Raw genomic sequence first — 54,687 nt, 5'->3', positions numbered from 1 at the left:
GCTGACGGGAATGGCAAGCGAATAAATACAGTTTTATTTCGTTTGCCTATTTTTCACCCGCAACGCTCTATTTTAAGCCGTTTTTAATGGCTGTAGGCAGTTGCGCCAGGCTATCGAGCACTAAATCCGCCAATTCTTCACCTTCTATAGTGACCGGCTTACCGCTGCGGACTAAAATTTTAGTGCCTACGCCAGCTTTTATTGCCGCCTGAAGGTCTTCAATTTTGTCGCCTACCATATAAGAAGCCGCCATATCGATGTTCAGCTCTTCTTTAGCTGTCAGGAACATGCCCGGCTGCGGCTTACGGCAATCGCATACCTGCTTGTACTCTTCTATTAATGCATCGGGATGATGCGGGCAGAAATAAATGCCGTCCAGATCGACGCCACGGTCTGCCAGCGACCAGTCCATCCATTCAGTTAACGTGAAGAACTGCTCTTCGGTAAACTTGCCGCGTGCGATACCTGACTGGTTGGTGACTAATACCAGTGCAAAGCCCATCTCTTTAAGTTTGATGCAAGCTTCAATGGTTCCTTCGATGAACTCGAAGTCGTCAATTTCATGAACATAGCCATGATCGACATTAAGCGTGCCGTCGCGGTCTAAAAATATTGCTGGAACAGTTTGTGTCACGTATTAGCTCCTGAGGGCTGATTGATGCCTCAGTATCGCATGTTTTAGGTAACGGTGAGAATGCTATCTGGTTGACTTAGACGTCTAGACGCCTTAGCATCCTCGCCATGTTCTGGAATTAGTTCCAGAGGGTTACTTTTTATACGTCACGGCTGTAAAGACAACATAAGAAAAATATGATTAAACTTTCCAACATCACCAAAGTGTTCAAGCAGGGTCAGCGCAACATCACGGCGCTGTCTGATGTGAGCCTTCACGTGCCTGCAGGACAAATCTATGGCGTCATCGGTTCATCCGGTGCGGGCAAAAGTACGCTGATTCGCTGCGTTAACCTGCTTGAGCGCCCGACTGAAGGTAAAGTTCTGGTCGATGGTCAGGATCTGACCGCCTTTTCCGAAAAAGAACTGACGCGCGCTCGTCGTCAAATCGGCATGATCTTCCAGCACTTTAACCTACTGTCGTCGCGCACCGTGTTTGGTAACGTCGCGCTACCGCTGGAGCTGGACAACCTTCCTGCCAAAGAGATTAAACAACGCGTTACTGAACTACTGAAGCTGGTTGGCCTGGAAGACAAGCATGATGCTTACGCCGCCAACCTGTCCGGTGGGCAGAAGCAGCGCGTTGCCATTGCTCGAGCGCTGGCCAGCAATCCCAAGGTTCTGCTGTGCGATGAAGCCACCAGCGCCCTCGATCCGGCAACTACACGCTCAATCCTGGAACTATTAAAGGATATCAACCGCCGTCTGGGCCTGACTATTCTTCTGATAACCCATGAAATGGATGTAGTGAAGCGCATCTGTGACCAGGTTGCAGTAATCAGCAACGGTCAGTTGATTGAACAAGACAAAGTCAGTGAAATGTTCTCGCATCCTAAAACTCCGCTGGCCCAGCAGTTTATCCAGTCGACGCTGCATCTGGATATCCCGGACGACTACGCGCTGCGCATGAAGCCAGAGCAGAGTGAAGGCAGCGTTCCTTTATTACGTCTTGAATTCACCGGCCAGTCGGTCGATGCTCCTCTGCTCTCGCAGGCAGTGCGTCAATTCAACATTAATAACAATATTATCAGCGCGCAGATGGATTATGCCGGTGGCGTGAAGTTCGGCATTATGCTGACAGAAATGCACGGCAGCGTTGAAGACACACAGGCAGCGATTCAATTCCTGCATGAGAATCAAGTTAAGGTAGAGGTGCTGGGTTATGTCTGAGGCAATGATGTGGTTAATGGGCCGAGGCATTTGGGAAACTGTAATCATGACCCTGACCTCCGGCTTCTTCGGATTCGTGCTCGGCCTGCCGTTTGGCGTCCTGCTGTATGTCACCCGTCCGGGTCAGATTGCCGAGAACAAGAAGCTTTACCGGGTACTGTCGGCGCTGGTTAACATCTTCCGTTCTATTCCTTTTATTATCCTGCTGGTGTGGATGATTCCATTTACTCGCGTGATCGTCGGCACTTCTATCGGTTTGCAGGCTGCTATCGTACCACTGACAGTGGGTGCCGCGCCGTTCATCGCCCGTATGGTTGAAAATGCGATGCTGGAGATCCCAAGCGGTCTGGTGGAAGCTGCCCGCGCGATGGGCGCCACGCCGATGCAAATTATCCGAAAAATACTGCTGCCCGAAGCTCTGCCGGGCCTGGTCAACGCCGCGACTATCACTCTCATTACTCTGGTGGGTTACTCTGCCATGGGGGGCGCCGTGGGTGCGGGTGGTCTGGGGCAAATTGGCTACCAGTATGGTTATATCGGTTACGACGCCACGGTAATGAATACTGTATTAGTATTGTTAGTTGTACTGGTGTACCTGATTCAACTCTGCGGCGATCGCATCGTTAAAGCAGTGACCCATAAGTAAAGACAAAACGGCGGCAGGGCTTCACGCCGCCCATAATTAATCTCGACATAAAATGTATAGAGGATAGGACATGTCCATTAAATTTAAATCTCTTGCAGTAGCGGGTGTACTTCTGGGAACTCTGGCCGTAGCAGGTTGTGGTCCAAAGAAAGAAGATCCCAACCACATCAAGGTTGGCGTGATTGTTGGTGCAGAACAGCAGGTTGCCGAAGTTGCTGCAAAAGTGGCAAAAGAGAAATACGGCCTCGACGTGGAGCTGGTGACCTTTAATGACTACGTGCTGCCAAATGAAGCGCTAAGCAAAGGCGACATCGACGTAAACGCCTTCCAGCACAAGCCTTATCTGGATCAGCAGATCAAAGACCGCGGTTACAAACTCGTGCCGGTCGGCAACACCTTTGTTTACCCGATTGCTGGTTACTCTAAAAAAATCAAATCTGTTAGCGAGCTGAAAGACGGCGACCAGATTGCCCTGCCAAACGATCCGACAAACCTGGGCCGTTCACTGCTGCTGTTGCAAAAAGTGGGCTTGATCAAACTTAAAGACGGCGTAGGCCTGCTGCCAACCGTTCTTGACGTAACCGAGAACCCGAAAAACCTGAAGCTGGTTGAGCTGGAAGCCCCTCAGCTGCCACGCTCGCTGGATGACAACAAAATCGCGTTGGCCGTAATCAACACTACCTATGCAAGCCAGATCGGCCTGACTCCGGAAAAAGACGGCATTTTCGTGGAAGACAAAGATTCACCTTACGTGAACCTGATTGTTGCTCGCGAAGACAACAAAGACGCTGAAAACGTGCAGAAATTTGTGAAAGCCTACGAATCTGATGAAGTTGACCAGGCGGCTAACAAAGTCTTCAATGGCGGCGCGGTTAAAGGCTGGTAAGAATTAAAGTATATTTGGATTTATTCAACGATAAATCTCTATTTACATAAAATACTCTCAAGGCGGGCATATGCTCGCCTTGTTATTTGTTGAATACCTTGCTTCAATAACGCCTCTTTCTTTTTAATATAAAATATACCCCGTAGCATTTTAAATGCAGCAGGTCGCAGCCGTAGTCATCTCTGAGCCTTTTATAAAGCAATAACAGGGAAAATAAAGTTGCCACAGCCTCAGCGTTTTAATGGATGAAGGGTATGGAGCAGAGGACATATAATGCGTGCTTTACCACTCTGTTTGTTAGCCCTTTTGCTAGCTGGATGTTCCGCGACTCACAGAACGCAGCCGATTTTTAACGAACACCCGACCTATGAACCATCGCAGCCAGCCAAGCCAAAGCCAGTAACGACTCGTCCTGCGGCGATTAAACTTTATAAAGATCCCGGCGCTCTGGTTGGCACACCTTTCCGCGATCTGGGTGAAGTATCCGGCGAATCTTGCCAGGTTAACGCACATGACGCGCAGCCTAGCATTTCGAATGCTCGTAGAAGAATGTTGAACCACGCGGCGACCATGAAGGCTAATGCTGTGCTGCTGCACCAATGCCAAATCGTCAGCGATGTCGCAGGATGTCATCAACAGGCAGTCTGTCAGGGCTCTGCTCTGAACGTCAGCTTTAAATGACCGAATTTACCTTTAATGAAATAGGGAGGATCCATTCTCCCTATAAAGAAAAGTTCGCCGTTCCACGCCAGCCAGGTTTAGTCGAGGACGGAGTCGGTGAACTACATCTGCTGCCGCCATATAATCAGGCAGAAGCGGTTCGTGGTCTCGAGGATTTCAGCCATCTCTGGGTGATGTTTATATTTCATCAAACAATGGCGGGCGGCTGGCGACCCACGGTGCGGCCACCCAGGCTTGGCGGCAATGCTCGCGTCGGCGTTTTTGCCACTCGTTCTACCTTCAGGCCAAACCCGCTTGGCATGTCGCTGGTCGAGTTGAAAGGTATCCGCTGTCAGGGTAAAGAGGTCATTTTGCAGCTCGGCAGCCTGGATCTGGTCGACGGCACGCCGATTGTCGATATCAAACCTTATCTACCCTTCGCCGAAAGTCAGCCACAGGCGATTGCCGGTTTTGCTCAGGATGCACCACAGGCCAATATGTCAGTGACTTTTAGTCCGCTTGCAGAAAGCCAGCTTGCAGCCAATTTCGGCCTTTATCCTCACCTGCGCCGCTTTATTACTCAGGTTTTGGGGCAAGATCCCCGCCCTGCCTATCGTAAAGGGGAAGAGCAGGAACGTGATTATGCCGTTCATCTGCTGGAATTTAACGTCAGATGGCGCGTCATTGCCGACCAAAATCAGGTAATCTCGCTCGACCCGCACTAAAATTCAGAGGTTCTCTTTTGACTCGCGTCGGTCACTGGTAAACTATCCCGCCGCAGGCTATCTCGGGGTGCGTAATAGCTGCGGATGACGACCGACTATTCGAATAATTTCACGTTCTCGCAGGCCTTGGGTCTGCAGACGATTTGCAGTGCTAACGGAACCAACACATCATGCGTACAACACAATATCTGCTCTCCACTCTGAAGGAAACGCCAGCGGACGCCGAGGTGATCAGCCACCAGCTGATGCTGCGCGCCGGGATGATCCGCAAACTGGCCTCAGGTCTTTATACCTGGCTGCCAACCGGTCTGCGCGTTCTTAAGAAAGTCGAAAACATCGTGCGCGAAGAGATGAACAACGCGTGTGCGATCGAAATCTCCATGCCCGTCGTGCAGCCTGCCGACCTGTGGCAGGAGAGTGGACGTTGGGAGCAGTACGGCCCCGAGTTGCTGCGTTTGGTCGATCGCGGCGATCGCGCATTCGTGCTCGGTCCTACGCATGAAGAAGTGATCACCGATCTGATGCGTAATGAAGTCAGCTCCTACAAACAGCTGCCTTTGAACCTGTTCCAGATCCAGACTAAATTCCGTGATGAAGTCCGCCCTCGTTTTGGCGTAATGCGCTCACGCGAATTCATCATGAAAGACGCCTACTCTTTCCACTCCACGCAAGAATCTTTGCAGGAAGGCTACGACGCGATGTACGCGGCCTACAGCAAAATCTTCACTCGTATGGGTCTTGATTTCCGTGCTGTAGAAGCTGATACCGGTTCTATCGGCGGCAATGCATCGCACGAATTCCAGGTGCTGGCGGAAAGCGGTGAAGATGATGTTATCTTCTCTACCGAATCAGACTACGCGGCGAACATCGAAAAAGCCGAAGCTCTGGCGCCAACCACCCCACGCGGTGCGGCAACGGAAGAGCTGCGCGTTATTGACACGCCAAATGCCAAAACCATCGCCGAGCTGGTTGAGCAATTCCAGCTGCCGATTGAAAAAACCGTTAAAACACTGATGGTTCGCGCGGTCGAAGGTAGCTCGCACAAGTTGGTGGCCCTGCTGGTTCGCGGCGATCACGAGTTAAACGAAATCAAGGCGGAAAAATTGCCACAGGTTGCCGCCCCACTGACTTTCGCGACCGAAGCTGAAATCCGCGAGCTGGTCACTGCCGGTCCAGGCTCATTAGGCCCGATTAACCTGCCAATGCCAGTCGTGATTGACCGCACTGTTGCAGTCATGAGCGATTTCAGCGCCGGTGCCAACATTGACGGTAAACACTACTTTGGCATTAACTGGGAACGCGATTTGCCGCTGCCAGAAGTTGCTGACCTGCGTAACGTGGTAGAAGGCGATGCGAGCCCGGACGGTAAAGGCACGCTGCTTATCAAGCGCGGTATTGAAGTCGGCCACATCTTCCAACTGGGCACCAAATACTCTGAAGCGATGAAAGCTACCGTTCAGGGCGAAGACGGCAAGAACCAGCTGGTAACCATGGGCTGTTACGGAATCGGTGTGACTCGCGTAGTTGCTGCCGCTATCGAGCAGAACCACGACGGTCGCGGCATCATCTGGCCAGACGCAATCGCGCCTTTCCAGGTTGCTATCCTGCCAATGAACATGAGCAAATCTTTCCGCGTGAAAGACGCAGCCGAAGAGCTTTACAACACCCTGCGCGCCAAAGGGATCGACGTTATTCTCGACGACCGTAAAGAGCGTCCTGGGGTGATGTTTGCCGATATGGAGCTGATCGGCGTTCCGCATCAGGTAGTTATCGGTGAACGTAATCTCGATGCAGAAGAGCTGGAATATAAAAACCGCCGCAGCGGTGAAAAGCAGATGATCAAAATCAGCGATATCGTTGATTACCTGCTGAGCCAGATCCCACGCTAGAAATTACGGGCAGGCTGATGACTTGCCCCTGATTGCCACATAAAAAAACGCCCGCCGAGCTTTTTACAGCCGACGGGCGTTTTATTTTGCTGATTTCATTGGTTTAGAAATCAGAGCCTATTTGCAGTGCTTGCTGGCATCGGCAATGATATTGCTATCGGCCACCAGCAGCTTGTGCCCTTTCCCTTCGTCGCCCCCTGGCTCAAGCTGGAAATGTCCATCCATCGAGACAAAGATCAGCTGATCCGGGCTATGACGTGCATCCATATAGGCTTTTTCCAGTAAACTGCTGGTCGCCACTGGAATGACTTTTCCCGTCGCACAATCGGTAAACACCACGTTGTTGGCTTGATAATGCACCATGCCGCTCAACGGCATCGGCGTTTGCGGCATGCGTTGCTCTGCCGGTTTCAACTGGAAATGCTGCATCGGGTGGCTCGAGCTGGCGTGAATCTGTTCGCCATGCATATCCAGCATCTCAAGATTGTCTCCGGCCGGGCGGAAATAACGTTTCTCGCCGTTTGCCTCGGTTAAGACCAGCTTATCAGCAGTGCGCGCCCAGCGCCCATACTGCGCATAAGACTGATTCCCCTTGGGTTTAACCTGATAGACTTCATTTAAAATATAAGTGCCGTCCTGCTGCAGGAACAAAGAGGTTTCAATGCCACCACAGTCGGCACACGGCAGCACGCCCTTATAGCTCTGCTGCATGGCTTCAAAAGGTTGTTCCTGAGCAAAAATCTTGTTGTGACATCCGAATAGCGATAACAGGCTGAGCGACAGCCCCATAGCAATCATTATTTTTTTCACAGTTTTCTCCCACTGCGTTTTAATCTTTATTTCACTCTGTCTTTCATTTTAAGACGAGCGAATTTTTCCTCTTAGTGCCTTGGTCGCACCCTTGCGAACTTTGCTTTCTACACGTCGAATTTTAGAACCGCGCGTCGGCTTGGTGGCTCGGCGTGGCTTTTCAACCACCATTGCCTGATCAATCAGCGAAGACAGGCGAGCTATAGCAGCCTCACGATTTTGCTCCTGACTGCGATACTCCTGCGCTTTAATGACCACAATGCCCTCTGCGGTAATTAAATGATGCTTAAAAGCCAACAGACGTTGCTGATAATAATCGGGCAGGCTTGAAGCTTTTATATCAAAACGCAGGTGAATAGCGGTTGAGGTTTTATTAACATTTTGGCCACCCGCTCCCTGCGCGCGAATAGCGGTAAGTTCAATTTCGCCGTCCGGGATTTCGAGCCTGCCAGAAAGAATCAACACCTCTATTGCCCCGCCTGTTTCCAGTTACCGTCTTTCCACTCCTGGAAATGAATTTCCAGATTATTGTCAGGATCGGAAAGCCAAATCGCGCCGTCTTGTAAAGTCGCCTGCAATACCATATTGCGCTGACAAAAAGCCACCAGCTGTGACAACAGTTCATCATCAATATAGCGCACGCTGAGGTTTGAGTATTGGCTGACTTTATTTTGCATCTGTGACCACCAAACTTTGGCGGCTCGCTCACCATACGTGTAAAGCACAACTTCTCGCGACTGGTTGCAACCCTTTTTCAGACGCTTCTCATCCGGCAGGCCTAATTCGACCCAAAGTTCGATGCCGTTATGATCGTTTTTACGCCAGATTTCAGGCTCGTCTTCAGCACTTAACCCACGGGTAAAGCTCAAACGCTCGTGCGCGTGGCAAATCCAGGCCAGTAAACGTAGCATCATACGTTGTTCGGTTTCAGACGGATGCTGCGCCAGCGTCAGGTTGGCATCAAAGAAAAAATTGCGGTCCATATCGGCAATATTTACTGCGGCTTTATAGATAGTTGCTTTTAACGCCATGGGAAACCTCAAAGTAATGGACGCACATTGTACTTGATATCAACATAAGATAAAGCTTACTCCCCCAGCTGATAACTCCATCATCTCTGTGCTATAGTCGTTTAATAACGGAAGTTTATATTTTCCCGACTGAAAGGCTTCAAACTATGTAGAAAGCAGCATTTCGGGAAAACATGGCAGGGTTTGTTCGAAAAGTTGCGTAAAGAGCCATTTCGAACAAGCTCTATGGGAGGACCTATGCAACAATACTCTGAGTTAGTACGCCGAAAATATGCCGAGATCGGCAGTGGTGATCTCGGTTATGTGCCCGATGCGTTGGGCTGTGTGCTAAAGGCATTAGACGATGTGGCGGCCAACGCCGAACTTCCGTCTTCCGTTCGAGAACAGGCGGCTTATGCCGCCGCTAACTTACTGGTGAGCGATTATGTCGATGAATGATGAGTACCAACCCATCAATTGCGATGATTACGATAATCTCGAGCTTGCCTGTCAGGACCATCTGGTTCTGACTCTGAAGATGCGCAGTGGAGAGCTTGTCGAGGCTAAAGCCAAAGATCTGTTGATGCGAAAAAAAGTGGAGTATCTGATTGTTGACTCGGGTGGGCAACAGTTGGAACTGCGGCTCGACTGGATTGAGAGCTTCAGTAATCCAAAAATTGGTACTGTGGTCGTTAGTGCTGAATAGCGAATAACATCAACCACCATTCAACTCAACAACTGTGTGTGCGGGCAATCTTGGGATTGCCCGTTTTTATTTAGGCCGAAGGCTGGTAATGCTGGCAGACTTGTCAGTGCTGGCTAGAATAGTAAGCCGCTAAGTCACTGATATCTTGATCAGAAAGCCCAGAGGTAAACGCCTGCATAATTCCCGCCTGCCCTCCCGTTCTTCCGCCATCTTTGTAAGCATGCAAAGCCAATCCCAGATAAGCCTCGTTTTGCCCGGATAAATTGGGATAAAGCGTGTTGCTGGCTTTACCTGTTGCGCCATGACAAGCTGCACAGCTGGCAGATTTGGCCTGACCGTTGGCAATATTTCCCTCTGCCATCGCAGAAATACTGATCCACGCCAAACAAACGCCCAGCGCACTTCGAGTTAAAAAATGCATCACTGCTCCCAAACCGGTTGCCCGGCGGTAAACTATCGACTTTCAGTATTCCAAAACAGCGACCAGGTAGCCTCTTGCGGGCCTGAGGTCAGTGCTTCACGAGTGATAAACAGCCCTGCTGCGGCAATTAGCTGCTCATTATAAAAAATCAAAGGGATGCGCTCGCGATCCCACGGTGGAACATTAAGTTCCTGCCAGAGTTTTTTTATGCTGCGGGAACGGTCACGCCCCACTTTATTGACTTCACCGCTGGCGTGAAAACGCACGGTAAGCATTTCATCAACGCGCGGTTTGCGTAGCGTTAATCCGTTTTGCCCCGCAGGCGTAAGGGAAAGCTGCCCAAGACTTGCGGGCAGATCCAGCACCTCTTGCCCCTGCCAGGCAATGACGGTGTCTTTTAACGACTGCATCGGTGCCAACCAGTAAAGGCGCTGCCGATAACGTCGGATATTGTGAGACCCAAGACGTAGCTGCGGCTCTGCATCTTCGCGGCTTAACGCCACTTCATCCCAAATCCGCTGTAGCTGCTCTCTCGATGGCATCCTGGCCCCAAGCGAAGCCAGCCAACGGCGAATCAGAGCAAAACGCCGGGCGGCAGACAGATTTTTCAGCCCTTCAATCGATAGACTGCCTTGCAAATCGATGAGGTGATCCAGCGCTTCCTGCAATAACTCATCGAGCAGTAATTCCTGTTCGGCGCACAGGCTGGCGCTGCGAGCAGTGGCGGCAGCAAAGTGTGGCCACCGCTGATATAGCATCGGCAACACGTCGAGTCGCAAAAAATTGCGGTCAAAACGCGTATCTTGGTTACTGTCGTCTTCGATCCAGACTAATTGATTTGCACGGGCATATTCTTCGAGCTGCTTTCGCTGCAGGCTAAGCAACGGCCTGATGACCGGATGCCCGCAAATTGAGGTTTCCGCGCTCATCGCAGACAATCCCGCAGGACCACTGCCACGCTTTAATGCCAGAAGAAAAGTCTCACACTGATCGTTAAGATGCTGCGCGGTGAAAAGCGTCTCATCGGCCAGCAGATTTTCAGTCAATGCGCTGTAACGAGCCTTTCGCGCCGCGGCCTCAATGCCTCCCTCCCGAGCATCTACCTTTACCGCCAGCGGAATAAACTGCACTTGCCAGAGCTGGCACTGGGCCTCGCAGCTGGCTGTCCAGCTGGCAGCATGGGCGCTCAAGCCGTGATTCACGTGCATTGCTCGCAGCTGTATATCGGGCAAAACGCTGTCTCGCAGCTTAACCAACGCGTGCAGCAATACCGACGAGTCCAGCCCGCCACTTAACGCGACACAAACGCGACGCCGATCACCGAGCTGATGCTGTAAATGTTCAAGCAGCATCAGCTGGGTCCGTTGGCCGTTTCTGGCTATCAAAAATAAGATCAGTCGATTTCATAAAGTTCTAAAGGCAGATCGTCGGGATCGCTAAAGAAGGTGAATTTTTTACCCGTGTGCTCATCAACACGCACCGGCTCGCACTCGACGCCGGCTGTAGTGAGAAAGGCAACCGAAGCTTCAATATCATCGACACTAAACGCCAGGTGGCGCAGGCCGCAGGCTTCAGGGCGGCTGGTTCTGGCGGGGGGAGACGGGAAGCTGAACAGCTCAATCTGATAGTGCCCATTAATAGCCAAATTAGCCATCCAGGAATCGCGCGCCTCACGATAGACTTCAGACTGCAACTCAAAGCCCAGCACGTCACAGTAGAATTTTTTACTGACTTCGTAATCGCTGGCAATAATGGCGATGTGATGAATCTGGCGTAATTTAAGCATCCAAAACTCCTTTTTTCAGAACTTTAACCCAATACTTTCCGTCCTCGGTCAGCCTCGCGCCGTGAATATCGGTTTCAAAGCCAGGGAAATGCTCACCGATGGAACACAGCATTAGCAGGAAATCCAGCACGGCGCGGCTCTCTTTGGTAATCATCTCACCGGGCATCACCACCGGCACGCCGGGCGGATAAGGCAGGATCATGTTGGCCGACACCTGACCAACCAACTGATCAATTTCGCACTCTTCAATATTACCGCGTACCTGATGCTGGAACATCTCATACGGTGTCATTTTCATTTCCGGTAACACGTCGAATGCCTTGAGCATCAGCGAAGGCAGATCGTGTTTAATGATAAGCCTATGGATCCCTTGTGCCAGATCCTGAATGCGCATATGACGATAGAAATCCGGATCTTCTCCATAGAGATCCGGCAGCATGTTCTTTACTCGCAGGTTAAGATCGTAGGCGCGTTTAAAATCGGTTAAACCACGCATCAGACTCATCGATTTGGTTTTATCAATACCAATGCTGAACAGGAACAGCAAATTGTAAGGCCCGGTTTTTTCGACCACCACACCGCGTTCATCGAGGAACTTGGCAACCAACGCCGCCGGAATGCCTTCTGCCGAGAGATTGCCGGTTTCATCCATGCCCGGCGTCAGAATCGTCACCTTGATGGGGTCGAGATACATGTGCTCAGTATCGGCATTTGCAAAACCGTGCCAGTTGTCATCGGGATTCAGCGGCCAACATTCGGCCTCATCAATATCTTCCGGCTGCCAGACATCATAGAACCAGCCGTCGGTTTCTTCACGTAAGCGCTGAATTTCTTTACGAAAATGCAGCGCCCTTTCCACCGAACGATTAATCAATCTGCGCCCCGGATTCCCGCGCAACATCGCGGCGGCGGTTTCTGCCGAGGCTACGATGCCGTAGTTTGGCGAGGTGGTAGTGTGCATCATGTAAGCTTCATTAAAGGTGTTTTCATTGTAATCACCTTTAATGTGAATCATCGAGGCCTGCGAGAAAGCCGCCAGCAGCTTGTGGGTCGACTGGGTTTCATAGATGACTTTGCCGGGAATACGCTCGCCGCTCATACCACTTTTACCGTCATAAATCGGGTGAAAATTGGTGTAGGGCACCCAGGCGGAATCGAAATGAATCGAGGCAACATCGAGAGTATTTTTGATGTAATCGGTGTTGTATAGCAGGCCGTCATAGGTGGAATTGGTTATCACCGCGTGTACTGGCCAGCTGGCGTCTTTAGTCTGTTCTACCTTCCCGGCAATGCTGTCACGGGTGAACTCGCGCTGTGGAATACCGCCCAAAATACCGTAGGCATTGCGCAGCGGGCGCAGATAGATAGGAATAATATTGGTCATCATCATCAGATGTGCCAATGACTTATGACAATTACGGTCGATAAGCACAGTACTCCCCGCCGGGGCCGAATACATGCCGACAATTTTATTGGCAGTTGACGTGCCATTGGTGACGATATAGCTTTGCTCGGCGCCAAAGGTGCGGGCAATATACTCTTCGGCTTCCAGATGCGGCCCGGTATGGTCCAGCAGCGAGCCTAGCTCGGTAACAGAAATCGACACGTCGGCTTTCAGCGTTTTAGCACCGAAAAAATCGTAAAACAGCGTGCCAACCGGACTTTTAAGAAACGCGGTTCCAGCCATATGCCCTGGTGTACAAAAGGTGTATTTGCCCTCTTCCACATATTTAAACAACGCTTTTGTTAACGGTGGGGTAATCTGATCAATATATTCGTCGGTATACTGGCGGATTCGCTTGGCAATATCTTCAGCAGCGTTTAACGCATACTCGAAGAAATACAGCACCATACGCATATCATGCACGCTGACATCCATCGTCGAATGGGTGTTGATAAAGCCATAAAGTGGCAGATATTCGTTTAGCTCGTTGATATCGACACAAAGCTCAGTACTGTGCTGGTCCCAATCGAAAATGACGCCACAGATGCGCGCATTGCTTTCAATAAGTTTCAATAGGTCAGCGCGGTCACGAGGATAAATCGTCTTGAACCCCAGAATCTCGAGGGCAGCATCCAATTCGCGGATTGGCTCATCTTTGTAATAGACCCCTTCCGGGCGCATGATGGCAATAATATTCATCTGACAAATCCTTCTGGTTTTCTACAACACAGGTTATCGACCCCAGCGGCTGGAGACAATAAAAAAGGGCAGTCCAAAGACTGCCCTTTAAATTTTATAATCGTTACTCAACACACTTAAATCGCGAATTTATAACCCTTGGGCATTCGTGATGCGGGTAGGCGGCAACTTCACTCATCCCCAGGAGCTTACACAAGTAAGTGACCGGGGTGAGTAAAGGCAGCCAACACCCCTACATCGTGAAGGACGACAAGGATTAGCAATAACCGTAGGTCATTAAACGCTGATAACGACGATCACGCAGCTCTTCATTATTCAGAGCGTCCAACTCGCCGAGATCAGCTTCAAGCTGAGCACGCAGAGAAGCGGCCATTGCTGGAACATCACGATGCGCGCCACCCAGAGGTTCTGGGATCACGGAGTCGATCAGTTTCAGCTCTTTCAAACGTGGAGCAACAATGCCCATGGCTTCAGCCGCCAGCGGTGCTTTATCTGCGCTTTTCCACAGAATAGAAGCACAGCCTTCTGGTGAAATCACCGAGTAGGTGCTGTATTGCAGCATGTTGACTTTGTCGCCCACGCCGATAGCCAATGCACCACCAGAACCGCCCTCGCCGATAACGGTACAAATTACCGGTACGTTAAGACGAGACATTTCACGCAGGTTGCGCGCGATAGCTTCGGACTGTCCACGTTCTTCAGCGCCCACGCCAGGGTATGCGCCCGGAGTATCGATGAAGGTGATGATAGGCAGTTTGAAGCGTTCGGCCATTTCCATCAGACGCAGTGCTTTACGATAGCCCTCAGGTGCTGGCATACCGAAGTTACGGCGAATTTTCTCTTTGGTTTCGCGTCCCTTTTGATGACCAATGATCATCACGGCACGTTCACCCAAACGAGCGATGCCGCCAACGATAGCTTTATCGTCAGCATAGGCACGGTCGCCCGCCAGTTCATCAAAATCAGTAAAGATGTGCTTGATGTAGTCAAGAGTGTAAGGACGACGCGGATGGCGAGCCAACTGCGCAACCTGCCAGGCACCCAAATCTGAGAAAATTTTACGAGTCAGTTCAACGCTTTTATCACGCAAGCGCGCCACTTCTTCGTCCAGATTAATATCTAATTTTTCGTCTTGACGACTGACTGCAGTCAGCGAGTCAATTTTCGCTTCCAGCTCCGCAATCGGCTGTTCAAAATCAAGAAAATTCAGACTCATAGCATTCCTATTTTAGTCAAATTCCAGTTCAACCTGCTCTGTACCTACCAGAGACCGTAAATCAAGCAGCAGACGATCGGTTGGCGTAACACGCCAGGTAGCACCAAATCGGAGCCTTGCCCGAGCGTTCTCCCGTTGGTAATACAGGTGCACTGGTATCGTCCCCGATCGATGAGGTTCCAACGATTCACGAAGACGGTTCAAAAGCTGGTCATCAATTTGCCTGTCAGTCAGCGATATAGCAAGACCACGAGCGTATTTTTCACGCGCTTCACTGATGTCCATTAAATCACGGGCCATCATTTTAAGCCCGCCGTTGAAGTCATCAAAGCTGACCTGTCCTGTCGCGATCAGGATACGGTCTTTTTCCAACAAATGCTGAAATTTCTCTAAAGCTTCTGTAAACAACATCACTTCAAGACGACCAGAACGGTCGTCCAGCGTGCAAATACCAATGCGGTTACCCCGCTTGGTCATCATCACCTTCGCAGCAACAACCAAACCCACTGCGATGGTCATTTTTCCCCGATCGGTCGGGTGCATATCTTTCAGGCGCTGGCCGCCGCCGTAACGCTCGATTTCTTTGAGGTACTGAGTGATCGGATGCCCGGTAAGATATAGCCCCAGGGTTTCACGTTCGCCATCCAATACCTTTTGTTCCTGCCAGGGAGTAACACTGGCGTAGGATTTTTCGACCTGTTCAGGCTCTTCAGCCAATACTCCGAACATATCAACCTGGCCAATGGCTTCCGCTTTGGCATGTTGATCGGCCGCTTTCAACGCATCACCCAGCGAGTGCATCAATGCTGCGCGATGCGGGCCGAGGCGGTCGAAAGCCCCGGACATAATGAGTTTTTCCAGAATGCGCCGATTAAGCTTTTTGGTATCGGAACGGGCACAAAGGTCAAACAGCTCTCTAAAATAACCGCCTTCGTTACGCGCTTCAATGATTGCTTCAATCGGACCTTCGCCGACGCCCTTGATAGCGCCGATACCGTAAACGATTTCACCGTCGTCGTTAACATGAAAATGATACAGACCGCTGTTGATGTCAGGCGGCAGGATTTTAAGCCCCATACGCCAGCATTCGTCGACCAGCCCAACCACTTTGTCGGTGTTATCCATATCCGCGGTCATTACCGCGGCCATAAATTCTGCCGGATAGTGCGCCTTCAGCCAAAGCGTTTGATAGGACACAAGCGCATAGGCCGCAGAGTGTGATTTGTTAAATCCATAACCGGCAAACTTCTCTACCAGGTCGAAGATTTTAACTGCCAGTTCGCCGTCAATGCCGCGTGATTTTGCACCGTCCTCAAAACCGCCGCGCTGCTTGGCCATCTCGACCGGATTCTTTTTACCCATTGCACGACGCAGCATATCCGCGCCGCCAAGCGAGTAACCGGCCAGCACCTGAGCAATCTGCATAACCTGTTCCTGATACAGGATAATGCCGTAAGTCGGCTCCAGAACAGGTTTCAGTGATTCATGCTGCCACTGAATATCAGGATATGACAACTCTTCGCGACCGTGCTTACGGTCGATAAAGTTGTCTACCATGCCTGATTGCAGCGGCCCGGGGCGGAACAGCGCCACCAGGGCAATCATATCTTCGAAACTGTCGGGCTTCAGGCGTTTGATCAAATCTTTCATGCCGCGTGATTCAAGCTGGAAGACCGCAGTGGTTTCCGAGCGCTGCAGCATGTCGAAACTTTTCTTATCGTCTAACGGAATAGCAGCAATATCAAGCGGTTCAAGACCGGTTTTAGCACGACGGGCGTTAATCATATTTAGCGCCCAGTCGATAATCGTCAGCGTGCGCAGGCCGAGGAAGTCAAACTTGACCAGCCCGGCGTATTCGACGTCATTTTTATCAAACTGGGTCAGTGGGTTTTTGCCCTCTGCATCGCAATAAAGTGGTGCAAAGTCGGTGATTTTAGTCGGTGCAATAACGACACCACCGGCGTGTTTACCGGCATTGCGCGTCACGCCCTCCAGCTTGCGCGCCATATCAATCAAGGCTCTGACTTCTTCGTCGGCCTCATAGATTTCAGGCAGCTGTGGCTCAGCCGCGAAGGCTTTTTCCAGCGTCATACCCGGATCGGGCGGCACTAGTTTGGAAATACGGTCAACGAAACCGTAAGGATGGCCCAGCACGCGGCCCACATCGCGGATTACCGCTTTTGCCGCCATGGTACCAAAGGTAATAATCTGTGAAACCGCCTCGCGGCCATACATTTCGGCAACGTGATCGATAACTAAATCACGCTTTTCCATACAAAAGTCGACGTCAAAGTCAGGCATCGAAACGCGTTCCGGGTTTAGGAAACGTTCGAACAGTAAATCGAATTCCAGCGGATCCAGATCGGTTATCTTCAGCGCATAAGCAACCAGCGACCCGGCGCCAGAACCACGCCCCGGCCCGACGGGCACCGCGTTATCTTTAGACCACTGGATAAACTCCATAACGATCAAGAAGTAACCCGGGAAACCCATCTGGTTGATCACCCCGAGTTCGATATCGAGACGATCGTCGTATTCCGGGCGTTTCTCTGCTCTGACTGCGGGATCCGGGAACAGGAATTCCAGACGTTCTTCCAAACCTTTCTTTGAGCACTCGACCAGGAAGTCTTCGGTAGACATATCGCCAGTCGGGAACTGCGGCAGGAAATACTCGCCCAAGCGGATAGTCACGTTACAGCGCTTGGCTATTTCAACGCTGTTGAGCAGCGCTTCGGGGATGTCGGCAAACAGCTCGCACATCTCTTCTTCACTGCGCATGTATTGCTGCGTGGTGTAATTTTTTTGGACGTTTAGGATCGTCGAGAGTGAAGCCGTCATGGATAGCCACGCGGATCTCGTGCGCATCGAAATCACCTTCAACCAGGAAACGCACGTCATTCGTCGCAACGACGGGTAAACCGGTCTCTCCAGCCAGCGCAACTGCCTGATGAAGATAGTTTTCTTCATCCGGGCGACCGGTGCGGATAAGCTCAAGATAGTAGCGATCAGGAAAATATTGCTGATAGAACTCGACGCACTGATCAACCTGTAACTGATTAGAGCGGGTGAGAAATTTGCCGATATCGCCGTGACGGGCACCTGAAAGCAACAGCAGGCCTTCGTTAAGCTCTGCCAGCCATTCACGCTCGATAATCGGTCCTGCCGCACCGTAGCCACGCTGATAGGCACGGGAAATAATCAAGGTAAGATTCTGATAACCTTGATTGTTTATCGCCAGTACAGTCAGCTGAGCCAATTCGTCGCCCAGCATATCGCTATGAACGTTGAAATCTGCACCGATCAGCGGTTTGATCCCCGCGCCGTGTGCCGCCCCATAGAATTTAACCAGACCACAAAGGTTGGTGAAGTCGGTGATACCCAGTGCAGGCATGCCGAGGGCAGCGGCTCGTTTCACCAACGGGCCAACCTTGGCTAATCCATCAACCATGGAATAGTCACTGTGTACGCGCAGATGAATAAAACGAGGTTCAGCCATAGTCAGATACCAAACATATGAGGGTGGCAGTTATAAAAACTGGGTAAACAATGCTGCTAGAGTACCGCGATTAACCCGATACGACGACATTTTCCAACGCGCGCCTGACTGGAGCAAAGCTGCGACGATGATGAACGGTTGCCCCAAGGCGAGCAAGCTGTTCCAAATGTGCAGCGGTTGGATAGCCTTTATGCTTGGCAAAACCGTATTCGGGAAACGCTAAATCTAGCTCAACCATTTCACGGTCTCTGGTGACTTTTGCCAATATGGACGCGGCGCTGATTTCTGCCACGCGGCTATCACCCTTGACTACAGGCTGCGAAGGCATCGCCAGCGTCGGGCAGCGGTTACCGTCAATCAGCACAAAATCAGGCGTTACTGCCAGCCCAGCTACGGCGCGCTGCATTGCAAGCATGGTGGCATGCAGGATATTCAGTTCGTCGATTTCAGCCGGATCTGCGCGACCGATGCACCAGGCCAGCGCTTTTTCTTTGATTTCTTGATACAAAAATTCGCGGCGTTTTTCGCTGAGCTTTTTGGAATCAGCCAGACCAATAATTGGCCTTGCAGGGTCCAGTATCACCGCGGCGGTCACTACATCGCCCACCAGCGGGCCACGCCCAACTTCGTCCACACCAGCGATTAAATTAGCCTGTGGGTAGGTAAAAATCTCTGTCATTTATTCGCCAACTCTATCACCGCCTGCGCCGCCTGCTCGTCGGCATCGCGACGAATACTTTCATGAAGCGTCAGGAAGGTTTCTTTCAACTGATGACTTTTCTCCCCACCGGCCAGCAATGGCAGCAGTGCGGCAGAAAGTTTATCGGGCACGCACTCTTCTTGCAGCAGCTCGGTCACGATTTCACGACCGGCCAGCAGGTTAGGCAGGGAAACATAGTCCGTTTTAACCAAACGCCTGGCTATCCAGTATGTTACCGGTTTCAAACGGTAACCCACTACCATCGGACATTTTGCCAACATGCATTCCAGTGCTGCCGTGCCCGAGGCAAGCAAAGCCGCGTCGCTGGCAATCATCGCATTACGCGCCTGGCCGTCGAGCAAGTGTGCTGGAAGATCGGGTGCAATTTCCGCCTTGATACGCTCAAACTGTTCGCGGCGTTTAGCATTAACCAGAGGTACCACAATGTGTAAATCTGGATAGGTTTTCCGCAACTGTAACGCTGTTTTCAGGAAATCGGCGCTGAGCATTTCTACCTCGGCGTGCCGACTGCCGGGCAATAGCGCCAGGCAATGGATATCCTGCGGAATACCTAACGCTTCGCGGGCCAGTTTTTTATCGGGATGCAATGGAATAGAGTCTGCCATCGTATGGCCGATAAAGCGGCAGGAAACGTTAAATCTGTCATAAAACGCTTTTTCAAAAGGCAAGAAAGCCAGCACCAAATCGGTGGCTTTGCCAATTTTGAAAACGCGTTTTTGTCGCCAGGCCCAAACTGAAGGGCTGACGTAATGAATGGTTCGAATACCGCGCTTCTTAAGGCGGCCTTCCAGCCTAAGATTGAAATCAGGGGCATCGATGCCAATAAAAACGTCAGGCTTAAGCTCGCTAAACCGTCGCGTAAGTTCATTACCGATTTTTAACAGGCGAGGTAGACGCCCAAGCACCTCTACCAAGCCCATCACCGCCAGCTCTTCCATCTCAAACCATGCCTCACATCCTTCTGCCTGCATTAGAGGGCCTGCGACCCCCACAAAGCGTGCATTGGGATAGTGGCTCTTGAGAGCCCGGATCAAGCCCGCGCCTAGAATATCGCCAGATGTTTCGCCGGCAACCAGGCCAATTGTCAGAACGGGCTTTTCCATTATTTCTTAAATCCAGTTGAGCAGCTTAAACAGCGAACCTGAGTGCGGGTTCTTTATTAGCGAATAATGCCGCGCGTTGAACGGGCAAAGAAATCGCTAAATGGCTGTACTGCCGGGAACTCGGCGGCAATAGCGGCAATCTCGGGGAGCGATTCTTCAAGCGTATTGCCACTGCGATAAAGCACTTTATAGGCATTACGGATAGCATGAAGAGAAGGCTTGTCAAAACCACGACGTTTTAACCCTTCGATATTAATACCGAAAGGTGTCGCATGGTTGCCCTGAGCTATAACGAACGGTGGCACGTCCTGCGCAACGCCGGAGCATCCGCCAACCATCACGTGAGCACCGATAATGCACCACTGATGTACCGCCGTCATGCCACCAATAATGGCAAAATCATCAACCTGAACGTGACCGCCCAAGGTTGCGTTATTGGCAAGGATACAGCGATTGCCAATTACACAGTCATGCGCAATATGGGCATTGACCATCAGCAGGTTATCACTACCTACTTTGGTCAGCCCGCCGCCTTGAACGGTTCCACGATGAATGGTCACGCTCTCACGAATATTGTTGCGATCGCCCACTTCAACACGCGTTGGCTCACCGGCATATTTGAGATCCTGATTGATTTCCCCAATGGAAACAAACTGGAATATGCGGTTATCGCGACCAATTTTGGTCACGCCATTAACTACCACGTGTGACTTAAGCTCGGTGCCTTCGCCAATCTCGACCTGAGAGCCGATATAGCAGAAAGGACCGATGTGAACACCGGCACCAATAACTGCCCCTTCTTCAACTACGGAGCTTGGGTGAATAAAGGCGGTTTTATCAATCACGGATTATTTCTCCTGACTACGGGCACACATCATCTGGGCTTCACAAACTACCTGACCGTCGACTAATGCCTTGCCGTTGAACCAGGTTACGCCGCGACGAGTTTTCTCGAAAACGACTTCCAGCACCATAGTATCACCGGGTACAACAGGCTTTTTAAAACGAGCGCCATCAATGCCAGCAAAGTAGTAAAGCTCACCTGGCTCAAGTTTACCGACGCTTTTAAACGCAAGCAGACCGGTAGCCTGTGCCATGGCTTCAAGAATCAGTACGCCAGGAAAGATCGGTTTGCTGGGAAAATGTCCCTGGAAACAAGGTTCGTTAAAGGAAACATTTTTAATTGCACGAAGTTTTTTATGCGGAGTGAACTCGATAACCCGGTCCACCAGCAAAAAAGGAAAACGGTGCGGAAGCAGCTCAAGTATTTCTCCAATACCAAAACCTTCTACGCTAACTTCATGTTCGTGATCGCTATGAGTAGGAGTGCTCAAAATACTCGTCCTGTCTAAAATTACTGATATCATCAATAGCACGGCCTGCGTGACCCTCAAAGAGGAGCATTCTGCAGGCCGCAAATAGAGACTAAGAATCGTAAAGGCAATGAATTATAGAACAAAATCATCACCTTACTTATTGATTTTTAGTGTTTGTTGTTGGTAAGTTAGTCTTCTTCGATTCTACGCTCTACAGCTTTTAAGCGTTTATTCATCTCGTCGATGTTCATAACCAACGCGGCGGTTTTACGCCAAACTTTGTTCGCCTGTAACGGAATACCGGAGGAGTATACCCCAGGTTCGGTAATTGGTCGCATCACCATTCCCATTCCCGTTACAACCGCCTTGTCGCAAATCTCCATGTGACCGTTAATGACACTGGCTCCGCCAATCTGGCAATAACGCCCGATTTTCAGGCTACCGGCCATGATCACACCGCCTGCGACTGCCGTATTGTCTCCAATCACGACGTTGTGTGCAATCTGACATTGATTATCAATGATCACACCATTACCAATTTGCGTATCGTCAAGCGCGCCACGGTCGATGGTTGTGCAGGCGCCGATCTCCACAGAGTCACCAATAATCACAGTGCCAAGCTGCGGGATCTTCACCCAATTTCCGCGATCGTTAGCATATCCGAAGCCATCTGCACCGATAACGGTGTTTGACTGAATCAGACATTTCTGACCAATTTCAACGCGATGATAGATTGATACATTGGCCCAGATACGGGTACCGGCACCAATTTTAGCATCTTTTCCGATAAAGCAACCTGCACCAATAATGACACCGTCGCCTAATATAACGCCAGATTCGATAACTGCATTCGCGCCTACTGATACTCGATCGCCGATTTTAGCATCGGGAGAGATAACAGCGCTCGGGGCTATGTCCTGAGCCGGTGCTGGCGTGGTGTCAAGTAACTGAGCCATGCGAGCGTAAGTCAGGTAAGGGTTTTTAACCACAAGTGCCGCACTTTGGCAAAAGGGCAGATCCGCTTCGGTCAACACTACAGCACCCGCATTACAGGTAGCCAACTGTTCACGGTAACGGCTGTTTGATAAAAACGTGATTTGCTCAGAGTGTGCGGAATGCATTGAAGCAATGCCGGTGATGACGAAATCGCCATCACCGTGCAATTGTGCATCCAACTGCTGTGCGAGATCAGCCAGTCGAATTGAAACCATGCTTATTTAACCTGTTTCAACACTTCGTCAGTGATGTCTTTTGCATCGTTAGATGCATAAGCCAGAGCGTTGGCGTCGATGACGATATCCAGACCATCTTTTGCTGCTACAGTTTTAACTGCATCCTGGATACGGCCCAGGATTTTGTTACGCTCTTCTGCCTGACGCTTACGATTGTCATTGTCAAAAGCCTGAGCTTTTGCAGAGAAATCTTCGCGGTTAGCCATAACTTGTTTTTCAAGTTTTGCACGATCAGCGGCTTTCATTGTACTTGCGTTACGCTGCAGGTTTTGCATCTGAGATTGCAGAGCAGTTTCCTGAGCTTGCAGTGCTGTAGCACGGCCTTTGAATTCGCTTTCCAACTGTTTTGCAACAGCTTCACGAGCTGGCATTTGCTGGAAAATTTCTTGAACGTTTACAACACCAATTTTATCAGCAGCTTGAACGCTAGCTGAAGCAGCCATAACTAATCCGAGGCCTGCGGCGTATAACCACTTTTTCACTATAAACTCCTTCCATCACCCGTTTGTGCTCGAAAGCACAGTAATTTACGCATAAGGCCTGAGTAATTACTCGGACCTTATGCGTTTCTGCTGATAAGGCTCAGTAGTTTTAACAGATTACCACGTTTGACCGATGTTAAACTGGAACTGTTCTGGCTTATCACCTTCGTATTTCTTGACTGGCTGCGCATAAGAGAACGACAGAGGTCCCAACGGAGACTGCCATTGTAATGCGATACCGGATGAAGCACGAATATTGCCTGGTTTGCTATAGTCTGGAATACCGGCAGCAATAGTTTCTGCGGTATTGTGCCAGTTGGTATCCCACACGGTACCAGAGTCAACGAACAACGAGGTACGCAGTGAGTTGACGTATTTATCACCCACAAACGGAGTAGGTACGATAAGCTCGGCACTCAACAGGCCCATCGCGTTACCGCCGACCGCATCGTCAGAGTTGGTTACCGGACAACCGTTATAGGAAGTCGCACCTGTTGGGCAGTTGTAGTAAGCCGCTTTAGGACCAATGGTATTCGACTGGAAACCACGGACGCTGCTTGAACCACCGGCATAGAAGTTGTCGTAGAACGGCACTTCTTTACCGCCCAGGCCGTCAGCATAACCGGCACGAGCACGTCCCATCAGCACCCACTTGTGACTCTCGGTCAGAGGCAGATAGCTGGTAGCGTCGAAGGTGACTTTATAATACTTGTTGGTTGAACCCGGAACAGTAATTTTACCGCTCAGGCTGGCTTTGGTACCCGCTGTCGGGAAGAAGCCACGGTCCAGGTTGTTGTAACCCCAACCCGTAGTCAGGAAGAAGTCATTGGCGCTAAAGCTCGCGTCCGACGTATTATTCTGACCCGCGACAACGTTTGGATTTTTGCCCGCACTGTACAAGTAACGGAACATCGCAACCTGCGGTTCCATATTTGACAGGTCATTGTGGACATAGTCCGCACCCAGACGAAGCGAGTTGTTCTCGTTGACCGGGAAGCCCAACGTGGTGCCGAAACCGTAGCTCTTGTTGGTATACTCGGACAGGTCCGCGTCATCTGCTTTAAAGTCGTTGTAGAAGAGACGGCCGCCCAGGCTCACGCCATCAACCGTGAAATACGGGTTGGTAACAGTCAGCTCGGTATAGGTTTGGTAATCATTTTTAGTGCCGGTAATGCCAGCCTGATAACCCGTACCTAACCAGTTATCCTGCTGAACGCCGACGGTAAAGCTAACGCCGCTTTCTGAACCGTAGCCTACGCCAAAGTTAAATGTACCGGTGTTACGCTCTTTAACTTTATAGACAACGTCAACCTGATCGGCAGTGCCCGGAACGCGCTGAGTTTCAACATCAACGGTTTCGAAATAACCCAGACGATTCAGACGCTCTTTACCTTTGTCTACCAGATCGCTGCCAAGCCATGCACCTTCCATCTGACGCATTTCACGACGCAGTACGCTGTCTTTGCTGGTGTCATTACCTTCAAAGCGAACGTGGCGGACATAGTAACGGTTACCGGCATCGACATTGATATGCAGAATAACGGTTTTGTCTTTATCGTTGATTTCAGGCTGCGTGGTCACTGTTGGATATGCGTATCCGTAACGACCCAGCAAAGCTTTGATATCATTCTCGATCTTGGTCACTTTGGCGCCGTTATAAAGCTCACCATTGCTGATTTTGCTCAGACTTTCAATTTCAGCCGAGTGACCTTGCATGTTACCCGCAACCTGAACACCGGCAACTTTGTACTGATCGCCTTCGTGGATATTCAGGGTGATGTAGATACCCTTCTTGTCCGGCGTCAGACTGACCTGAGTCGAGTCGATGTTGAAGCGCGCGTAACCGCGATCAAGGTAATAGCTGCGTAAGGTTTCGAGGTCACCAGAAAGTTTTTGCTTCTGGTATTTACGATCCCCAATGACGTTCCACCACGGCACTTCGTCACGTAGCTGAAACTGGGAAACTAATTGATCGGTGCTGAATGCGTGGTTACCGACGATGTTGATCTGCTGGATTTGAGCAGACAAACCTTCGGTAAAGACCAGTTTCAAGTCAACGCGGTTGCGTGGCAAAGGAGTCACGACGGCTTTTACCGACGCGCTGTATTTACCGACGCTGTAGTAAAAGTCTTCGAGGCCCTTTTCGATATTCGAGACTTGTGTACGGTCAAGCGCGTCGCCAACCCGGACGCCAGAGGCATCAAGGTTTTGTTTAAGCATGTCATCTTTCACCGCTTTATTGCCGGAGAAAGTGATGCTGGCGATGGTTGGGCGCTCTTTGACTTGAACAATCAGGGTATCGCCATCACGCAGAACGCGAACGTCCTCAAAGTTGCCAGTGGCAAACAATGCACGAATGGTATTACTGATATCATCGTCGGTAACGGTATCACCTACGCGAACCGGCATATTGAGTAACGCCGCACCGACGGCAACGCGCTGGAGGCCTTCGAAATGAATATCCTTCACTACGAATCCATCTGCGCCGTATACGGTCGCGCTGCCAAACAGCAGCGACGCTATGAGCAACTTTTTGATCGCCATCGTTGTTATGCGTCTTCCTAACCTAATCCCCGCCTTAAAGACGGGAGAAATCATTGAAAAGTGCAAGCCCCATCAACAACACCAGCAAAACTGAGCCAATGCGGTAACTGAAGTCCTGAACTCGCTCGGAAACTGGCCCACCCTTGAGCTTTTCTATTGCCAGAAACAGCAGGTGACCACCATCTAACACCGGTAATGGGAACAGATTGATAATACCGAGATTGACACTTATCAATGCCAAAAACATTAGGTAGTAAACAAATCCGTATTCAGCTGACAAACCTGCGCCCTGTGCAATGGAGATAGGGCCACTCAGATTATTCAGCTTCACATCGCCGGTTATTAACTTGCCCAGCATATTGACCGTTAACTTCATCAGTTGCCAGGTTTTATCCCCAGCCTCGGATAACGCTTCCAACGGCCCATACTGGCGAATCGTTTTATACTCGTCAGGCAGTGGGATAATTTTTGGTACTACCCCGGCAAAACCCTGCACCTGCCCTTTACCCACTGATTTAGTGTCTGGTATCAGCGTTAAGTTCAAAGGTTGTCCGTTGCGCTCGACGTCTAATACCATCGATTTGCCAGGATTATCGCGTACCTGAAGCGCAAAAGCTTGCCAACTTACCAAAACCTGACCATCAACTTTAACGATCCTGTCTCCGGCTTGCAAACCAGCCTTCTGCGCAGCAGAGTCAGCCTGTATCTGAGCCAGAACAGGCACTATCTGAGGCCCACGAGGAATGATCCCCAGGGCAACGACAGGATCCTGTTTTTCCGGGTCAAAATGCCAGGCGTCGAGATCAAGTTGCTTTTCAACCACCTGGGACTGAGATGAGCCAAACGGCGCAACTCCGATGGTCGTTTTCGCATCTCCAATTTCGCCAATCAACGCCATGCGAACAGATTCCCAATCAGGCGTTTCGATACCGGCAACTGACTTAAGTTCCATGCCCGGTAAAATATTGGATTGTGCAGCAACGGATTGCGGCGTAATTTCGCCGACAACCGGGCGCACGCTGGGAACGCCGATAATAAACACCAGCCAGTAGGCGAAAACAGCGAAAATGAAGTTGGCGATGGGGCCCGCGCTGATAATGGCCGCGCGCTGCCAGACGGCTTTGTTATTGAAGGATTTATGAAGAAGTTCCGGGGCGACCGCCTCAACACGCTCATCGAGCATTTTGACATAGCCGCCCAGCGGGATCAGGGCCAAAACGTATTCAGTTCCCTGTTTGTCGGTTCGACGCAACAGCGCCTTACCAAAACCGACCGAGAAACGTTCAACGTGTACACCGCAGCGACGAGCAACCCAGAAATGGCCAAATTCGTGCACGGTGATAAGCACCCCCAATGCGACGATAAAGGCGGCCAGGCTCCAGAGTATGTTCATCATAATCCTAACTTTCCCTTAAAAACTGCCGCTGGCAGAAGATTAATACACCAACAGCATCAGACAGGCAAAAACCGGCACCGCAGCAGTTAAACTGTCAATACGATCCATAATCCCGCCGTGGCCAGGTATTAAATTACCACTGTCTTTAATCCCTGCTTCACGCTTGAACATGCTTTCGGTTAAATCACCAAGAACAGAGGCTAAAGCGGCAATCACAGAACAAATCAACAGGGTTACAGGAACTACGTTCAACGGCGCATAGCGCCCAAACAGCCAGGATATCACTGCAGAGGTCAACAGACCCCCAACCAGACCTTCCCAGGTTTTACCCGGTGATACTTTAGGCGCCAGCTTGTGTTTGCCAAACAGCTTACCAAACAAGTAAGCGCCGGAATCTGCACCCCATACTAACAGCATCACGTACAGCAACCACCACGCACCGCTGTAATGATTTTCTGCATAGCCATAAAGGCGCAGCGACAGCATGCCCCAGAAGAAGGGAACAATGGTCAATAAACCGAAAATCAGTTTAAGCGCACGCGAATTCCGCCATGCCGCAGCAGAGCCGGGATATGAAACAACCAGCACAAGCGCCAGTATCCACCAGGCCAACCCCAGCCACAGTGAACCGCTGATTTGCAGCAGGTGAACCGACTGTTGATAGGCAGGAAGACTCAACATCATGGCAGTTAATACAAACCCGCAAAGAATAGCCAACCATACACGCTGAGTTCGTGACTTGTATCCGGCAAATTGTCCCCATTCCCAGGCAGCCAACATACTGACGACAATAGTAACGACGGTAAAACCGACAGGCGGTAATAAAAATAGCGCAGCAATGACCAGAGGAATCAAAATCAAAGCTGTAATAATGCGATACTTCAGCAAAAGTTCTCCCTAGGACGCATCGGCGCCGATAGGTGTAGTCCCCCCGAAGCGACGCTCGCGTTGTGCAAAAGCATTCAGCGCACCTTCAAAGACAATTTCATCAAAATCAGGCCAGAGGACGTCAGTAAAGTAAAGTTCCGCATAGGCTATCTGCCAAAGCAGGAAATTACTGATACGATGTTCCCCACCGGTTCTGATCACCAGGTCAACAGGTGCCAACTCACTCATACAAACTGAAGCATCCAGTGCCTCTTCCGTGATTTGGTCCGCCCGAAGTGTACCAGCTTCAACCTGACCTGCCAGCTTCTTTACGCCTTCAATGATATCCCAACGTCCACCGTAATTGGCGGCAATGTTAAGAGTCAGGCCATCATTGTTTTGTGTCAGCGTTTCAGACTTGCGGATCATGTCCTGCAGACGCGAGCTAAAGCGGCTGACATCGCCAATCACCCGCAAGCGAACATTATGTTTATGCAGGCTTTTCACTTCGCTGTTCAAAGCGCGAATAAAAAGCTGCATCAACGCAGAAACTTCCTGAATTGGGCGATTCCAGTTCTCACTGCTGAAGGCATAAAGCGTGAGCGCATCTAAATGATGGCTTGCAGCAAAGCTAACCGCTTTACGTACGGACTTTACTCCCGCTTTATGACCAAAGACTCGCATTTTTCCCTGGCGTTTAGCCCAACGGCCATTCCCATCCATAATGATGGCTACATGGCGCGGTAGCAGACAAGTTGTATCAGTCATTTGTTGATTTTCGAGCGACATAACCCCTACTCTTTTCCTTCAGCTAGAATTAACGACGTCACCTGAAACCCTGCATTCGCGTGCATGATGGAGCGTGCGCGTAAAAAAGCCGTGAACCCAACAGGCACGGCTTCACCTGACTACCAACGTGCTAAAAATAAATATGTATTGCCATGAAACACAATTATACGTAGTCAGGAGGCGCAGACTATATCATTTCAACGTTGTTCGAACAAACAGCCTCAACCAATGACGCATAATTTTACAGAGTAAATGTCTTTAATAACAAGAATGCGCTGTCTCTGGCAGAACGGTCTATCTCTAAAACCTCTTCTACGCAGGTAGGTTCTGCAGGCAATGGTTTTTCCAATACTTGCTGATTCAGTCTGGCAATGTCACCGAAGCGAATCTGCCCTGCGAGAAAGGCCGCAACCGAGACTTCATTGGCGGCATTCAGCGTCGTAGTGGCAGACTGGCCAGTTCGACTCGCGTCAATCGCCAACTTCAGGCACGGATAGCGAACATAATCTGGCTCGCTGAACGTTAACGCCCCCATCTTGCAGAAATCCAGTGGTTGGACGCCTGCTGAAACTCGTGCAGGATAAGCCATCGCATGAGCGATTGGCGTGCGCATGTCCGGGGAACCCAGCTGTGCCAGCACGCTACCATCAATGTAACGAACCATCGAGTGAATCATCGACTGAGGATGAATGATCACTTCCATCTGTTCCGCAGAAGCATTAAACAGCCAGCGCGCTTCAATATACTCCAGCCCCTTATTCATCATGGTGGCAGAGTCGACGGAAATTTTACGGCCCATTGACCAGTTAGGGTGTGCACAGGCGCGTTCCGGCGTCACGGCGTCAAACTCTGCCAATGGAAGTTCACGGAAAGGACCACCTGAGCCGGTCAGAATAATGCGCGATACACCGTTTTCTTCCAGTGAGGCATAGCCCATCTGCTGCTGCACCTTTTCGGGCAGGCTCTGGAAGATAGCATTGTGTTCGCTGTCGATCGGTAATAGCTGACTTTGGCTTTCACGTACCGCATCCATAAAGATGCGACCACAAGTCACCAGGGATTCTTTATTTGCCAGCAAGACGCGTTTACCGGCTTTTACTGCCGCCAGCGTTGGCAGGAGTCCTGCTGCCCCAACAATAGCCGACATAACCTGGCTGACATCATCCAGCGCTGCAAGTTCGCAGGCGGCGTTAACGCCGGAAAGAACCTCGGTTTTACTCCCCTGCTCCTGCAGAACAAGGCGCAGTGCTGCTGCAGACGTCTCATCGCCCATCGAAGCATATTGCGGGGAAAACTCGAGGCATTGCTCAGCCATTACCTGAACATTATTTCCGGCGACCAGCGCACGAACACTAAAGGCATCGGGATTAGAGCGCACAACCGAAAGTGTGCTGGTGCCTACAGAACCCGTGGAGCCAAGAATAGTCAGTTGCTTCATGAAGGTACTCAGTATAGCGATAGTCATTATCGGAAGTGACACAGTCTGTTACTCATCGGGCCGCTTGTCTATCAGATTTAAGCACCAAATACTGTGGTTCACTACGAAGGAATGCTGCCCATTTTATTGATAAATTCTTAATTTACAATTAAGTATGGGAGTTTTAGGAGAAATGCCGATTTAAAAAAAATTAAGCGCCGCTTAAGCGACGCTTCGTAAACTGCCTGCAAAATGATTAGAAATCCAGCAATTCGGCTTCTTTATCACTCAGAGATTTGTCGATTGACTTGATGAAGACATCAGTCATTTTCTGAATATCGTCTTGAGAACGGCGATCTTCATCTTCACTGATTTCTTTGTCTTTCAACAAAGCTTTCACTTTGTCGTTGGCATCACGGCGCACGTTACGCACTGAAACACGGCCCTGCTCTGCTTCGCCACGTACGATCTTGATCAGATCTTTACGACGCTCTTCAGTCAGCGGAGGCAATGGAACGCGGATGGTGCTGCCAGCAGACATTGGGTTCAGACCCAAATCTGAAGTCATGATGGCCTTTTCTACAGCAGCGCTGATAGAGCGGTCAAACACGGTGACTGCCAGAGTACGAGCATCTTCTACGACTACGTTGGCCAACTGGCGCAGCGGAGTTTTTGAACCGTAGTAATCAACCTGAATACCATCGAGGATGCTCGGCTGTGCACGGCCGGTGCGGATTTTGCTGATGTTGTTTTCGAATGCTTCAACGCATTTGCCCATGCGAACTTCAGCATCTTTTCTGATGTCATTTATCACGTTGCGAACCTTTGGAAACAGATTACTAGGCAGACCATAGTCTTAGTATAGTCCGTGAATATTCAAAATGGTCGTCTGGGACAACAGCAGGTTATTCGCCTTTGGAAATCAGCGTACCTTCGTTTTCGCCCATAACCACGCGGCGCAGTGCGCCTGGTTTGTTCATGTTGAAAACACGAATTGGCAGATTATGGTCACGAGCCAGCGTAAAGGCGGCAAGGTCCATGACTTTCAATTCTTTATCCAGCACGTCAGTATAAGTCAGGTGGTCGAACATGGTCGCGTCTGGGTGTTTAACCGGATCGGCAGAGAACACACCGTCAACTTTAGTCGCTTTCAGAACCACGTCGGCTTCAATTTCAATCCCGCGCAAACAGGCCGCAGAATCGGTAGTAAAGAATGGGTTGCCAGTACCGGCTGCAAAAATCACGACACGGTTATTACGCAGCAGGCTGATTGCTTCGGCCCAGCTGTAATTGTCGCAAACACCGTTAAGCGGAATTGCCGACATCAGGCGCGCATTCACATAGGCACGGTGCAGTGCATCACGCATTGCCAGACCATTCATAACTGTGGCCAGCATTCCCATGTGATCGCCCACCACGCGGTTCATTCCTGCCTGAGCAAGACCGGCACCACGGAACAGGTTCCCGCCGCCAATCACGACACCCACCTGGATGCCCAGCTCAACCAGTTCTTTAACTTCCTGTGCCATGCGATCCAAAACGCTCGCATCGATACCAAAACCTTCACTGCCTTGCAGGGCTTCGCCACTGAGTTTTAGCAGGATACGCTGATAAACGGGTTTCGCATTGGTAGCCATGGTGTCTGTCCTAAGAAGCAATGTGTCGTAATGGGATGGTCGTTTTTTTTGCATCACAAATCCTGTGATGTTATCAGACAAAAACTACAGTCTGACATAACTGCTAAAGGGTTGAACCCCTGGATATTTCAAGGCTGGATAAAACGGAACCGCCAATTGCAGCGGTTCCATTTTTTGCATCAATCCAGCATTAAGACTGTTTGCTCATTGCAGCAACTTCTGCAGCAAAATCAGTCTCGGCTTTCTGGATGCCTTCGCCCACTTCAAAGCGGATGAAGTTAACAACGTCAGCGTTGTGCTCTTTCAGAACCTGAGCAACAGTTTTGCTTGGTTCGATAACGAAAGGCTGACCAGTCAGAGAAACTTCGCCGGTGAATTTCTTCATGCGGCCTTCAACCATTTTCTCTGCGATTTCTTTAGGCTTGCCAGACTGCAGTGCGATGTCCAGCTGAACCTGGTACTCTTTTTCTACAACTTCTGCAGAAACGTCTTCTGGCTTAACGAATTCTGGCTTGCTTGCAGCAACGTGCATAGCGATTTGCTTAACCAGCTCTTCATCGGCACCAGTAGCAGAAACCAGAACACCGATGCGAGCACCGTGCAGGTAGCTACCCAGAACGTCGCCTTCCAGAGAAGCGATACGGCGAATGTTGATGTTCTCACCGATTTTGGCAACCAAAGCAACGCGCTCTTCTTCGAACTGTGCTTTCAGTACTTCAACGTCAGTGATTTTGCCAGCGAAAGCAGCATCCAGCACTTTTTCAGCGAAAGCCTGGAAACCACCATCTTTAGCAACGAAGTCGGTCTGGCAGTTAACTTCAAGGATCAGACCGTAGTTGCCTTCGATTTTGGTTTTGATCACGCCGTCAGCAGCTACGTTGCCTGCTTTCTTAGCAGCTTTGATCGCGCCAGATTTACGCATGTTTTCGATAGACAGCTCGATGTCGCCGTTAGCTTCAACCAAAGCTTTTTTGCAGTCCATCATGCCAGCGCCAGTACGTTCGCGCAGTTCTTTTACCAGGGCAGCGGTAATATCAGCCATTGTAGTTTCCTCGATTATCCCAGTGCAAAAAGTCGTTTTGCAGTAGGATATTTCTCGCATTTAAGATAAGCAAAGGGGGCCAATTAAGGCCCCCTAACCAACATATTCAATACCTGGTTAATAAGGGCTGCATACCCATCATCTTTCAATCTGCATGTGCGTTGGCTGCCCTCGCTCACCCCAGTCATTTACTGATGTAAATTCCGGGGGATTCGTTCAGTTGCCGCCTTCCTGCACCTTGAAATCTATTGGGTATATCGGAGCCGTCCTTATTATTCAGCTTCTACGAAGCTTTCTTCTGCCTGAACAGCCAAGTCTTGAGAACGGCCTTCACGAACAGTGGCAGCAACGGCGCTCAGGTACAGATTCACTGCACGGATTGCGTCATCGTTACCAGGGATAACGAAGTCAACGCCATCCGGATCGGAGTTGGTATCAACAATAGCGAATACCGGGATACCCAGGTTGTTAGCTTCTTTGATTGCAATGTGTTCGTGGTCGGCATCGACAACAAACAGTGCATCAGGAAGACCACCCATATCCTTGATACCGCCCAGGCTATTTTCCAGCTTCGCAAGCTCGCGAGTACGCATCAGAGCTTCTTTTTTGGTCAGCTTTTCGAAAGTGCCGTCTTGTGATTGAATTTCCAGATCTTTCAAACGCTTGATTGACTGACGAACGGTTTTCCAGTTAGTCAGCATACCGCCCAACCAGCGATGGTTCACGAAGAACTGATCGCAGTTGTGTGCAGCGTCTTTTACCGCTTCGCTTGCTGCGCGCTTGGTACCAACGAACAGGATCTTACCTTTGCGGGAAGAGATCTTGGTCAACTCAGCCAGAGCTTCGTTGAACATTGGTACAGTCTTCTCAAGGTTGATGATGTGAACCTTGTTACGTGCGCCGAAAATGAATGGCTTCATTTTCGGGTTCCAGTAACGGGTCTGGTGACCGAAGTGAACACCGGCCTTGAGCATGTCGCGCATGGAAACAGTTGCCATGATAAAACCTCTATAGTAAATGTTTGGGGTTATGCCTCCACGTATCCCGTGCAACCGACCCCGTAAAAAGCCATCGTCAGACAGCAATTCCAGAGCACCCCGGCGCAGGTGTCGATACGTGTGTGTTATTACTTATTAAACGAATAAGTACACAAATGAGTGAGTATTTGGCTCATCCACTTTTTGCCTGCTGCAACAAGACCTGAGTCTTTCTGCAAAGACAATACAGTGATTGCCGGCGCGCTTTATACCATAAATTCGGACCAGAAACCAACTAAACTTAAACAAAAGCGCGGCGGAAGAATGATAATTTGGCAGCTCAGAACAGGGCTGATACCATGAGCCCATCTAATATTATTGTCGACCGGCAGGCATAAAGAAAGGCTGTTTTAGCAAAGGTCGTCAAAAACATGACACCCGCAGGATTCATTCATGGCAATTTCAATCAAAACACCTCAAGACATCGAAAAAATGCGCGTCGCTGGCCGCCTGGCTGCCGAAGTGCTGGAGATCGTCGAACCGCACATTAAACCCGGCGTCAGCACGGCTGAACTTGACCGCATCTGTCACGAGCATATCACTGTGAATCAGCAGGCCATACCTGCCTGCCTGGGTTACCACGGCTTTCCGAAGTCAGTGTGTATCTCGATCAATGAAGTGGTATGTCACGGTATTCCAAGCGACGAACGTCTGCTCAAAGACGGTGATATCGTCAACATTGACGTCACGGTCATCAAAGACGGTTTTCATGGTGATACCTCAACCATGTTTATCGTCGGCAAGCCAACCATTCTGGGCGCGCGCCTTTGCCGTGTAACGCAAGAAAGCTTGTATCTGGCGCTGAAAATGGTCAGACCGGGTATCCGACTGCGTACGCTGGGCAAAGCAATTCAGCAGTTCGTTGAAGCCGAGAAGTTCTCTGTGGTTCGCGATTACTGCGGACACGGCATCGGCGAAGGCTTCCATGAAGAACCACAGGTCTTGCACTATGATGGCGATGACGGTGGCGTGGTGCTGCAGGCTGGCATGGCTTTCACCATCGAGCCGATGGTAAACGTCGGTGGTTTCCGTATCCGCACCATGAAAGACGGCTGGACGGTGAAGACGCAAGACCGCAGCCTGTCGGCACAGTACGAGCACACTCTGGTTGTCACTGAGAACGGCTGTGAAATCATGACCCTGCGTAAAGATGAAACGCTGCCAAACATTTTGGTTCACGAGACTACAGCAGCAAACTAAGTCTTGAAAAAATTTCGAAGCCGGCGCAAAAGTCGGCTTTTTTATCATAGTGTCTTGTCGTCTATTTACATCAATGCAGGGCTACGCACTTATGTCTGATTCATTTCTGTCTAAAAATCTTATCCATCTAGCCTTGCCCCTGCCGGTCGAGATTACCCGCGCATTCCCTGACAAACCCGCTTCGCCCTCAACATATAAAGATAACGAGCTGGATCGCCAATCGCTGAAACAGCACATGGATGAATTCCAGCTTTGGCTGGCCGAGGCGTTTAACTGCGGGCAACGCGTCGAGGAGCTGGTTGCCGCTCGGGCGCTGTATATCGATCAGATGCTGCAACGACTATGGATCTTCTATGGTTTTGATAAAATTCCTGAAACTGCGATGGTGGCCGTTGGCGGCTACGGTCGCGGTGAGCTGCATCCGCTTTCAGACATTGACGTGCTGGTCCTCAGCCAGAAACGTCTTAACGAAGATCAGGCGCAGCGCATTGGTGAACTGATTACCCTGCTTTGGGACCTCAAGCTTGAAGTCGGCCACAGCGTGCGCACGTTGGAAGAATGTTTGCTGGAAGGCCTGGCAGACCTTACCGTTGCTACCAACCTGATTGAATCGCGCCTGATTTGCGGCGATGTCGCTCTGTTTTTGAATATGCAAAAGCACATCTTCAGCGACGGTTTTTGGCCCTCTCCAACCTTCTTCCGGGCGAAAATCGCCGAGCAGAATGAACGCCATCAGCGCTACCACGGCACCAGCTATAACCTCGAGCCGGATATAAAAAGCAGCCCCGGCGGCCTGCGGGATATCCACACCCTGTTATGGGTTGCGCGTCGCCACTTTGGTGCCACGTCGCTGGACGAAATGGTCAGTTTCGGCTTCCTGACCAAGGCCGAGCGCAATGAAATAAACGAATGTCAGAGTTTCCTGTGGCGTATCCGTTTTGCGCTGCATCTGATCCTCAACCGCTACGATAACCGCCTGCTGTTTGATCGTCAGCTCAACGTTGCTCAACTTTTGCAATATCAGGGTGAAGGCAATGAGCCGGTCGAGCGGATGATGAAAGACTTCTACCGCATGACCCGCCGCGTCGGCGAGCTGAATCAGATGCTGCTGCAACTGTTTGATGAGGCGATTTTGGCTATCGGGCCAAATGAAAAACCGCGCCCGCTGGACCACAACTTCCAGCTGCGCGGCGACCTTATCGACGTTCGCGACGAAACACTGTTTGACCGCGAGCCGCAGGCGATTATCAGCATGTTTTACCTGATGGTCCGCCATCGCGAAATCAAAGGCATTTATTCGACCACCGTGCGCCTGCTGCGCCGCACCCGTCGTCATTTGCAAACGCCGCTGTGCATGATCCCCGAAGCGCGTGAAATTTTTATGGCTATTTTGCGTCATCCGGGAGCCGTTTCACGAGCGCTGGTGCCTATGCATCGCCACAGCGTGCTATGGGCCTACATGCCGCAGTGGGGCCTGATTGTCGGCCAGATGCAGTTCGACTTGTTCCACGCCTACACTGTCGATGAACATACCGTTCGCGTGCTGCAAAAGCTGGAAAGTTTCGCCGATGAAAATACTCGTCCGCGCCATCCACTGTGTGTCGACCTGTTCCCGCGCCTGCCGCAGCCAGAACTTTTACTGATGGCGGCGCTGTTCCATGACATTGCCAAAGGCCGTGGCGGCGATCACTCAGTGCTGGGCGCACACGATGCACAAGAGTTCGCCGAGCTCCACGGGCTGAGTTCCGTAGACAGTCAGCTGGTTTCGTGGCTGGTGCGCTGTCACTTACTCATGTCTGTCACCGCTCAACGTCGCGATATTCAGGATCCTACTGAAATCCAGCAGTTCGCAGCCGAGATGAAGACTGAAAACCGCCTGCGCTACCTGGTGTGCCTGACGGTGGCAGATATCTGCGCGACCAATGAAACGCTGTGGAACAGCTGGAAGCAGAGCCTGATACGCGAACTGTATTTCGCCACTGAAAAACAGCTTCGTCGCGGCACGCAACATACTCCGGACCTGCGCGAGCGGGTGCGCCATCATCGATTGCAGGCCTTGGCGCTGCTGCGTATGGACAATATCGACGAAGAGGCGTTGCATCATATCTGGAGCCGCTGCCGTTCCGATTACTTCCTGCGTCACACGCCAAATCAGCTGGCCTGGCACGCCCGCCACTTGCTCGATCACGACTCCACCAAACCACTGGTGCTGGTGAGTCATCAGGCGACGCGCGGCGGAACCGAGATCTTTATCTGGAGCCCGGACAAACCTTATCTTTTTGCTGCCGTGGCGGGGGAACTGGACAGGCGAAATCTGAGCATCCACGACGCACAGATCTTTACCAACCGCGACGGCATGGCAATGGACACCTTTATCGTGCTCGAACCGGACGGCAATCCGCTGACGCAAGACCGCCACGAAACTACTCGTTTCGCGCTGGAACAGGCAATGCTTCAGGCCTACCAGCCGCCTCGTGCCCGTCGTCCGTCGCCCAAGCTGCGCAATTTCAGCGTGCCGACCGAAGTCAGTTTCCTGCCAACGCATACTGATCGCAAAACCTACATGGAGCTAATCGCGCTGGACCAACCGGGCTTGTTGGCACGCGTGGGGGAAGTATTCTCAGATTTGGGTCTTTCACTGCACGGCGCAAGGATCTCGACCATCGGCGAGCGCGTAGAGGATTTGTTTATTTTAGCCAACAGCGATCGTCGTGCGCTGGACAAGCAAACCCGCAGGGAAATTCAGCGAAGATTGACCGAGGTGCTCAATCCGTTCGACAAAATATGATACAAATAACGCTTGGCTTTTTTACTTTCAACATCACTAGCAGATAAAGAGAATAGTATGGAATTGCAAACCGTCATTGAACAGGCCTTCGAGCGCCGTGCCGACATAACTCCGGCTAACGTTGACAACGCAACACGCGACGCGGTTAACCTGGTTATCAATAAAATCGACAGCGGCGAACTGCGCGTTGCCGAGAAGATTGACGGCGAGTGGGTGACCCATCAATGGTTGAAAAAGGCGGTACTGCTCTCTTTCCGCATCAATGATAATGAAGTGATGGAAGGCGCGGAAAACCGTTTCTACGACAAAGTACCCATGAAATTTGCCGACTATGACGAAGCGCGCTTCAAACGTGAAGGCTTTCGCGTAGTACCTCCCGCCGCCGTGCGCAAAGGTTCGTTCATTGCGCGCAACGTGGTTCTGATGCCGTCATATGTGAATATCGGCGCCTACGTGGATGAAGGCACTATGGTTGATACCTGGGCTACAGTGGGTTCATGTGCGCAAATCGGTAAAAACGTGCATCTTTCTGGCGGCGTAGGCATCGGCGGCGTGCTGGAACCACTGCAGGCCAACCCGACCATCATCGGCGACAACTGCTTCATCGGCGCGCGTTCAGAAATTGTCGAAGGCGTAATTGTTGAAGACGGCTGTGTGATTTCCATGGGCGTTTACATCGGCCAGAGTACCAAAATTTATGACCGCGAAACGGGTGAAATCCATTACGGTCGCGTTCCCGCAGGTTCAGTGGTAGTTTCAGGCAATCTGCCGTCAAAAGATGGCAAATATAGCCTGTACTGTGCAGTGATCGTTAAAAAGGTTGATGCCAAAACGTTAGGCAAAACCGGCCTTAATGAGTTATTACGCTCTATCGACTAAACTAGAGAGGCGGGTTTATTAACCCGCTTTTTTTAAGGTGTTTTCGGCGTTTTGGTGTAAACGATAAGTTTAAACAATAAAAGGAAGGTGCCGCATGTATGACAATCTGAAAGGCTTGGGGATCACTAATCCTGATGACGTGGATCGCTACAGTCTGCGTCAAGAAGCAAATAACGACATTCTCAAGATTTACTTCCGTAAAGACAAAGGTGAGTTTTTTGCCAAAAGCGTAAAATTCAAATACCCGCGTCAGCGCAAAACCATCGCCGCAGACAATGCCGGACAAGGTTATAAAGAGATTAACGAGATTAGCCCCAATCTCCGCTATGTCATCGACGAGCTGGACCAAATCTGCCAGCGCGAACAAATTGAAGTCGATCTTAAGCGCAAAATTCTCGATGACCTGCGTCACCTGGAATCTGTTGTTGCCAACAAGATTTCCGAGATTGAATCTGACCTCGAAAAACTGACCAGCGGGCGATAAATATTTTCTTTGGTACTCTTGAATGAAGACTCAAAGATTCCGAGGGGCAGGAAGGCGATAACTCACTGACCCTCAGTAACTGACACACGATTCAGTTACTGGGGGGCACGAGGGCAGACAAGCTCGAAAGATGATCAAGATTAGACGATTTGCGTCGCCCATTTCTCAACCCATGGCAGTGCTACCAATTCTGGCTCTGGGTGTTCAATCGCATCGATCTCCAGCATTTCGCCCATGCGATTTGCCCCCTGCTCTTGCAGCATGTCATCCATCTTATGACCGCCGCCACAGAAGAAATCATAGCTGCTGTCGCCGAGCGCAATCAGGCCATAACGCAGCTCGGGCTGATAGCCAATCTTGTCGCGAATTGCCTCATACAAAGGTGCAATACTGTCGGGTAAATCGGCCTGACCAGTGGTTGAGGTAACGATTAACACGTAATGATGGCGATAATATTGCCAGGCTTCCAACGTGCCTTCTTCAAACACTTTAACCTGATGCCCCTGCTTCTTGAGCAGTGTTTCGGCTTCTTCCGCCACCAACAACGCATTCCCGTAAACGGTACCTACAAAAATACCAATCTCAGCCATACCGATTTCTCCCTTAATTGAATCCTGAATTGTTAACTATCCTGACCCGCCTGCTCAGGAAACTCAACCCTTTCCAACTCGCTCGCGCAGCCTAGCCAGTCAAAGCGTGTTACTAACTGCTGCCAGCGGCTGTCCCACGGCGCAGTGATCGTCAATGGTTCGCCGGTAATCGGATGATCCAGCTGCATACGGCTGGCATGCAGCATCAATCCCGAACAGTCAAAATGCTGTGCCATACCGCGATTCTGCTTGAGGTCACCGTGTGCCGTATCGCCGATAATTGGATGCCGCAAATGCGTCATATGACGACGCAGTTGATGCTTACGCCCGGTTTCCGGCGTTAACTCGACCAGGCTATAGCGCGCAGTTTCGTACTTGCCAATGGCTACTGGCATCTCTTTTCGAGCCAATACGCGATAATGGCTGACTGCTGGCTGGGCCGGTTTATCCTGAGTCGCAAACTTGTCGGCAATTTTGTCCTGCTCTTCAGTCAGCGCGTAATCGACCGTGCCATCTTCCATCACGTAACCCCGCACCACGGCGTGATAAACCTTGTTCATTTGGTGAAGTTCAAACTGCTGTGAAAGCAAACGCGCAACCTCGCTCGACAATGCCAGCAACAATACGCCTGAGGTCGGTTTATCAAGACGATGCACGGTAAACACGTGCTGACCAATCTGATCGCGCAGAGTTTGCATCACAAAAACGGTTTCATGCCGGTCAAGCCAACTACGATGGACCAGCATACCCGCAGGCTTGTTCACCGCGATCAAATGCTCGTCCTGATACAAAATTTCCAGCATGTCAGTCTTCTATGTTCAGTAAATCATCAAGGCGTTGCAGCTCATTATGCAGGCGAATCTGATCGGGCAGAGCCATTTCATAATAAGGAGTAATGGCAAAACGGGTCGGTAAACTCGCCTCGGCGGCCAGAATTGCGTGCATGCGCGGGATCAACACCCACTGCAACCACTGCTCGGCCGACATGGTATCTACCGAAAAAGGTTCTTTACTTTCGAATGCATCTGGCTCAGGCGGCATCGGCTGCCATAGAGACAGTTCACGCATAACTTGCTCAATATCCTGCAATATTTCGCGGACCTGGTTTTCTGTACTCATCGATCACTCTCTGCATTACATACGGGCGGGTTGGAGGGGCGCGCGTAAAAGGGGCAAAGCATAGCACTGAAGGCGCGGCTCCCCAAATTTCTGCGCGACGGGCAAAACTTTTTATTAAGCATAGCCCCCAACAATCAACTATCAGTTTTTCATACTGGTACTGCAATAAAGCTACGGGCAATATAGGCGCACTTTACATTAACCGACTTTAAAGATGCCTGCGAAACCGATAACACCTACTAAAAAACGCGCAACCCCCGTTAAAGCCATGATTGCCTCCGTCTCCGGCTATGCGATGGACGGTTTTGACCTACTTATTTTGGGCTTTATGCTACCGGCCATTGCCAGCGAACTTCACCTTGATGCTTCGCAAAGCGGATCGCTGGTAACCTGGACGCTGATAGGCGCAGTGCTCGGGGGCGTCATTTTCGGACCGATTAGCGACCGATTTGGCCGTATCCGCGTACTCACTTTTACTATTTTGATGTTCTCACTGTTCACCGGACTGTGCGCCGTGGCTCAGGGCTATTGGGATCTGCTGACCTACCGCACGCTGGCTGGCGTCGGTCTGGGAGGAGAATTTGGTATTGGCATGGCACTGATTGCCGAAGCCTGGCCAGTTGAAAAGCGCAATCGAGCCTCGGCCTATGTTGGTATGGGGTGGCAGTTGGGCGTGCTGATGGCAGCGTTCCTCACCCCGCTGCTGCTGGGCTTGATCGGCTGGCGCGGAATGTTTCTGGTTGGACTGCTTCCCGCTATGCTCTCTTTCCTGATCCGCAGAACTATGGGTGAACCTGAAGAGTTTATTAAACAATCTGCGTCAACCAGGCAAGAATCGCTGATGGCACGCCTGCGCCTGCTTTTTAAAGATAGTGAGACGACAAAATGTAGTTTAGGCATTTTGATCCTCACCTCCGTGCAAAACTTCGGTTATTACGGCCTGATGATTTGGATGCCTAGCTACCTTTCCAAAAACTTTGGTTTTTCGCTGACTAAATCTGGGTTATGGACTGCCGTGACCGTAATCGGTATGACGCTCGGAATCTAGCTGTTTGGCGTGCTCTCCGATCGCTTTGCGCGCTGGAAAATTTTCCTGATTTATCAAGTTGGCGCGGTGATAATGGTCATCGTTTACGCGCAGTTGACCGACCCAATAGTGATGCTGTTTGCCGGTGCAGTCATGGGCCTGTTTGTAAATGGCATGATTGGCGGCTACGGTGGCCTTATTTCTGACAGTTACCCAGTCAACGTGCGCGCTACGGCGCAGAACGTATTATTTAATCTAGGGCGTGGGGTCGGGGGGTTTGGTCCGTTAGTGATTGGCATGCTGGCATCAAAGGTCGCCTTCACTGCGGCAATTAGCCTGCTGGCGGCTATTTATTTACTGGATATCATTGCCACTGTTTTCCTACTGCCAAAAACGCAAGGCAAGAAAGAAGATAGTCTTGGCGCTATTGGGTAATCTCGGGGGATTAACTCGAGGAAAAATCCAAAAAGTTGGGGGTACTGTTTGGACAGTACCCCCGGTTCGTTTTATAGCAATCCAGCTACCTGTGTGCTCCCTGCTCAATCCGTGAAAACTTGTCCTATGGTTATCCTAACCAGCCATCCCTTGCAGCGTCCAACTTTCATCCTGACGTATCGTCCTAGTCATCCTGACATTCATCCTTTAGTCTTCCTGACCCACCAAACTCCTGTTTTGGCTCTCAATCTCCATCCTGGAGGTGTCCCTTGTTTCTTCCTGAAACTTCCTTGCATAATCCGATGCGATCCTGACTCTTCCTGAGTCGTCCTCTTCTTTATGAAACAGTCATCATCCTAATGCTCTGTCTCATGCCTTCCTTTCGACAAACTTAGAATCGTCGATTTTGAGGTTTGTGACAAGGCTAGCGGTATGACTTACATTATCCTTACATACCCCCCAAGAGAGCCAACATAGGTTAAGCTTATGTTTTATAGTTAATATTATAATTAACACGGAAATTATTAGCAGGAAATATAAGAGATCTCTTACAGAGTTTGTAAGAGATCTCTCACAAGGTTGTAAGCCAAATTTCCCTTAGACTTAATCAGGGAACTTGCGGGACCAGCATTGTAAGGAATTCGGACAATGATGACGAGAGGATCGTTCTTTTTTTACTGCCGAACTCTTCCAGCATGACTTCACCGGTTAAATTACTTAAAGAGAGTAGCATTAATTCCGAATCGGTAGTCGCCAGAAAAACAGTGGGTTCAAGCTTGAGACGTTTTTGCGTGAGCAAATGGCCAATTAAATTTTCCTGTAGGCGGATAAAATCATCCTCACTCCAGACCTGAACCAAGGTAAATGTATGATTAAGATAGCTGGCATGCATATCACCGGAAAACTGTGAGGTATAAAAGGCATGAGCTTCCGGACGCAGCTTCAAATCAAGCGCTCTTTCAACGTTAGCAAGTTCAGACGGCGGTGTAAAAGGCCGAGGAAGCCAAAAAACGTGATTTTCACTGCGACTAATAGTGCACGAGGACTCCACACCGAAGAGTTCTTCACTGGCAGGAGCATTGCCCGTTTTCTGCTGCCACAGGTCAACATAGCGCTGAGTAAACCCCCGCAGGGCTTCAGAAACTTCAAGGTCCATATTTTTTCTCATCTTCAGGGTCAGCAGTGCGTTAAACTAGGGTCAAACGCAATTTATTTTTTATTGTACCAATCTCTTATCAAGGTGACAGCATGTCTTCCTATCAGGATAACCCCGCTCTTTCTCAACTGACTCTCGGCAAAGCGACACCTTATCGCGATCAGTATGACGCCACTCTGCTTCAGGCAGTGCCTCGCAGCATGAACCGTGAGCCGCTTGGCTTGTATCCAGATTCATTACCTTTTCACGGCGCAGATATCTGGACGATGTACGAGCTGTCATGGCTCAACGCCAAGGGCTTGCCGCAGGTCGCCGTAGGTGAAATCAGCCTGGAAGCAGACAGCGCAAGTCTGATCGAGTCCAAGAGCTTTAAACTCTATCTCAACAGCTTTAATCAGACAAAATTTGATGACTGGGCCAGTGTTCAACGTACTTTGGAAAGCGACCTCGGCGCCTGTGCGCAGGGTAAGGTCAGTGTTGCCCTGCGCCCTTTGAGTGAGGTTGAAGGCGCGCCGATTGGCCGCCTCGCCGGGATTTGCATTGACGCACAAGATATTGAAATCACAGATTATGCCTTCAGCACCGATTATCTGCTTGATGCGACCAGTGACAAAATAGTCGACGAAACGCTGGTCAGCCATTTGCTGAAATCCAACTGCCTGATAACCCATCAACCCGATTGGGGTTCGGTGCAAATCCAGTATCGCGGGCCGGCTATCGATCGCGAAGCCCTGCTGCGTTATCTGGTGTCATTTCGAAATCATAACGAATTCCACGAGCAGTGCGTTGAGCGCATCTTTAACGACCTGCTGCATTTCTGCCAGCCAACACGCCTGGCAGTTTACGCACGATACACCCGCCGCGGCGGTCTGGATATCAATCCATGGCGGGCGAATTTCCTGTTTGAGCCTTCCAATGCGCGGCTTGTCAGGCAATAACGCCCCACTTTGTTCAAGAACTGAGCTGTCAGTCGGCGAGCAATGGTAAAAGCCTATGGACAGGTTTACTGTTAAAGAATAACAAGCACGCAAAACATCATTAACGCGGCGTTAATAAGGAGCAACTTTGATTACACATATCAGCCCACTTGGCTCAATGGATTTGTTGTCTCAGTTGGAAGTGGACATGCTCAAACGCACTGCGAGCAGCGACTTATATCGCCTCTTCCGTAATTGTTCTTTGGCTGTGCTCAACAGTGGCAGTCAGACTGACAGCAGCAAAGAGTTGCTGGACCGCTTTGAAAGCTTTGATATCAACGTATTACGTCGCGAACGTGGCGTAAAACTTGAACTGGTAAACCCGCCTGAAGAAGCGTTTGTCGACGGGCGAATTATCCGCTCGTTGCAGGCCAACCTGTTTGCGGTGTTGAGAGATATTCTGTTCGTCAACGCGCAGCTCAGCAGTGCAGGGCGTTATCAGGATCTCGACCTGACGGACTCTGTCCAGCTAACTAACCTGGTGTTCTCCATCCTGCGCAACGCCCGCACCCTGCATCTGGATGAAGACCCCAATATGGTGGTGTGCTGGGGCGGCCATTCGATTAACGAAATCGAATATCAGTATGCACGCAACGTCGGTAGCCAGTTGGGTCTGCGCGAACTGAATATCTGTACCGGATGCGGTCCTGGCGCGATGGAAGCTCCGATGAAAGGCGCCGCCGTCGGCCACGCACAGCAGCGCTATAAAAACAGCCGTTTCATCGGGATGACCGAACCGTCAATCATTGCCGCCGAGCCGCCTAACCCGCTGGTAAACGAGCTGGTGATCATGCCAGATATCGAGAAACGTCTAGAGGCCTTTGTGCGTATTGCTCATGGCATCATCATATTCCCTGGTGGCGTGGGCACAGCGGAAGAGTTGCTGTATTTGCTGGGGATTCTGATGGATCCGGCCAACAGTGATCAGGTACTGCCGCTGATCCTCACCGGTCCGAAAGAAAGCGCTGACTACTTCACCGTGCTCGACGCGTTTATCCGCGAAACGCTGGGCGACGAAGCGCAAAAGCATTACACCATTATTATTGACGATCCGACCGAGGTGGCACGGCAGCTCAAGCGCGCCATGCCGTTGGTAAAAGAAAACCGTCGTAACAGTGGCGATGCTTACAGCTTCAACTGGTCGATTCGTATCGCGCCAGATTTGCAGCTGCCGTTTGAGCCAAGCCATGAAAATATGGCTAATCTCAATCTGCATCTCAACCAGCCACCAGAGCAGCTGGCAGCCGCTTTACGCCGCGCATTTTCGGGCATTGTGGCCGGTAATGTCAAAGAAGTGGGCATTCGCGCGATTCAAAAAAACGGGCGGTTCAAGCTGCATGGCGATCCGCTGCTGATGAAGAAGATGGACAGCTTGTTACAAGGTTTTGTAGCTCAGCATCGTATGAAACTACCTGGCACGGCTTATGTGCCTTGCTATGAGATCTGTTCCTGATCTTGATGATTTTATTCTAATATTCATCCGCTTATAAAAGCGGGTGAATATATCAACAAATCCCGCACCTTCAAGCAAAAGTGAAATTGCGCGCCCTCTCGCAATTCCCCACTGCAAGCTTGCGCAAACCGACTTCCCCGATGCCATCGAACCGAAATACTGATACCCTCTCGGTATGAAAATTCACTTATTAATCATCGACGCGCTAAATCTTATCAGGCGCATTCATGCCGTACAGGGATCACCCTGCGTCATTGCCTGCCAGAACGCCGTTAATCAGCTGATTCAGCATACTCAGCCAACCCACGCGGTTGCTGTATTCGACGAGGACGATCGCCACGATAGCTGGCGACACCAGTGCCTTCCAGACTACAAGGCAGGGCGAACGCCAATGCCAGAAAACTTGTTTGCTGAAATGCCGGCATTAAAAGCCGGCTTTGAGAGTATTGGAATTGCCTGCTGGCACGCTGCGGGGCAAGAGGCGGACGATCTCGCCGCCACCCTTACTGCCAAAGTAGCTGGCGCAGGTCATCAGGTAACGATTGTTTCTACCGATAAAGGCTACTGCCAGTTGCTCGCACCCGAGGTACAAATACGTGACTACTTCCAGAAACGCTGGTTAGACATGCCGTTCGTGCAGGCAAGTTTCGGCGTACTTCCAACCCAGCTAACAGACTACTGGGGTTTGGCGGGTATCAGCAGCAGTAAAATTCCGGGCGTCGCCGGTATTGGCCCAAAAGCCGCGGAAACCTTGCTGAGTCAGCATCCGACGCTGGAAGAGCTGTATCTGCACCTGAATGAAATACCAGAAAAGTGGCAAAAGAAACTGCGTGAACATCAGGAAATGGCATTCATAAGCCGCCGCGTCGCAACGCTGCAAACTGATGTAATTTTGAAGGGAAATCTACAAGATTTACGGCTCAAAGGCTGAGCCGTAATTTAGAAACTTCAAGCACGACGAGAAACGTTCCTCAAAGTCATTGGAGATGTGGCAAGGCGGCAAGCTTGAGAATCCCGATGAGCTGACTCTGGTCAGTGATTCGGGTGAGCAAACGCCGCCAACGCCGCTGCAGATTCAAGAACGAAGAGGAACAATCCTCTAAGTCATTGGAGCTGTGGCAAGGCGGCCAGTTTGAGAATCCCGATGAGCTGACTCTGGTCAGTGATTCGGGTGAGCAAACGCCGCCAACGCCGCTGCAGCTTCAAGAACGAAGAGGAACAATCCTCTAAGTCATTGGAGCTGTGGCAAGGCGGCAAGCTTGAGATTCCCTGGGAGCTGACTCAAGTCAGTGACCGGGGTGAGCAAGCGCCGCCAACGCCGCCACAGCTTCAAGGGCGACGAGGATTTAGCGCTCGTCGCGACGGCCTGGCACCACAGGCCAAAAACGACGTACGTGAACCGTGACCTCTTCGCGGTCATGGTAAAGCTGCTTGGCAAAGATTTCCGCATTGATGTCGTTTTCTTCAAGACGCGATTTCATATGCGCGAGGATCTGTGAAACTTCCTCATAGCGCTTTTTCATCGGCAACTTCAGGTTGAAGATGGCTTCGCGGCACCAGCCGTTGACCAGCCAGTCGCCCATCAGAGCAGACACTTTGGCAGGAACTTCCACCATGTCGCAGACCAGCCAGTAAATGTTGCTACGCGTTGGTTTGTATTTGAACCCGTCTTCACGGTGATGCGTTACCTGTCCGGTCATCATCAGGCTTGGTGCCATAGGGCCGTTATCGATAGCATCAACCATCATGCTGCGCTGCACCAGCTGATAGGTCCAACCGCCCGGGCAAGCGCCGAGATCGACCGCATGCATGCCGCTGGCGAGGCGTTCTTCCCACTCATCGGCGGGAATAAACACGTGAAATGCTTCTTCAAGTTTCAGTGTCGAACGGCTTGGCGCTTCGGATGGGAATTTAAGCCGCGGGATCCCCATATAGAACGGAGAGTTGTTATTGCTGTAGGAATAACCCACGTAGCAGCATCCCGGCGCGATAAAGAATACGTGCACCACGGGGCGCATGGCGTTCTCTTTTTTACCCAGCACGCGCTGTTCACGCATGGCGGAGCGGAGCGGCACAGTAAGCTTGCGGCAGAACTTGGTCAGTTCTTTACTTTCGTTGGTATCAGGAACTTCAACGCGCAGCTCACCGCCGTTGGTAACAACCCCCTGCAACATGCCAACAATCGGCGTGACACGGTCTTCCGGCGGCAGATCTTTCAGCAATTCACCGACCACCAGCATCTGGCGGGCAAAAATCAGTTCACGAAAAGGAATGTCTTTCGCCAAACGATCGGCATCTTCCTGCTGATAGCACTCAAACAATACATAGCCGCTGCCTTCTTTCACGCGGGCAAAACCGAAAATTTCTCTTTCGGCCGCTTTGGCGGTAATTTCAGCCGCGCATTCTTTCTCAAAGCCAGAGCGGCAGTAGAGTGCAAGTTTATTATTCATGGCGTTGAGCCTTTTTTCCCAGACGCAGCGCGCCGACTAACATCAATAACCAACCAATCAGGAAGAAGGTTCCGCCGATTGGTGTAACGAAGACCCAGAATCTGAGTCCTGACAGCGCCAGACAATAGAGACTGCCGCTAAATAATACTGTACCGAGAGCCAGACACGCGCTGCTCCAGTAGAACCACAGGCTGCTACGATGCTGCATAGCAACGCCCAGTGCCAATATAGCCAGAGTGTGTACGCTCTGATAGTCCAATCCAGTGTGGATCCACGCCATTTCGGCGGCTCCCAGAGACTGGCTTAATACGTGTGCACCGAATGCACCAAATGCTACGTAGACAAAACCGCTGAGTGCGGCAAAGATTAACATTGCACGACTGGTCATCTTTATCGTTATCCTTCAACTTTCCTGATTCAGGCGCAACCAGGGCACTCCTGAATCATGAGATATCCTGATTTACGTTTGCGGCTGATCGTAGCGGAAGCGCAATTTCTCTTGTTCGCTGGCAGCACGTGCCAGGATCCACTGACGAAAGGCGGCTATTTTACCCAGTTCTGCCTGACTGTCATGACAAACCAGATAAAAAGCGTTTTTACTGATTAAAACTTCATTAAACGGACAAACCAGACGCCCGGCTTCGATCTCGGTCTGCGCCATCACATTATTCGCCAACGCCACGCCCTGCCCGTGTACTGCAGCCTGAACCACCATGGCACTGTGGCTGAAAATCGGCCCCTGTTGCACATTAATATGCTGCAACCCCAGTTGTTTGGTATAAGCCAGCCAGTCACGCCGCGAAGCGTCATGCAGCAAGGTATGTTTCGACAGGTCTTCCGGCGTCTTCAGCGCATTGTCGCCCATTAACAGTGACGGCGCACAAACCGGCAGTAAGTATTCGGCATATAAACGCTCGGTGCGTAGACCCGGCCAGTTGCCGCGACCGTGGAAAATAGCCACATCGACGTCATCCGATAATTTGTCTTCATCGCGATCAACCGCCTGGATGCGCACATCAATGCCCGGATAAGCTGAGTTAAAGCCAGCCAGCCTAGGCACCAGCCATTGAATGGCGAAGCTTGGTGGCAAACTTACCGTTAATGCGCCTTTGGCACTGCGTGCCTGAAGCTTGCGCGTTGCTTCATTCAAGGAGGAGAAAATTTCTTTTATGTCGAGGTAATAACTCTGCCCCTCTTCTGTTAACAACAGCGAGCGATTACGGCGACGGAACAGTTTTAAGCCCAAAAAGTCCTCAAGTGACTTGATCTGGTGGCTTACTGCCGCCTGAGTGACGAAAAGCTCTTCTGCCGCATTGGTAAAACTAAGGTGGCGAGCAGCGGCGTCAAACACGCGTAAGGAGTTAAGTGGAGGTAAACGTTTAGACATGAAGTGGACACTTCTCATTCAAGCCATCAGTCAAAGACTTTGGCGCAAGTTTAGTTATTAGTTTTTTTAATCCGAGACATTATAAATTGTCCATTGAGGATGTACAGGCAAAAACCTATAGTTGCGCCACTTCCAGTAGCCGGAACGAAAAGTTGAATGGTATGAGGATGCCGTGATGCTTTTGGCTTGTGGTTGTGATGTTGTGTTTGTATTGTCTGGCAATCCAGACCAGTAGCTTAAGCGCTACAAATTTTCACTTCCTGTACATTACCCTGTCTGTCCAAAGTGATTTTTTAGCACCGCATTTTGCGGTGCTTTTTTTTAACCATTTTTTGGCTGGGGGTGCCTCATCTTAAGAGAAAAGGCACCCGGAAGGAATTATTTCCCTTCAACCATCTCTTTTACTTCTGACTTATTAATCTGCTGTTTGTTACCATAGGCATCCGTGTAGCTGATCATACCGGTGTCACTGTCAGTGCTTGGTTTGCCTTCTGCCACGATGGTACGGCCATCGTTGGTGTGCATCACATAGTTGCTTGAACAAGCAGCCAGGGTACCGGCAAGTAAAACAGCTGAAACTACCGCGAAGATCTTCTTCATAATTAACTCCTGTAGATTAAGATGCTTGAATTTGCGGGGAAAACCTCGCTTAAATTCGTCAGACGTCCTATTTCAGCATAACAAGCATCTGGTAAATTTCCAGGTAACCATTCTTAAAGGTGATATAGATTTGCTTTTTCATCATAAGCAGCCATATATCCGAGTAAGTAAAACATCGGCCAGACCAGGATTTTAACACTATGACGCCTTTTGATTTCACCGCTTTCCGCCGCCAATTTCCGGCGCTGCGCGAAGATGATTCGCTCTCTCCCTGCTATCTCGATAGTGCGGCAACGGCGTTAACGCCGCAGGCAGTGATCGATTCTACGGTGAACTATTATCAAAATGCGGGTGCGACGGTGCATCGCAGCCAGCATAAAGCCGCGCAGTCATTAACTGAAGAATTCGAGCAGGCAAGACAAACAGTTGCCGATTTTATCAATGCCCCGCGTGCAGAAGATATTATCTGGACTCGTGGGACCACCGAGTCGATCAATCTGCTGGCGCAAAGCTATCTGCGCCCGCGTTTACAGCCGGGCGACGAGATTATTGTCAGTCAGGCAGAGCATCACGCCAACCTGATCCCCTGGCTGATGCTGGCCGAACAGTGTCAGGCCAAAGTCATCACTTTGCCTCTTAATGATGATTTCCTGCCGGATATCGCCGCTCTGCCTGCTTTGCTTAACCCACGCAGCCGCCTGCTGGCGATTACCCAAATGTCCAATGTCACGGGTGGTCAGCCCGATCTCGTAGCCGCGATCGCCCTCTGTCATGCCAACGGCACGCCAGTGATGGTCGATGGAGCACAAGGCATAGTGCATGGCGTCACAGACGTAAAAGCAATGGATATCGATTTTTATGCCTTCTCCGGCCATAAACTCTATGGCCCGACGGGTATTGGCGTGCTTTACGGCAAAACGGCGCTGCTTGAATCCATGCCCGCCTGGCACGGTGGTGGCAAAATGCTGACGCAAACCAGCATGCAGGCGTTTATGCCACAGCAGGTTCCTCAACGTTTCGAAGCCGGCACGCCGAATATTGCCGGAGTGCTGGGGCTAGCCGCGGCGATTAAATGGTTAAACCGCGTAGAGCGCGACGCAGCGGAGGCCTATAGTATTCAGCTTGCAGATTTTGCGGAGCAGGCATTGGGCAGCATTGAAGGTTTTCGCAGTTTCCGTAGCCGCGGGTCATCGGTGCTGGCGTTTGATATCGCAGGCATTCATCACAGTGATATTGTCGCGCTACTGGCCGAAAAAGGCGTCGCACTTCGCGCAGGGAAACACTGCGCCCAACCACTGACCGAAGCGCTGGGCGTTAGCGGAACGCTGCGCGCCTCGTTTGCTCCTTATAATACCCGGCAGGACGTTGAGCGGCTGGTGTCGAGCGTGAAGTTTGCCGTCGAGCTTTTAGCTGATTAAATGAGAGAACCTATGTTAGCCCCGCATCCTTTTGGACACCAAATCACCGAATCCTCTTTAATAGAGAAATTCTCCCATTTTCGCCTGTGGGAAGACCGTTACCGTCAGCTGGTGCAACTAGCCAAGGCGCTACCACCGCTGGAACCATCGTTGAAAATCGCCGCTATTGAACTATCTGGCTGCGAAAATCGCGTTTGGTTAGGGTTTGAAAAGTTGGACAACGACGGTATTCATTTTTACGGCGACAGCGAAGGCCGAATCGTTAAAGGCCTGCTGGCGGTATTATTAACCGCGGTGGAGGGGAAAACGGCAGAGGAAATCCTGAATCAGGATCCCTTGGCATTATTCGATACTCTGCAATTGCGCGAACAGCTGAGCAGCAGCCGCGCCAGCGGGTTGGCCGCACTTGCGCAAGGCGTGAAAACTATCGCCCGCGCCTGCTTATAAATTTTACAGACTAAACATCTTAGTCATTGTAAAACGGCCAGCCTGTGAATCTGCTGCCGCCGGTTGCCGTTAATGACTTGGGTGAACAAGTGCAGACAACGCAGCTGTAGCTTCAAGGGCGACGGGTTTAGCAGCCTCGCGCTGAGCCTTGGCCATCATCTTCTTCAATACGTGTGATACCGCAACAAAACCGAAGCTTGCCGTGACCATGGTCGCGGCACCAAATCCTGACTCGCAGTCCATGCGTTTAGGGCCTTCGGCAGTAGCGCGCGAAGCACAAACCGAGCCATCGGCCTGCGGATACATCAGCGGTTCGCTTGAGAATACGCAGTCGATACCCAGCTTGCCTTTGTTGTTCCTGGTGACGTTGAAGTCGTTCTTCAGGCGTTCACGCAGCTTCGCCGCCAAAGGATCCTGAATAGTTTTTGCCAGATCGGCGACTTCAATACGAGTTGGATCAATTTGCCCCCCTGCCCCACCAGTAGTCACCACCGGGATTTTATAACGACGGCAGTATGAAAGCAGCGCGGCTTTTGGACGCACGCTGTCAATTGCATCAATTACATAGCTGAAATTACGATTCAGCATTTCCGCGACATTATCCGGGGTAATAAAATCATCCACGCAGGTGACCTGACACTCCGGGTTAATCGCCAGAATACGCTGCGCCATTACCTCGGTCTTCGATTGACCAACATTTTCGCGCAGTGCGTGGATCTGGCGATTGGTATTGGTGACACAGACATCGTCCATATCAATCAGCGTTATTGCGCCAATTCCAGTTCGCGCCAGGGCTTCAGCCGCCCACGATCCAACGCCACCAATTCCGATCACACAAACATGCGCAGCAGAAAACAGCGCCAGGGCCTGCTGACCATATAAACGTGCAGTGCCGCCGAAACGTTGTTGATAAGCCTCAGAATATTCTGCTGCCATGTTGAGTAACCTCTCTATCTACTTACTATTAATTGTCTGCAAAAGGATTCTTGGCCCCATCAGCCGGTACCAGCTGGGACCCACCGCTCATCGGTGCCTCCTGATAAGAGGTCATCAATGGCTGGGCGGCCTGCGACGATTTTAACACCCATACGCGACCATAGTGATTATAAAATCCTGCCGGAATCGCAGCTTGAGGACCAATCCCTTGATACATATCGAAATGTTGCCCTTTAATCGCGCCACCTACGTCCAGCGCCACCATCAGGCGCAGATGGTATCTGCCGGTAAATTTGCCTTCGTTATTCAGCTCGGGTACTTCAGCCAGCAACGTGGTACCTGAAGGGATCAGGGAACGGTCTGATGCTACTGATGCCTTGGCCACCAATGGAACGCCCGCCGCGCCGCGAACAGGGGTGTAAGGCTCAGGTTTGAAGAACACGTAAGAAGGATTTTGTTCCAGCAGCTCGAGAACCTCGGCCGGGCTGTGAGTATCGGCCCAATGACGAATTGCCTGCATCGACATATCCTGACGCGCGACTTCGCCACGGTCGATAAGGATTTTACCGATACTGCGATACGCATGGCCGTTTTTGCCGCCGTAGCCGAAGAAGGTCAACGGACGACCGTCGCCGTAATCAACATAACCACTGCCCTGCACCTCCATCATGAAGTTGTCCATCAGGGAATTGGTATAGGCTACCGCGTAACGGCTGCTCAGTGCACCGGCATAGATAGAGGCGCGGTCAGGCAAACGGCCGCCGCGTGCCTTTGGCGGCATACGATAAAGCGGATACTGGAATTCGCCCTGCGGAGTATAACGGGCCTGTACCACCGGAGTGTAGTAGCCAGTGAACTGCACATTGCCGAAATTGTCGGCACCTTCCATTTGATAGGCACTAATACCGTACTGACTCAGGGTGCGAGTGTCGGCACCAGCACGAGCCCATTGCTCAATCGCACTATAGTTTGAGTTGTTACGGTTATATAAGGTTGAAGACGCGGCTTGCACTTCCAGAATCTGGTCAGCGTAATCTCTGGCATTGACGGCTTTGCCGGTCGCATTGGGCTGATTGACATACTCAAGCGCGTTATCGAGTCGCCCATCTTTATATTGCTGGCCCCGATCGGTGGGGCGGGATGAACAGCCAGCCAAAATGGCGATTACCAGCCCACTCAGCAAATACTTAGTCCAACGTCCTTTCATTAATGCACTCTCTTGCTCAGGGGGGAAAATCTTTGGTGAGAACGATAACAAAGGGGAGTAAGGAAAGGAATTGTACCCAACAAAAAAATGCTTTAACGAAAAATAGAGGGATTAACCAGCACAATGAGCAAAAAGGGAGCAATAAAACGCTTTATCTCAATCAAATACAAAAAGGGGTTGCATCATTTCTCACGGGGAGTATAGTTCGCCTCCATCGGACGCGGGGTGGAGCAGCCTGGTAGCTCGTCGGGCTCATAACCCGAAGGTCGTCGGTTCAAATCCGGCCCCCGCAACCAATTCGATGCAGTTGAAAAG

At 50.8% G+C, this 54,687-nt stretch carries 53 protein-coding genes, 1 tRNA gene and 2 pseudogenes; 21 read left to right on the top strand and 35 right to left on the bottom strand.

The genetic code is table 11. The features are described from left to right. Positions 1 to 67: 67 nt before the first annotated feature. Positions 68 to 634 carry a D-glycero-beta-D-manno-heptose 1,7-bisphosphate 7-phosphatase gene (gene gmhB, locus SPM24T3_RS18755; protein ID WP_009638381.1) on the bottom strand — a complete coding sequence of 189 codons (567 nt, stop codon included), beginning with the start codon at positions 632 to 634 and terminating at the stop codon, positions 68 to 70. 176 nt (positions 635 to 810) lie between these two features. Between gmhB and metN the strand changes: the two genes are divergently transcribed. The 6 genes from metN to proS all read left to right on the top strand — a co-directional run bounded on the left by metN (position 811) and on the right by proS (position 6,648). Next, complete coding sequence (gene metN / locus SPM24T3_RS18750; RefSeq protein ID WP_009638380.1) at positions 811 to 1,842, top strand: methionine ABC transporter ATP-binding protein MetN; 1,032 nt, start codon at positions 811 to 813, stop codon at positions 1,840 to 1,842. Continuing rightward, the gene (locus SPM24T3_RS18745) at positions 1,835 to 2,488 is read left to right on the top strand and encodes a methionine ABC transporter permease MetI (protein WP_009638379.1); all 654 of its coding nucleotides are present in this window, start codon (positions 1,835 to 1,837) and stop codon (positions 2,486 to 2,488) included. Before metN ends, SPM24T3_RS18745 begins: the two co-directional genes overlap by 8 nt. Before the next feature lie 70 nt (positions 2,489 to 2,558). Beyond that, the gene (locus SPM24T3_RS18740) at positions 2,559 to 3,374 is read left to right on the top strand and encodes a MetQ/NlpA family lipoprotein (RefSeq protein WP_009638378.1); all 816 of its coding nucleotides are present in this window, start codon (positions 2,559 to 2,561) and stop codon (positions 3,372 to 3,374) included. Positions 3,375 to 3,647: 273 nt separating this feature from the next. After that, a complete protein-coding gene (gene rcsF / locus SPM24T3_RS18735) occupies positions 3,648 to 4,055 on the top strand; it encodes an Rcs stress response system protein RcsF (RefSeq protein ID WP_009638377.1) in 408 nt (135 codons plus the stop codon). Further along, positions 4,052 to 4,759, top strand: a complete 708-nt coding sequence (gene tsaA, locus SPM24T3_RS18730) for a tRNA (N6-threonylcarbamoyladenosine(37)-N6)-methyltransferase TrmO (protein ID WP_009638376.1) — start codon at positions 4,052 to 4,054, stop codon at positions 4,757 to 4,759. Before rcsF ends, tsaA begins: the two co-directional genes overlap by 4 nt. 170 nt (positions 4,760 to 4,929) lie before the next feature. After that, entirely contained in the window at positions 4,930 to 6,648 is a 1,719-nt protein-coding gene (proS, locus tag SPM24T3_RS18725) for a proline--tRNA ligase (protein WP_009638375.1), read from the top strand. Between the two features lie 117 nt (positions 6,649 to 6,765). On the opposite strand, the gene nlpE is transcribed toward proS, so the two are convergent. From nlpE to SPM24T3_RS18710, 3 genes are read right to left on the bottom strand one after another with little or no spacing between them, the layout of a single operon-like run. Next, positions 6,766 to 7,458 (bottom strand): envelope stress response activation lipoprotein NlpE, encoded by a 693-nt coding sequence (gene nlpE / locus SPM24T3_RS18720; protein WP_009638374.1) that lies wholly within the window; start codon positions 7,456 to 7,458, stop codon positions 6,766 to 6,768. Between the two features lie 48 nt (positions 7,459 to 7,506). Continuing rightward, entirely contained in the window at positions 7,507 to 7,923 is a 417-nt protein-coding gene (gene arfB, locus SPM24T3_RS18715) for an alternative ribosome rescue aminoacyl-tRNA hydrolase ArfB (protein WP_009638373.1), read from the bottom strand. Positions 7,924 to 7,925: 2 nt separating this feature from the next. Further along, entirely contained in the window at positions 7,926 to 8,489 is a 564-nt protein-coding gene (locus tag SPM24T3_RS18710) for a YaeQ family protein (protein WP_009638372.1), read from the bottom strand. Between the two features lie 237 nt (positions 8,490 to 8,726). Between SPM24T3_RS18710 and SPM24T3_RS18705 the strand changes: the two genes are divergently transcribed. Continuing rightward, entirely contained in the window at positions 8,727 to 8,927 is a 201-nt protein-coding gene (locus tag SPM24T3_RS18705) for a YaeP family protein (protein WP_009638371.1), read from the top strand. Next, positions 8,914 to 9,174 (top strand): Rho-binding antiterminator, encoded by a 261-nt coding sequence (rof, locus tag SPM24T3_RS18700; RefSeq protein ID WP_009638370.1) that lies wholly within the window; start codon positions 8,914 to 8,916, stop codon positions 9,172 to 9,174. The genes SPM24T3_RS18705 and rof overlap by 14 nt, the downstream gene beginning before the upstream one ends. Before the next feature lie 103 nt (positions 9,175 to 9,277). Here the strand turns inward: rof and SPM24T3_RS18695 are convergent, their stop codons facing one another. The 21 genes and pseudogenes from SPM24T3_RS18695 to rpsB all read right to left on the bottom strand — a co-directional run bounded on the left by SPM24T3_RS18695 (position 9,278) and on the right by rpsB (position 33,780). Continuing rightward, positions 9,278 to 9,595, bottom strand: a complete 318-nt coding sequence (locus SPM24T3_RS18695) for a cytochrome c (protein ID WP_009638369.1) — start codon at positions 9,593 to 9,595, stop codon at positions 9,278 to 9,280. A gap of 32 nt (positions 9,596 to 9,627) precedes the next feature. After that, complete coding sequence (gene tilS / locus SPM24T3_RS18690; protein WP_009638368.1) at positions 9,628 to 10,947, bottom strand: tRNA lysidine(34) synthetase TilS; 1,320 nt, start codon at positions 10,945 to 10,947, stop codon at positions 9,628 to 9,630. A 41-nt stretch (positions 10,948 to 10,988) separates the two neighbouring features. Next, positions 10,989 to 11,381, bottom strand: coding sequence for a VOC family protein (locus SPM24T3_RS18685; protein WP_009638367.1), 393 nt, complete (start codon positions 11,379 to 11,381; stop codon positions 10,989 to 10,991). After that, positions 11,374 to 13,524 (bottom strand): lysine decarboxylase LdcC, encoded by a 2,151-nt coding sequence (locus tag SPM24T3_RS18680; RefSeq protein ID WP_009638366.1) that lies wholly within the window; start codon positions 13,522 to 13,524, stop codon positions 11,374 to 11,376. Before SPM24T3_RS18680 ends, SPM24T3_RS18685 begins: the two co-directional genes overlap by 8 nt. A 256-nt stretch (positions 13,525 to 13,780) precedes the next feature. Continuing rightward, a complete protein-coding gene (gene accA / locus SPM24T3_RS18675) occupies positions 13,781 to 14,740 on the bottom strand; it encodes an acetyl-CoA carboxylase carboxyl transferase subunit alpha (RefSeq protein WP_009638365.1) in 960 nt (319 codons plus the stop codon). A gap of 12 nt (positions 14,741 to 14,752) precedes the next feature. Beyond that, positions 14,753 to 18,236: pseudogene (gene dnaE, locus SPM24T3_RS18670) on the bottom strand (DNA polymerase III subunit alpha). A gap of 70 nt (positions 18,237 to 18,306) precedes the next feature. Further along, entirely contained in the window at positions 18,307 to 18,915 is a 609-nt protein-coding gene (gene rnhB, locus SPM24T3_RS18665; protein WP_009638362.1) for a ribonuclease HII, read from the bottom strand. After that, positions 18,912 to 20,060, bottom strand: a complete 1,149-nt coding sequence (lpxB, locus tag SPM24T3_RS18660) for a lipid-A-disaccharide synthase (protein ID WP_009638361.1) — start codon at positions 20,058 to 20,060, stop codon at positions 18,912 to 18,914. Before lpxB ends, rnhB begins: the two co-directional genes overlap by 4 nt. Before the next feature lie 56 nt (positions 20,061 to 20,116). Further along, positions 20,117 to 20,905: an acyl-ACP--UDP-N-acetylglucosamine O-acyltransferase gene (gene lpxA, locus SPM24T3_RS18655; RefSeq protein WP_009638360.1), complete on the bottom strand. Its 789-nt coding sequence runs from the start codon at positions 20,903 to 20,905 to the stop codon at positions 20,117 to 20,119. A 3-nt stretch (positions 20,906 to 20,908) separates the two neighbouring features. After that, positions 20,909 to 21,394 carry a 3-hydroxyacyl-ACP dehydratase FabZ gene (gene fabZ / locus SPM24T3_RS18650; protein WP_009638359.1) on the bottom strand — a complete coding sequence of 162 codons (486 nt, stop codon included), beginning with the start codon at positions 21,392 to 21,394 and terminating at the stop codon, positions 20,909 to 20,911. 170 nt (positions 21,395 to 21,564) lie between these two features. Continuing rightward, a complete protein-coding gene (gene lpxD, locus SPM24T3_RS18645; RefSeq protein WP_009638358.1) occupies positions 21,565 to 22,587 on the bottom strand; it encodes a UDP-3-O-(3-hydroxymyristoyl)glucosamine N-acyltransferase in 1,023 nt (340 codons plus the stop codon). A 2-nt stretch (positions 22,588 to 22,589) separates the two neighbouring features. Continuing rightward, a complete protein-coding gene (gene skp / locus SPM24T3_RS18640) occupies positions 22,590 to 23,090 on the bottom strand; it encodes a molecular chaperone Skp (RefSeq protein WP_009638357.1) in 501 nt (166 codons plus the stop codon). Positions 23,091 to 23,207: 117 nt separating this feature from the next. Beyond that, positions 23,208 to 25,634 (bottom strand): outer membrane protein assembly factor BamA, encoded by a 2,427-nt coding sequence (gene bamA / locus SPM24T3_RS18635; protein ID WP_009638356.1) that lies wholly within the window; start codon positions 25,632 to 25,634, stop codon positions 23,208 to 23,210. Positions 25,635 to 25,668: 34 nt separating this feature from the next. After that, on the bottom strand, positions 25,669 to 27,030 hold the full coding sequence (gene rseP, locus SPM24T3_RS18630; RefSeq protein ID WP_009638355.1) for a sigma E protease regulator RseP: 1,362 nt from the start codon (positions 27,028 to 27,030) through the stop codon (positions 25,669 to 25,671). A gap of 39 nt (positions 27,031 to 27,069) precedes the next feature. Then, a complete protein-coding gene (cdsA, locus tag SPM24T3_RS18625) occupies positions 27,070 to 27,918 on the bottom strand; it encodes a phosphatidate cytidylyltransferase (RefSeq protein WP_009638354.1) in 849 nt (282 codons plus the stop codon). Between the two features lie 9 nt (positions 27,919 to 27,927). After that, on the bottom strand, positions 27,928 to 28,686 hold the full coding sequence (ispU, locus tag SPM24T3_RS18620; RefSeq protein ID WP_009638353.1) for a (2E,6E)-farnesyl-diphosphate-specific ditrans,polycis-undecaprenyl-diphosphate synthase: 759 nt from the start codon (positions 28,684 to 28,686) through the stop codon (positions 27,928 to 27,930). 241 nt (positions 28,687 to 28,927) lie between these two features. Further along, a complete protein-coding gene (gene ispC, locus SPM24T3_RS18615) occupies positions 28,928 to 30,124 on the bottom strand; it encodes a 1-deoxy-D-xylulose-5-phosphate reductoisomerase (protein WP_009638352.1) in 1,197 nt (398 codons plus the stop codon). A 235-nt stretch (positions 30,125 to 30,359) separates the two neighbouring features. Further along, entirely contained in the window at positions 30,360 to 30,917 is a 558-nt protein-coding gene (gene frr, locus SPM24T3_RS18610; protein ID WP_009638351.1) for a ribosome recycling factor, read from the bottom strand. A 91-nt stretch (positions 30,918 to 31,008) separates the two neighbouring features. Beyond that, entirely contained in the window at positions 31,009 to 31,740 is a 732-nt protein-coding gene (gene pyrH, locus SPM24T3_RS18605; RefSeq protein ID WP_009638350.1) for a UMP kinase, read from the bottom strand. Between the two features lie 190 nt (positions 31,741 to 31,930). Then, positions 31,931 to 32,782, bottom strand: a complete 852-nt coding sequence (tsf, locus tag SPM24T3_RS18600; RefSeq protein ID WP_009638349.1) for a translation elongation factor Ts — start codon at positions 32,780 to 32,782, stop codon at positions 31,931 to 31,933. Positions 32,783 to 33,054: 272 nt separating this feature from the next. Further along, a complete protein-coding gene (gene rpsB, locus SPM24T3_RS18595; protein ID WP_009638348.1) occupies positions 33,055 to 33,780 on the bottom strand; it encodes a 30S ribosomal protein S2 in 726 nt (241 codons plus the stop codon). Between the two features lie 432 nt (positions 33,781 to 34,212). On the opposite strand from rpsB, the gene map reads away from it, so the two are divergent. From map to SPM24T3_RS18575, 4 genes are all read left to right on the top strand, one after another. Further along, positions 34,213 to 35,019, top strand: coding sequence for a type I methionyl aminopeptidase (map, locus tag SPM24T3_RS18590; RefSeq protein ID WP_009638347.1), 807 nt, complete (start codon positions 34,213 to 34,215; stop codon positions 35,017 to 35,019). Positions 35,020 to 35,110: 91 nt separating this feature from the next. Next, a complete protein-coding gene (gene glnD / locus SPM24T3_RS18585; RefSeq protein ID WP_009638346.1) occupies positions 35,111 to 37,807 on the top strand; it encodes a bifunctional uridylyltransferase/uridylyl-removing protein GlnD in 2,697 nt (898 codons plus the stop codon). Positions 37,808 to 37,864: 57 nt separating this feature from the next. Then, complete coding sequence (dapD, locus tag SPM24T3_RS18580; RefSeq protein WP_009638345.1) at positions 37,865 to 38,686, top strand: 2,3,4,5-tetrahydropyridine-2,6-dicarboxylate N-succinyltransferase; 822 nt, start codon at positions 37,865 to 37,867, stop codon at positions 38,684 to 38,686. Positions 38,687 to 38,780: 94 nt separating this feature from the next. After that, positions 38,781 to 39,170: a DUF3461 family protein gene (locus SPM24T3_RS18575; protein WP_009638344.1), complete on the top strand. Its 390-nt coding sequence runs from the start codon at positions 38,781 to 38,783 to the stop codon at positions 39,168 to 39,170. A gap of 140 nt (positions 39,171 to 39,310) precedes the next feature. Here the strand turns inward: SPM24T3_RS18575 and SPM24T3_RS18570 are convergent, their stop codons facing one another. The 3 genes from SPM24T3_RS18570 to SPM24T3_RS18560 are packed head-to-tail and all read right to left on the bottom strand — an operon-like array spanning position 39,311 to position 40,879. Next, positions 39,311 to 39,760: a flavodoxin gene (locus SPM24T3_RS18570; RefSeq protein WP_009638343.1), complete on the bottom strand. Its 450-nt coding sequence runs from the start codon at positions 39,758 to 39,760 to the stop codon at positions 39,311 to 39,313. A gap of 32 nt (positions 39,761 to 39,792) precedes the next feature. Further along, on the bottom strand, positions 39,793 to 40,563 hold the full coding sequence (gene truC, locus SPM24T3_RS18565) for a tRNA pseudouridine(65) synthase TruC (protein WP_009638342.1): 771 nt from the start codon (positions 40,561 to 40,563) through the stop codon (positions 39,793 to 39,795). A 1-nt stretch (position 40,564) separates the two neighbouring features. Continuing rightward, a complete protein-coding gene (locus tag SPM24T3_RS18560; RefSeq protein ID WP_009638341.1) occupies positions 40,565 to 40,879 on the bottom strand; it encodes a YqcC family protein in 315 nt (104 codons plus the stop codon). Positions 40,880 to 41,093: 214 nt separating this feature from the next. Here SPM24T3_RS18560 and SPM24T3_RS18555 point away from each other — a divergent pair. Continuing rightward, a pseudogene (locus SPM24T3_RS18555) lies at positions 41,094 to 42,341 on the top strand (MFS transporter). A gap of 607 nt (positions 42,342 to 42,948) precedes the next feature. On the opposite strand, the gene syd reads toward SPM24T3_RS18555, so the two are convergent. Continuing rightward, positions 42,949 to 43,497 (bottom strand): SecY-interacting protein, encoded by a 549-nt coding sequence (syd, locus tag SPM24T3_RS18550; protein ID WP_009638340.1) that lies wholly within the window; start codon positions 43,495 to 43,497, stop codon positions 42,949 to 42,951. A gap of 92 nt (positions 43,498 to 43,589) precedes the next feature. Between syd and queF the strand changes: the two genes are divergently transcribed. From queF to SPM24T3_RS25565, 5 genes are all read left to right on the top strand, one after another. Beyond that, positions 43,590 to 44,435, top strand: a complete 846-nt coding sequence (gene queF, locus SPM24T3_RS18545; protein ID WP_009638339.1) for an NADPH-dependent 7-cyano-7-deazaguanine reductase QueF — start codon at positions 43,590 to 43,592, stop codon at positions 44,433 to 44,435. A 127-nt stretch (positions 44,436 to 44,562) separates the two neighbouring features. Continuing rightward, on the top strand, positions 44,563 to 45,927 hold the full coding sequence (gene ppnN, locus SPM24T3_RS18540) for a nucleotide 5'-monophosphate nucleosidase PpnN (protein ID WP_009638338.1): 1,365 nt from the start codon (positions 44,563 to 44,565) through the stop codon (positions 45,925 to 45,927). A 175-nt stretch (positions 45,928 to 46,102) separates the two neighbouring features. Then, positions 46,103 to 46,858, top strand: a complete 756-nt coding sequence (gene xni, locus SPM24T3_RS18535) for a flap endonuclease Xni (protein WP_009638337.1) — start codon at positions 46,103 to 46,105, stop codon at positions 46,856 to 46,858. Positions 46,859 to 46,907: 49 nt separating this feature from the next. Continuing rightward, positions 46,908 to 47,030, top strand: a complete 123-nt coding sequence (locus SPM24T3_RS26070; protein WP_255346531.1) for a hypothetical protein — start codon at positions 46,908 to 46,910, stop codon at positions 47,028 to 47,030. A gap of 68 nt (positions 47,031 to 47,098) precedes the next feature. Then, entirely contained in the window at positions 47,099 to 47,332 is a 234-nt protein-coding gene (locus tag SPM24T3_RS25565; protein WP_009638336.1) for a hypothetical protein, read from the top strand. On the opposite strand, the gene rlmM is transcribed toward SPM24T3_RS25565, so the two are convergent. The 4 genes from rlmM to SPM24T3_RS18515 form a co-directional block, all read right to left on the bottom strand. Then, positions 47,274 to 48,377 (bottom strand): 23S rRNA (cytidine(2498)-2'-O)-methyltransferase RlmM, encoded by a 1,104-nt coding sequence (rlmM, locus tag SPM24T3_RS18530; protein ID WP_009638334.1) that lies wholly within the window; start codon positions 48,375 to 48,377, stop codon positions 47,274 to 47,276. The two genes, SPM24T3_RS25565 and rlmM, sit on opposite strands and share 59 nt — an antisense overlap. Then, on the bottom strand, positions 48,370 to 48,765 hold the full coding sequence (locus tag SPM24T3_RS18525; RefSeq protein WP_009638333.1) for a DUF423 domain-containing protein: 396 nt from the start codon (positions 48,763 to 48,765) through the stop codon (positions 48,370 to 48,372). The genes rlmM and SPM24T3_RS18525 overlap by 8 nt, the downstream gene beginning before the upstream one ends. A gap of 72 nt (positions 48,766 to 48,837) precedes the next feature. After that, positions 48,838 to 49,764 carry a transcriptional regulator GcvA gene (locus tag SPM24T3_RS18520; RefSeq protein ID WP_009638332.1) on the bottom strand — a complete coding sequence of 309 codons (927 nt, stop codon included), beginning with the start codon at positions 49,762 to 49,764 and terminating at the stop codon, positions 48,838 to 48,840. Between the two features lie 378 nt (positions 49,765 to 50,142). Continuing rightward, positions 50,143 to 50,364 (bottom strand): YgdI/YgdR family lipoprotein, encoded by a 222-nt coding sequence (locus tag SPM24T3_RS18515; protein WP_009638331.1) that lies wholly within the window; start codon positions 50,362 to 50,364, stop codon positions 50,143 to 50,145. A gap of 200 nt (positions 50,365 to 50,564) precedes the next feature. Here SPM24T3_RS18515 and csdA point away from each other — a divergent pair, with 200 nt between their 5' ends. Both csdA and csdE read left to right on the top strand, forming a co-directional pair. Beyond that, the gene (csdA, locus tag SPM24T3_RS18510; RefSeq protein WP_009638330.1) at positions 50,565 to 51,782 is read left to right on the top strand and encodes a cysteine desulfurase CsdA; all 1,218 of its coding nucleotides are present in this window, start codon (positions 50,565 to 50,567) and stop codon (positions 51,780 to 51,782) included. 12 nt (positions 51,783 to 51,794) lie between these two features. Then, entirely contained in the window at positions 51,795 to 52,229 is a 435-nt protein-coding gene (gene csdE, locus SPM24T3_RS18505; RefSeq protein WP_009638329.1) for a cysteine desulfurase sulfur acceptor subunit CsdE, read from the top strand. A gap of 69 nt (positions 52,230 to 52,298) precedes the next feature. On the opposite strand, the gene tcdA is transcribed toward csdE, so the two are convergent. Together tcdA and mltA are read right to left on the bottom strand one after the other, a co-directional pair. Next, positions 52,299 to 53,165, bottom strand: coding sequence for a tRNA cyclic N6-threonylcarbamoyladenosine(37) synthase TcdA (gene tcdA / locus SPM24T3_RS18500; RefSeq protein WP_009638328.1), 867 nt, complete (start codon positions 53,163 to 53,165; stop codon positions 52,299 to 52,301). A 28-nt stretch (positions 53,166 to 53,193) separates the two neighbouring features. Continuing rightward, a complete protein-coding gene (mltA, locus tag SPM24T3_RS18495) occupies positions 53,194 to 54,372 on the bottom strand; it encodes a murein transglycosylase A (RefSeq protein WP_009638327.1) in 1,179 nt (392 codons plus the stop codon). Positions 54,373 to 54,591: 219 nt separating this feature from the next. Between mltA and SPM24T3_RS18490 the strand changes: the two genes are divergently transcribed. Continuing rightward, positions 54,592 to 54,668, top strand: a tRNA-Met gene (locus SPM24T3_RS18490). The last annotated feature ends 19 nt before the right edge of the window (positions 54,669 to 54,687 follow it).

The organism is Serratia sp. M24T3, from assembly GCF_000257645.1.
In the GTDB taxonomy this organism is placed as follows: Bacteria; Pseudomonadota; Gammaproteobacteria; order Enterobacterales; family Enterobacteriaceae; genus Rouxiella.
Note: the sequence above shows the minus strand (reverse complement) of the source record. Positions and strands in the feature narration are given on the sequence as shown.

Excerpts from the sequence above, each read along its gene's own strand:
- rof (WP_009638370.1), top strand. The coding sequence starts at position 8,914 with ATGTCGATGAATGATGAGTACCAACCCATCAATTGCGATGATTACGAT.
- SPM24T3_RS18560 (WP_009638341.1), bottom strand. The coding sequence starts at position 40,879 with ATGAGTACAGAAAACCAGGTCCGCGAAATATTGCAGGATATTGAGCAA.
- tilS (WP_009638368.1), bottom strand. The coding sequence starts at position 10,947 with ATGCTGCTTGAACATTTACAGCATCAGCTCGGTGATCGGCGTCGCGTT.
- bamA (WP_009638356.1), bottom strand. The coding sequence starts at position 25,634 with ATGGCGATCAAAAAGTTGCTCATAGCGTCGCTGCTGTTTGGCAGCGCG.
- accA (WP_009638365.1), bottom strand. The coding sequence starts at position 14,740 with ATGAGTCTGAATTTTCTTGATTTTGAACAGCCGATTGCGGAGCTGGAA.
- SPM24T3_RS18575 (WP_009638344.1), top strand. The coding sequence starts at position 38,781 with ATGTATGACAATCTGAAAGGCTTGGGGATCACTAATCCTGATGACGTG.
- SPM24T3_RS18705 (WP_009638371.1), top strand. The coding sequence starts at position 8,727 with ATGCAACAATACTCTGAGTTAGTACGCCGAAAATATGCCGAGATCGGC.
- rpsB (WP_009638348.1), bottom strand. The coding sequence starts at position 33,780 with ATGGCAACTGTTTCCATGCGCGACATGCTCAAGGCCGGTGTTCACTTC.
- queF (WP_009638339.1), top strand. The coding sequence starts at position 43,590 with ATGTCTTCCTATCAGGATAACCCCGCTCTTTCTCAACTGACTCTCGGC.
- csdA (WP_009638330.1), top strand. The coding sequence starts at position 50,565 with ATGACGCCTTTTGATTTCACCGCTTTCCGCCGCCAATTTCCGGCGCTG.
- ispU (WP_009638353.1), bottom strand. The coding sequence starts at position 28,686 with ATGTCGCTCGAAAATCAACAAATGACTGATACAACTTGTCTGCTACCG.
- SPM24T3_RS18710 (WP_009638372.1), bottom strand. The coding sequence starts at position 8,489 with ATGGCGTTAAAAGCAACTATCTATAAAGCCGCAGTAAATATTGCCGAT.
- SPM24T3_RS18520 (WP_009638332.1), bottom strand. The coding sequence starts at position 49,764 with ATGTCTAAACGTTTACCTCCACTTAACTCCTTACGCGTGTTTGACGCC.
- pyrH (WP_009638350.1), bottom strand. The coding sequence starts at position 31,740 with ATGGCTACCAATGCGAAACCCGTTTATCAGCGTATCCTGCTAAAACTC.
- lpxB (WP_009638361.1), bottom strand. The coding sequence starts at position 20,060 with ATGGAAAAGCCCGTTCTGACAATTGGCCTGGTTGCCGGCGAAACATCT.
- syd (WP_009638340.1), bottom strand. The coding sequence starts at position 43,497 with ATGGACCTTGAAGTTTCTGAAGCCCTGCGGGGGTTTACTCAGCGCTAT.
- truC (WP_009638342.1), bottom strand. The coding sequence starts at position 40,563 with ATGCTGGAAATTTTGTATCAGGACGAGCATTTGATCGCGGTGAACAAG.
- rcsF (WP_009638377.1), top strand. The coding sequence starts at position 3,648 with ATGCGTGCTTTACCACTCTGTTTGTTAGCCCTTTTGCTAGCTGGATGT.
- glnD (WP_009638346.1), top strand. The coding sequence starts at position 35,111 with ATGTCTGATTCATTTCTGTCTAAAAATCTTATCCATCTAGCCTTGCCC.
- rseP (WP_009638355.1), bottom strand. The coding sequence starts at position 27,030 with ATGATGAACATACTCTGGAGCCTGGCCGCCTTTATCGTCGCATTGGGG.
- rnhB (WP_009638362.1), bottom strand. The coding sequence starts at position 18,915 with ATGACAGAGATTTTTACCTACCCACAGGCTAATTTAATCGCTGGTGTG.
- lpxD (WP_009638358.1), bottom strand. The coding sequence starts at position 22,587 with ATGGTTTCAATTCGACTGGCTGATCTCGCACAGCAGTTGGATGCACAA.
- csdE (WP_009638329.1), top strand. The coding sequence starts at position 51,795 with ATGTTAGCCCCGCATCCTTTTGGACACCAAATCACCGAATCCTCTTTA.
- dapD (WP_009638345.1), top strand. The coding sequence starts at position 37,865 with ATGGAATTGCAAACCGTCATTGAACAGGCCTTCGAGCGCCGTGCCGAC.
- metN (WP_009638380.1), top strand. The coding sequence starts at position 811 with ATGATTAAACTTTCCAACATCACCAAAGTGTTCAAGCAGGGTCAGCGC.
- SPM24T3_RS18515 (WP_009638331.1), bottom strand. The coding sequence starts at position 50,364 with ATGAAGAAGATCTTCGCGGTAGTTTCAGCTGTTTTACTTGCCGGTACC.
- SPM24T3_RS18745 (WP_009638379.1), top strand. The coding sequence starts at position 1,835 with ATGTCTGAGGCAATGATGTGGTTAATGGGCCGAGGCATTTGGGAAACT.
- tsf (WP_009638349.1), bottom strand. The coding sequence starts at position 32,782 with ATGGCTGATATTACCGCTGCCCTGGTAAAAGAACTGCGCGAACGTACT.
- rlmM (WP_009638334.1), bottom strand. The coding sequence starts at position 48,377 with ATGAATAATAAACTTGCACTCTACTGCCGCTCTGGCTTTGAGAAAGAA.
- SPM24T3_RS18525 (WP_009638333.1), bottom strand. The coding sequence starts at position 48,765 with ATGACCAGTCGTGCAATGTTAATCTTTGCCGCACTCAGCGGTTTTGTC.
- mltA (WP_009638327.1), bottom strand. The coding sequence starts at position 54,372 with ATGAAAGGACGTTGGACTAAGTATTTGCTGAGTGGGCTGGTAATCGCC.
- SPM24T3_RS18685 (WP_009638367.1), bottom strand. The coding sequence starts at position 11,381 with ATGCTTAAATTACGCCAGATTCATCACATCGCCATTATTGCCAGCGAT.
- ispC (WP_009638352.1), bottom strand. The coding sequence starts at position 30,124 with ATGAAGCAACTGACTATTCTTGGCTCCACGGGTTCTGTAGGCACCAGC.
- SPM24T3_RS18570 (WP_009638343.1), bottom strand. The coding sequence starts at position 39,760 with ATGGCTGAGATTGGTATTTTTGTAGGTACCGTTTACGGGAATGCGTTG.
- SPM24T3_RS18740 (WP_009638378.1), top strand. The coding sequence starts at position 2,559 with ATGTCCATTAAATTTAAATCTCTTGCAGTAGCGGGTGTACTTCTGGGA.
- tsaA (WP_009638376.1), top strand. The coding sequence starts at position 4,052 with ATGACCGAATTTACCTTTAATGAAATAGGGAGGATCCATTCTCCCTAT.
- SPM24T3_RS18695 (WP_009638369.1), bottom strand. The coding sequence starts at position 9,595 with ATGCATTTTTTAACTCGAAGTGCGCTGGGCGTTTGTTTGGCGTGGATC.
- proS (WP_009638375.1), top strand. The coding sequence starts at position 4,930 with ATGCGTACAACACAATATCTGCTCTCCACTCTGAAGGAAACGCCAGCG.
- tcdA (WP_009638328.1), bottom strand. The coding sequence starts at position 53,165 with ATGGCAGCAGAATATTCTGAGGCTTATCAACAACGTTTCGGCGGCACT.
- xni (WP_009638337.1), top strand. The coding sequence starts at position 46,103 with ATGAAAATTCACTTATTAATCATCGACGCGCTAAATCTTATCAGGCGC.
- SPM24T3_RS18680 (WP_009638366.1), bottom strand. The coding sequence starts at position 13,524 with ATGAATATTATTGCCATCATGCGCCCGGAAGGGGTCTATTACAAAGAT.
- map (WP_009638347.1), top strand. The coding sequence starts at position 34,213 with ATGGCAATTTCAATCAAAACACCTCAAGACATCGAAAAAATGCGCGTC.